The organism is Buttiauxella izardii (assembly GCF_003601925.1).
Taxonomy (GTDB): domain Bacteria; phylum Pseudomonadota; class Gammaproteobacteria; order Enterobacterales; family Enterobacteriaceae; genus Buttiauxella; species Buttiauxella izardii.
Genome location: NZ_QZWH01000003.1, coordinates 115344 through 173014 on the forward strand (window position 1 = coordinate 115344; position 57671 = coordinate 173014).

The window sequence follows — 57671 nt, forward strand, 5'->3', positions numbered from 1 at the left end:
GCGGCGATTAAGCCTGTTAACTTTTCCATGCAAGCCTCTCTGGAGTTTTACTTCTAATGAGTTTTAATAATGAAGTTTAACTCTATATTAAAGCGGCAAATGGAGTGATGCAACCATCGTGACGGGCGTAAAAGGCTCAAAACGTTGAACTGTGATCAATGCCGCGATTGCGGCATTACTTTGTAATATTCAGCGCGTCCATAGTACGTAGCTTACTTTCGCGAGCCTGCTCCGGCGCAGCCTGCACCAACAGGGTATACAGCAAATCCAACACAAAAAGCTGTGCCGTTTTGGTGCCAATCGAGTCACCTTGCAGCATGCCCTGACGGTTGCCGTTAATCAGGCTAAAGTCTGCTACGTCGAGTAAAGGAGATCCCAGATTGTGGGTCAGCGCGACGGTGGTGGCTCCTGCCTGTTTCGCGAGTTTGAGTGCGTGGACGGTTTCAGGGGAAGTCCCGGTATGACTAATCGCAATCGCGACATCACCGGCTTTTAATAACGTGGCCTGCATATACATGAAGTGATTATTGGTGACGGCATCAACCCGTAAACCAATACGCATCAGCTTGTGTTTCATGTCTTCTGCGGTAATCCCCGAAGAACCGACGCCAAAGATATACACCGAGTTGCTGGTGCGCAGCGCGCTCACAACCTGATTAACCTGGTTCATATCCAGCAGATTTAGGGTTTCAGATAACACGTTATTAATGGTGCTTTGTAGCTTTAAGCCGATCGTACGCGCATCGTCTGACTCACTGATTTCGCCGTCCAGCAACGGGCTGCTGTTATCAGGTTCCGTGGTAGCAAGCTCAATAGCCAGGTCCATTTTAAAGTCCTGGAAACCTTTGTAGCCCAAAGTGCGGCAAAAACGGATCACGGTCGCTTCGCCCGCCTGCGTTTCGCGCGACAGTTCCGCGATAGAAAGCTGGGTCACCTGTTGTGGGGAGGTCAAAATATACTGGGCGATACGCTGGGAAACGCGCGTCAGGCTATTTTGCATCGCGCCTAACGTGTCGAGGATTTTTCCGGGTTTGAGGCGTAGGGCTTGAGGCTCCATAAATTTCCTGCTCTGTAGGGCGAAAGGTGGCAAAAAGCCTGCAATATAGAATGGTTCAGAGCGTAGCAAGTCTGTCGCGGTAAAAAAAGCGCGATGTCAGCATAGGGGGTATGCGGGCATCGCGCCGTCAAAGAAAAACAGGTTTGTTAATTCATATTATGATGGCGTGAATCACTCACTCCTTAAACAGCGGTAGCTCACTTTGATCACCGCTTTATTGATGGTTTGTGCCGTTTCACTGATACAGCCAGGTTTGTGCGGCTCGCCTGGCAAGAATATGGCAAACATTCCCGGCTGCAAATGCAATGTCTGGCGCGGTGAAACCGTATCGCACAGCAGGTAATCATCGTCTTCATGGTAAGTATCGGGCGCTATTGCCGCCCCCAACGGACCAAAATCAATTCGTTCCTCGCCGCTGATTAACACCTGAATATCAAGATATTCACGATGCTGCTCGTACCGCTTACTCTCAGGCTCGGCTGTCTCAAATGTCATGACATTCATAAAGATATCGTCACCGTCTATCTCATGACGCCCGGCGCTGAGGGTTTCCGGACGCAGTGCCAGCGCCTGTTTGATGATGGCGAGCAGTTGAGGTGCAATACCGCTTTGCTCGTTGAGTTCTGTCACTTTCCCTAAAATCATGGTTTCACCTTTTACTCACGTGATTCATCAAGCGTCAGTGGCGGCGCTGAGGCAAATAATGGCGCGAAAATAACGCCGCTGATCACGACACTCAGCGAGCCAATCACACCGTAGAAGAAGAAGTTAAGGTCGGTTGCGTAGCGTGCGGCTAACACCGCCACAATACTCACAATGATACCCAGTACAGCACTACCGGCGTTGGCGCGTTTGCAGAAAATACCCAGCATAAATAAGCCCGTCATTGGGCCACCCATCAGGCCAATCAGGCTGTTAAATGCATCCCAGATTTCTGATTCATCCGCCATGACCAACCAGACGGTCGCGGCGCTGCTGAAGACTCCCGCAATCAGAATGATCAGTTTGGCCATTCGCATACTGTTTTCCGGCGTTCTCTTTTTGCTGCTCAGGCGCTGGTAAATATCGGAATTAAAGCAACTGGAGATACTGTTCAGGCTGCTCGAAATACTGGACTGTGCGGCAGCAAAAATTGCAGCGATAATCAATCCAGCAACACCCGGTGGCATTTCTGTCACCACGAATAGCGGTAAAATGCCGCCAATATTAAAGCCCTTAGGTAACAGATTTGGGTTTTGCTGGTAGTAAACAAACAGTGCCGAGCCAATCGCGAAGAAGAAGATGGGCACAATGGCGACCAGCTTGGCGTTGGTCAGCAGCGTCTTTTTAGTTTCTTCAATGGAGTCCGTCACGATATAGCGCTGAACCACATCCTGGCTGGCAGTAAATTGCTGAATGTTGGCAAACAAGAAACCAATCATCAGCACCGGCACGGTGCTTTCCGTCCAACTCCAGCGGAACTGCGAGGCCGGGAAGAATTTATCAGCGTGCTGAGTCACCGTGAAAATCTCACCAAAACCGCCCTGCACTTTGAAGCAAATCACCACGAAAATCAGTACGGCGCTGCCTGACAGCAACAACCCCTGAATCACATCGGTCCAGATTACCCCTTCGATACCGCCCATCCAGGTATAAATAATGCACATCACGCTGATCAGCAGCACCAAAACTACAGGGTCAATGCCGATAAACGGGCGCAGCGCCAACACGGTTAAGAAGGTAATAATGGCGATGCGACCAATGTGAAACATCATAAATGAGATGCTTGCAAACAATCGGCTGCGCACGTCAAAACGGGCTTCCAGATACTCATAAGCGGAGGTGACTTTTAGCTTACGGAAGAACGGAATATAGAAGTAAAAGACCAGGGGCAAAATCGCGATCGCCAGATATTGGCCGAGGATAAACGTCCAGTCCGAGGTAAAAGCTTTGGCTGGGATCGACATAAAGGTAATCGAGCTCAGTGTCGTAGCAAAGACGCTGACACCCGCAGCCCAGCCGGGGATTCGGCCACCGCCACGAAAATAGTCATCTGCCGTTTTCTGACGTTTTGAGAAATAAACACCGACTAGCATCATTGCCAGCAAATAGCCGAAAAGAACAACGTAGTTAAAGATGCCGAAAGAGTGAGTCATGATGGCACTTTCCTGCTTATGGTTATTGTAAGGATGAGGTTTCTATCTGAATTTTATGTTTTATAAATCTTCAGAGTGCGAGATGTTCTGACCAGAGAGCGGCCCCCATTAATCCCGCATCATGTTGAAAATGCGCCGAGTAAATGGGGACGTGGAATGGCTCAGGAAGTTGTGCGAGTTGGTGTTCGACCTGCTGGCGATAACCCGCCGCCAGCCCTACACTTCCGCCGAGCACGATACACTCGGTGTCGAGCAAAGCTTTGAGGTTGCCAATCAACTGGCAGATGGCCTGAGCAGAGCGCGCAACTAATTGTTGCGCCTGTAAATTACCGGATTGTGCCTGCGCAAAAATCTCGCGGGCACTTTTCCCTGCGAGTTCTTGTTTGGCCGATGCCGCGATGGCTCGCCCGGATGCAACGGCTTCAACGCAACCTACGCGCCCACATCCACAACGTGGGCCGTTAGGGTCTGCCTGAATGTGCCCAATATGACCAGCAAAGGCGTGTGGGCCTGTTAGCAACTCGCCATTAATGACGACGCCGCCACCGACGCCCGTAGAAACGGTGATAAACGTGACGTGTTTGAATTGTGCCGACAAATAGCAATATTCAGCCCACGCGGCAGCCTGCGCATCGTTCAGCACCACACACGGTAAACCGGTGTATTTTTCAACAACGGCCTGTAATGGAAAGTGATTAAGCCCACCCAGGTTATCGGGATTCAACGCGGTGAGAATGCCCTTATCAATGATACCGGTGGATGCCACCGCAACGCGCTGCGCTTTCCCTTGATAAGCCTCAACTAATTGCGCAAGCGCCTGCTCCAGCGCCTGGGGATTAGCATTTGCAGGCGTTGGAATCTCCATGCGCTGTGAGATTTCATTCTCTGCGCCTACCAGCGCCGCGGCCAGTTTGGTGCCGCCGATATCAATGGCAAGAGTGTTCATCGTTTTCTCCGGCTTAGCGCTTAACGGCATCACTGAACCAATGGCAAATATGTTCGATACGAGTGATGGCGGAACCAACGGTTACCGCCCATGCGCCGTGGTCAATGGCCAGGGCTGCCAGTTCAGGAGAGTTGTAGCGTCCTTCAGCAATCACGCGGCAACCCGCGTTGCTTAATTCAGACACCATTACTAAATCTGGCTGATCTGGGGTGACGTCCGTGGTGTATCCAGACATCGTTGTACCAATAAATTCAACGCCGAGCTGTTGGCAATTCAGCCCTTCTTCAACCGTTGAGCAGTCAGCCATCGCGAGTAACCCGTGGTGGCGAATGCGAGAAATGAGTTCTTCGATTGCCACCGGACGCGGGCGGAATGTAGCGTCGAAAGCGATAATATCCGCTCCCGCATTTGCGAGCGCATCGACATCGTGCAAGAAAGGCGTGATGCGCACCGCCGAGTCTTCCATGTCACGCTTGATAATGCCGATGATGGGAACAGAAATAAGCGGGCGAACCGCGTTCAGGTTTTCAATACCTTCAATACGAACGGCAACCGCTCCAGCATTAACTGCCGCTTGCGCCATTGCCGCCACAATTTCAGGACGATCCATCGGGCTGCCAGGAACTGGCTGGCAAGAAACAATAAGCCCACCACATTCACGCACGCTGCTCTCTAATTTTGCTAGTAGTGACATTCTGCTCCGCCTTTCACACCAAAATGAAGTTTAACTCCAAAAAAGAATAGCGGATGGAGTATTACTATTTCAAGCGACAATCAGGAAAAGTGTGAAGGGAGTCATAATGCGGGGGTGAGAACAGCAGGCAAAAAAAAGGATCAACGCTTTCCAGCCGTTGATCCTGTTTTCTAAAGGAGATGATTAAACGTCGATATCCGCCATATCGCCTTTATCTTGCAGCCAGTTGCGGCGATCTTCCGAACGCTTCTTCGCCAGCAACATATCCATGATGGCCATGGTTTTGTCGTTGTCTTCATCGTCAATGGTGAGCTGCACCAGACGGCGAGTGTTCGGATCGAGCGTGGTTTCGCGTAATTGTAATGGGTTCATTTCGCCCAGCCCTTTAAAGCGCTGCACGTTTGGCTTCCCTTTCTTACGCTTAAGCTGTTCGAGCACGCCCGCTTTTTCTTCTTCGTCCAGGGCGTAGTAAACCTCTTTGCCGAGATCGATACGGTACAACGGCGGCATCGCAACGTAGACGTGACCGTTACGCACTAGCGTGCGGAAGTGGCGCACGAACAGCGCACACAGCAGCGTAGCGATATGCAAACCATCGGAGTCCGCATCCGCAAGAATACAAACTTTGCCGTAACGTAATTGACTCAGATCTTCGCTGTCTGGATCGATACCGATCGCCACCGAAATATCGTGTACTTCTTGCGAAGCCAGAACTTCATCGGAAGAAACTTCCCAGGTGTTCAGGATCTTACCTTTGAGCGGCATGATCGCCTGATATTCGCGGTCACGGGCCTGTTTGGCAGAACCGCCTGCGGAGTCCCCTTCCACGAGGAAGAGTTCGGTACGACTTAAATCTTGCGCCGAGCAGTCAGCCAATTTGCCTGGCAGTGCCGGGCCGCTGGTCAGTTTTTTACGCACCACTTTTTTGGCGGCACGCATACGGCGCTGAGCGCTGGAAATCGCTAGTTCTGCGAGCTGTTCCGCAATCTGGATATTTTGGTTCAGCCACAGGCTGAATGCATCTTTCACGACACCGGAAACAAAAGCTGCGCACTGGCGCGATGACAGGCGTTCTTTGGTTTGCCCGGCAAATTGCGGATCCTGCATTTTAACCGAGAGCACGTAAGCACAGCGTTCCCAGATATCTTCCGCCGAGAGTTTTACGCCACGCGGCAAAATGTTGCGGTATTCGCAAAACTCGCGCATTGCATCAAGCAGACCCTGACGCAGACCGTTAACGTGCGTACCGCCTTGCATCGTTGGGATCAGGTTGACGTAGCTTTCCGTCAGCAGTTCGCCGCCTTCTGGCAGCCATAGCAGCGCCCAATCAACTTGTTCGACGTCACCGGCAAAATTACCGACAAACGGTTTTTCAGGCAGCGTCGACAGGCCGTTCACCGCTTCGCACAGGTAATCTTGCAGACCGTCCTGGTAACACCAGCGTTGCTCGGTGTTGTTCACTTTATCGGTGAAAGTGATTTCCACGCCTGGGCAAAGTACCGCTTTGGCTTTCAGCAAATGGCTTAAACGGGAAACCGAGAAACGTGGGCTATCGAAGAATGAAGCGTCTGGCCAGAAGTGAACGCTGGTGCCGGTGTTGCGTTTACCGCAAGTGCCGACAACCGCCAGTTCCTGGACTTTATCGCCGTTTTCAAATGCGATGCTGTAAACCTGCGCATCACGGCGCACGGTGACTTCAACACGTTTGGATAAGGCGTTGACGACGGAAATCCCCACGCCGTGTAAGCCGCCAGAAAACTGGTAGTTTTTGTTGGAGAATTTACCGCCTGCGTGCAGACGGCAAAGAATCAGCTCGACCGCCGGAACGCCCTCTTCCGGGTGAATATCAACTGGCATGCCGCGCCCGTCATCAATAACTTCTAACGACTGATCGGCATGGAGAATGACATCAACACGCTTCGCATGGCCTGCCAGCGCTTCATCCACGCTGTTATCAATGACTTCCTGGCCCAAATGGTTTGGACGGGTGGTGTCGGTGTACATCCCGGGGCGGCGGCGAACAGGCTCAAGCCCGGTGAGTACCTCAATGGCATCGGCGTTATAACTGGATTGCGTCATGGTTTATTCGTTCAGATTGCGAAACAGGGATTCGACATCAGGCTTCAATGTAAGCCAAGGAAGTCGACGATCTGTGTGAAATAATCTTCGAAGCCTACAAAGGCGTGATTGCCACCGGATTCTACCGTCTGGCGACAGGGGGTGTAGTATGCCACCGCCTGACGATAATCAAGCACTTCGTCACCCGTCTGTTGCAATAACCAGATGAGATCTGGCGCTTCTAACGGGTCAACTTGCATGACTTTAAGATCGTAAATATGGCGTGACTCTAGCACATATTGCTGCCCGGTGTAGGGGTTCTCGTTGGCGCCGAGATAATCGACCAGCAATTCAAAAGGCCGTACCGCCGGGTTGACCACAACCGCTGGCAGCATGAAACATTGCGACAGCCAGGTGGCGTAATAGCCGCCTAAAGACGAGCCAACCACGCCCAACGGTTCACCACCATGCTCCAGCACCAGTGACTCCAGCAACTCTGCCGCATCGGCAGGATACGGCGGGAGTTCCGGTACAATCATGTTGATGTGCGGGTGGTTCTGGGCGAGCCACGCCTTGAAGCTGGTGGCTTTGGCTGAACGCGGCGAACTGTTGAAGCCGTGTAGATAAAGTAGCGTAGACATCAATACCCTTCTGAAGCGGTATCTGGGTTAAATACCGCGCCTTTCAGGCGGCAAACTTCAGTCGTGACGTCACCGTTTGGATGAAGCTCCAGCCAGCGCCAGCCAGGCTCAATGGTGTCGAGGGTGAAGTTCGCGCAATGCGGTTTGAACTGGACGCAAGTCGATGGCGTTGCCAACATGCGGCGACCATTCCAGTCGAGATCTAACTCCTGGTGAATGTGACCACATACCAACGTTTTCACTTTCGGGAATTTTTGCAGCACGTTATCCAACTCTGCGGCGTTACGCAGGCTGTGTTGATCCAGCCAGCTACAGCCCGCAGGAACCGGATGGTGATGCAAAAGGAGAAGAGTATGGCGATCGGGCGCGTCGGCGAGCTTTCGCTCCAGCCAGTCGAGTTGATAGTCGCTCAATTCACCATGCGGAACGCCAAAGACCTGGCTGTCGAGCATCAGAATTTGCCAGTTATCGCCTAAGAAGACCTGTTTCGCCGGGGAAATTCCCGCTTCCAGCAACGAGCTAAACATCGCGGGCTGGAAATCATGATTGCCGGGCAACCAAACGCAAGGCGCAGGAATCTCCGCAATGCCCTCAACGAAATGTTGATAGGCTTCCGCGCTGTGATCCTGGGCTAAGTCCCCAGTGGCAACAATAAGATCATAGTGACGCTGCTCGGCGAGGATGGCGTCAATAACCGCCTGATAGCTCATCCAGGTATTGATGCCAAGCAGCGTTTCATCCTTTCCAGAGAACAGGTGGGTATCTGTAATTTGCAAGATCCTGATCTGGCCCCCACCGGCCACAGGAAGATTTAACAGGCTTTCCAAATGGTGTCCTTAGGTTTCACCCTCACTAACAAACCGGAACCGCCATCGCTCCATGCGCTAAACAATACCGCAGCCAATCGGCCAGAAACTGGTTAATTTGATGCTTTTCGTCGCGTTGATGCAACTTTTTATTAGGATAATCATAACGCGCTTTGAAGCGAAAGATCTGCTGACTTGAACACACTTCCGCGACCATGGCGTCATGATAGAGCCTGACAGACATTGAAGGCAGGCTCCAGTAGCTTATCGCCGGGACGGTTTGTTCAATTTGCACAAGCGTTGTGTAACGAGTCGACTCCAGAATCGTGAGTCGATACTGGGCGCTACTGACCTGATAAGTCACTTTTTCACCCACCTCGTCTTCCCGAGGGAGCAAGCGTCGAAGTTGTGCGAAATTGGTTTCGCACAGGCGCATCATTTCAGGGAAGTCAGGTGTGTAGCGCTTCATGTTTATTTCTTCCACTCTTCTCTTAATTTCTCATGATGCAATTGCAGCCAAAGCAGTGCGATGACTGAAGCTGCGTTGTCGATTTTCCCTTCTTCTACTAACTGATAAGCCTGTTCCCGGCTCACGACATGAACCCGAATATCTTCGTTTTCATCTGCCAGACCATGTATGCCCTTAGCGGTGGTCGCGTCGACTTCCCCAACAAGGATAGTCAGACGTTCGCTGGTGCCACCTGGGCTTGCGAGGTAATTAATAACCGGTTTTGTACGGCCAACAATCACTCCGGCTTCTTCAACAGCCTCGCGGCGAGCAACGTCTTCGACGCTTTCGCCTTCTTCAATCATGCCAGCCACCAGCTCCAGTAACCAAGGGCTTTCGCTGGTGTCGAACGCCGCAATCCGAATCTGTTCGATCAATACAACTTCGTCTCGCACAGGGTCATAGGGTAGCAGTACGGCGGCATGCCCGCGTTCTAAAATTTCACGTCGAACTTCACCACTCATTTCGCCATTAAACAAGCGATGGCGGAACCGATAAAGATCGAGTGAAAAAAAACCGCTATAAAGCTTTTCCCGTGCAATAATTTCAACATCGTTTTTACCTAATGTGACGAGTTGAGAGTTTTGCTTAGTCATCGTGATTTCCTGTTTTTTTATGGTTATGAAATACGTATTTTCAAGCCAGTTTGACTGCCGTTTCATTACCTATGTGATAGATTGATGAAAATTAAGGGTAGATGGCACATTACGCCAAGCTTCCCGGCTGGTAGATTCTGCTAGAATCGGCGATCATTTTCGGCTCTTGCCAGCGCTAACAAACTAATTCTGCTTCACAACAAGGAATGCAAATGAAGAAACTGCTCCCCATTCTTATCGGTCTGAGCCTAACGGGTTTCAGTGCCATGAGCCAGGCAGAAAACCTGATGCAGGTTTATCAGCAGGCGCGTACAAGCAACCCGGATTTGCGTAAATCCGCTGCTGACCGTGATGCCGCATTCGAAAAAATTAACGAAGCACGCAGCCCATTACTGCCACAGCTCGGCCTTGGTGCTGACTATGAATACACCAATGGTTTTAATGATGCGAATGGTGTCGACTCAAGACAAGCCAGTGGTTCTTTGCAATTGACGCAAACCATTTTTGATATGTCGAAATGGCGTGCGCTGACTCTGCAAGAAAAATCAGCCGGTATTCAAGATGTGACTTATCAGACTGACCAGCAAACGCTGATTCTGAATACCGCAACAGCCTATTTTAATGTGTTGAGCGCCATTGATGCACTCTCCTTCACCGAAGCACAGAAACAGGCTATTTATCGCCAGTTAGACCAAACCACCCAGCGCTTTAACGTGGGCCTGGTTGCGATTACCGACGTGCAAAACGCCCGTGCTCAATACGACAGCGTATTAGCGGACGAAGTGACCGCGCGTAACAATCTGGATAACTCAGTCGAAACGCTGCGCCAGGTCACCGGTAACTACTATCCATCTCTGGCTTCGCTCAACGTTGACGGTTTCAAAACCAACAAGCCTGATGCGGTTAATAACCTGCTGAAAGAAGCCGAAAAACGTAACCTGGCCTTGCTGCAAGCGCGTCTGTCTCAGGACTTAGCTCGCGAGCAAATCCGTTACGCTGAAACCGGCCACATGCCGACTGTCGGTTTAACCGCTTCAACCGGTGTTTCCAATACCACCTACAGCGGTTCTAAAACCAACAGCCAACAGTATGATGACAACGATGCGGGCCAGAACAAAATCGGCCTGAACTTCTCGTTGCCACTGTACAGCGGCGGTTCCGTGACTTCCCAGGTGAAACAAGCGCAGTACAACTTTGTTGGCGCAAGTGAGCAACTGGAAAGCGCGCACCGTAGCGTGGTGCAAACGGTTCGTTCTTCGTTTAACAACGTGAATGCGTCGATCAGTACCATTAACGCTTACAAACAAGCGGTTGTTTCTGCGCAAAGTTCTTTAGATGCATCGGAAGCCGGTTATTCCGTGGGCACTCGTACCATCGTTGATGTATTGGATGCGACCACTACGCTGTATAACGCGAAACAACAGCTTTCCAGCGCTCGTTATAACTACTTGATCAACCAGCTGAACATTAAAGCTGCGTTGGGTACGCTTAACGAACAGGATTTGGTTGCGTTAAACAGCGCTCTGGGTAAACCAGTGCCGACAACCGCAGAAAGTGTTGCGCCTGAAACGCCAGACCAGAATGCTCGTGCAGATGGTTATACCGCTGATACCGCCGCAACCACTGAGACGGCAACGCCAGCGAAAGCGACTCCAGCTTCAGCAACAAGCAGCAAATCAGCTAACCCATTCGGTAACTGATCCCTTGGGTTACTGATAATAGTATTCGGGGGCGTGACAACATGCCCCCGTCACAACTTACGCACGCGAACGTAAGGCAAAGTAAAGATCTCCCTCCAAACCGCCGTCATCGCTTTAATTTCAACCATTCATCCCCTATCCTAAGCACAATATTAGCTTCATTCCTTTGGGCTCAGGACAGAACAATGAAACGGACAAAAATCATAAATCACGCATCGTTCCGCAAAAGCTGGAACGCCCGCCATTTAACGCCGGTCGCACTGGCCGTTACCGCGGTGTTTATGCTTGCCGGTTGCGAACAAAATGACGAAACCGTCTCCATGTATCAAAACGCGGATGACTGCTCACAGGCAAACCCAGGCAAAAGTGCCGAATGTACGACGGCCTTTAATAACGCGGTGAAAGAAGCAGAACGCACTGCTCCTAAATATGCCTCGCGCGAAGAGTGTATTGCTGAGTTCGGCGAAGGCCAATGTCAGCAGGCTCCAGCTCAAGCCAGCATGGCGGGTGAGCAAGCTCAGGCACAACCGCAGCAAAGCGGCAGTTTCTGGATGCCGTTGATGGCAGGTTACATGATGGGTCGCCTGATGGGCGGCGGTGCAGGCTTTGCGCAGCAGCCGCTGTTCACCTCCAAAAACCCAGCCAGCCCGGCATATGGCAAATACGCCGATGCCAGCGGTAAGAGCTATGGCGCAGCAACACCAGGCCGTACCGCAACCGTCCCGAAAACCGCGATGGCGCCAAAACCTGCGACCACCAGCACGGTGACTCGCGGTGGTTTCGGTGACTCCGTCGCTAAGCAATCGACAATGCAGCGTAGCAACAGCGCAACAGGTTCTTCTCGCTCCATGGGTGGCTAAGAAATTATGGAAAGAATTGCGATTACAGAGCGCCCGGACTGGCGCGAGAAAGCCACAGAATACGGTTTCAACTTTCACACCATGTATGGCGAGCCGTACTGGTGTGAAGACGCTTATTACCAGCTGACGCTTCCCCAGGTTGAACGCCTGGAAGAAGTGACGGCTGAACTGCACCAGATGTGCCTGAAGGTGGTGGAAAAAGTGGTGAGCAGCGATGAGCTGCTGGCTAAATTCCGCATCCCGAAACACACCTGGGAATTTGTGCGCCAGTCATGGCGTTCACAGCAGCCGTCGCTCTATTCCCGCCTGGACATCGCGTGGGATGGTGTGGGTGAACCTAAGCTTCTGGAAAATAACGCCGATACGCCAACCTCGTTATATGAAGCGGCATTCTTCCAGTGGATCTGGCTTGAAGATCAAGTTCAGGCCGGGAATTTGCCTGCCGGAAGCGATCAATTCAACAGCCTGCAAGAAAAGCTCATCGAGCGTTTTGCCGAATTGAAACAGCAGCACGGTTTCAATCTGGTGCATTTCGCTTGCTGCCAGGACACCGTAGAAGATCGCGGCACGGTTCAGTATCTGCAAGATTGTGCAGCCGAAGCCGAAGTGGCGAGCGAGTTTGTCTACATGGAAGATATCGGTCTTGGCGAAAGAGGCCAGTTCACCGATTTACAGGATCAGGTGATCAGCAACCTGTTCAAGCTCTATCCGTGGGAATTCATGCTGCGTGAAATGTTCTCTACCAAGCTTGAAGATGCTGGCGTGCGCTGGCTGGAACCCGCCTGGAAGAGCATTATCTCCAACAAAGCGTTGCTGCCGATGCTGTGGGAAATGTTCCCAAATCATCCAAACTTGCTGCCTGCTTATTTCGCCGAAGATGATTTCCCGGAAATGGAAAAGTATGTGGTGAAGCCAATCTTCTCTCGCGAAGGTGCGAACGTGAAGATAATCGAAAACGGCGAAGAGATTGCTCGTGTCGATGGCCCGTACGGCGAAGAAGGGATGATCGTCCAGCAGTTCTATCAGTTACCTAAATTTGGCGACAGCTACGTGCTGATCGGAAGCTGGCTGATCAACGATCAACCAGCGGGGATCGGCATTCGTGAAGATCGCGATTTAATCACGCAGGATCTGTCACGCTTCTATCCGCATGTGTTTGTAGAGTAATTGCTTTCCCTTCTCCTGGGGGAGAAGGTTGGGATGAGGGCGTGTCTAAAACAACCCTCACCCTGACCTCTCCCTGAGAGAGAGGAGAAATATAAACTAACCTATCTGCACCGAAAGCATACTCAGCGATCCCATTTCTATCCCGTCCGTTGGTAGAGTTATCGGTTCTTTACCATCCCACGCGCCCAAAACATAGAGCAAAGGCAGGTAGTGATCCGCCGTTGGGTTGGATAACGATCCACCTTCGTGTTCGAGATAATTCACCAGCGGGTGCTCAGCGGTTGGCCCCTGCCAGGTAAGATGATCTTTTACATACTGGTTAAATGATTCTGCCCACGGATATGGCGTGTTTTCTCCGTGCCAGCGCGCCGTTCGCAGGTTGTGAACCACGTTGCCACTGGCAATCAGCATGATGCCCTGGTCGCGCAACGTCGCCAGTTTGCGACCTATCTCGAAATGCCACGCTGCCGGTTTGGTACTATCAATACTGAGTTGCACCATTGGAATATCGGCATTCGGATACATCTTTATCAGAACGCCCCAGGAGCCGTGGTCAAAACCCCAGGCTTCTTTGTCTTGCATCACCGGAACCGGTGCCAGCAAATCAACTAACTGTTGCGCAAGTTCAGGGGAACCCGGCGCGGGATAATGCGTATCGTAAAGGGCCTGTGGGAAACCACCGAAGTCATGGATGGTTTTTGGTGTTTCCATTGCCGTGACGCCAGTGCCTTTAGTGAACCAGTGCGCAGATACCACCACAATGGCTTTCGGACGCGGTAACGTCTCTCCCAAATGGCGCCAGGCTTGGGTATATTGATTATCTTCCAGCACGTTCATTGGGCTACCGTGTCCGAGGAACAGCGCAGGCATTCGTTGGGTTGTCATGGTGGTGTCCTTTATCTGGTCATTCAATTTATGAACACCACAGTACGCGCTTTTACGTTATGAAGAACTCAGATAAGCATGATGAAGATCTTCAGGAAATTTGAATGTAAGCGATGTGTAAAGCCTCTCACCTGGCTATCGATTTTTATCCCATCGCCCATTAATATAAATGAGAATCATTATCAAAAGGAGCAATGAATGTCAGTACCCTTGATTCTGACCCTGTTAGCAGGGGGAGCCACTTTTATTGGTGCCTTGCTTGGCGTACTCGGCCAGAAGCCATCTAACCGTGTGCTGGCATTTTCCCTCGGTTTTGCAGCGGGCATTATGCTGCTTATCTCGCTGATGGAGATGCTGCCTGCGGCACTTCATACCGAAGGAATGTCGCCAGTATTGGGCTACGGAATGTTTATGGTCGGCTTGTTGGGCTATTTCGCACTCGACCGCGCCCTGCCCCATGCACATCCGCAAGATTTAATGGACAGCAAACCGCAGCCACGCAACCTGCGACGCACCGCGTTGCTACTAACGCTCGGCATTAGTTTGCACAACTTCCCGGAAGGTGTGGCGACCTACGTGACAGCCAGTAGCAATCTGGAATTGGGAATGGGTATCGCACTTGCCGTCGCGTTGCACAACATTCCAGAAGGCCTGGCCGTTGCAGGCCCGGTCTACGCAGCGACGGGTTCGAAACGCAAAGCGATTTTCTGGGCCGGCATTTCTGGACTTGCCGAAATTCTGGGTGGCGTGCTGGCGTGGCTGATTCTCGGCACGATGGTTTCGCCAGTGGTTATGGCTGCGATTATGGCCGCGGTGGCAGGAATTATGGTAGCGCTGTCGGTGGATGAGCTGATGCCGCTAGCTAAAGAAATCGACCCGCATAATAACCCGAGTTACGGTGTGCTTTGCGGTATGGCGGTGATGGGATTTAGTCTGACGTTACTGCAAACCAACGGAATTGGATAAAAGAAAGCCCGGTGTAAAAACCGGGCTTTTTATCTCTTAGCTGGCTTTGCGTTCGTGAACCTGACGGTATTCCACCAGGTCTTCAATCGTAACGACTGCCATATTGTGCTCGCGGGCAAAGGTAATACACTCTGGCGCACGAGCCATGGTGCCGTCATCGTTGGTCAGTTCGCACAACACACCAGCGGGTTTGAAACCAGCAAGCGTAACCAAATCGATAGTCGCTTCAGTGTGGCCACCGCGAGTTAACACACCACCTGGCTGAGCACGCAGCGGGAACACATGCCCCGGACGGTTCAGGTCGCTTGGTTTTGCGCCATCAGCAATCGCGGCACGCACGGTAGTAATGCGGTCTGCGGCAGAAACACCGGTCGTTACACCGCTTGCAGCTTCGATAGTGACAGTAAACCCGGTGCCATAGGCGCTGGTGTTGTTCTCAACCATCATTGGCAATTCGAGTTGTTTACGGCGTTCTTCAGTCAGGCACAGGCAAACAATACCGCTACCGTGGCGAATGGTCAGAGCCATTTGCTCAACGGTCATGGTTTCCGCAGGGAAAATCATGTCGCCTTCGTTCTCGCGATCTTCATCGTCAAGAACCATAACCCCACGACCTTCACGTAGTGCTTCAAGAGCATGTTCTACGCGCTGTGCAGGAGTGCCAAATGCAGAAAGGAGCGTCTGATTCATGGTAAAAAAACCTCATTAAAATTATGGTTACCAGAATCAGGGCAGTCTTAGGAGCTAAAAAAATAACGTGAGCAGGCTAACTAAAGCTTGAGCTTGGTCGTTACTCTCTCCCATCCGGACTATAACCGTCGGCTCCGGAATTACACCGGATCTGCTGACCTCCAGATTGCTCTGGAGCGCTCGCGGGCTTTCAGCGTTCGCTGATTTACCGCCGGTGGGGAGTTACACCCCGCCCTGAGAATAAGCAGACTTACTATAACGCCGATGATTTTCTCTGGCAACGCCAAACCTTAGAACATTTCGGGTTTCTAAGCAGCCTCACAGGCATTACAATTAGTGTTAATCGCGTAAGACAACCCCGTAAAATTATGGAAGCCGCTATGATTGACCCGAAAAAAATTGAACAGATCGCTCGCCAGGTTCACGAGTCAATGCCGAAAGGGATTCGTGAATTTGGGGATGATGTTGAGAAGAAAGTTCGTCAGGTTTTGCAATCGCAATTAACCCGTCTGGATCTGGTGAGCCGTGAAGAATTTGATGTGCAGACACAAGTGCTGCTGCGTACTCGCGAAAAACTGGCGTTGCTGGAACAGCGTATGACCGAGCTTGAAAGCCGTAGCGTTCAGGCAAAACCGGAAGTGACTCCGCCAGCCGACCTGTCAGAATAATGAATCACATTACTCTCCTGCCCGCAGGAGAGTAATTACATAATTAATTTTTATTACTCTCATCATTTCACTGCTAAAAACATATAAATCGGTTTATATTCCCTTCACCTTAGAAATATCCGAAACATTACACATTCTAATTCGAATAAAGAGCAACTTATTGTTTTAACAAAACAATAATAAAAGCATCAAAAACACCCAACAATATTACCAATTGATTTGGCATTTTATTTCTTATACATTTTAAAAATCATGTCAGTCATTAAGTTCGCCAGAAAAATAAAACATTACAGAATACAACATTCAAACATTTCACAGCGGAAGTAAAAATGATAAAAGAACTCATTCCCAATTTTCAAAATGAAAATAATTCAAAAACAAAAATAATAGCTGGCTCGCTTGCTGGCATCGTTATTTTAGGTGCGCTATTAGGCTCCTGGTACACCATTGATGAAACAGAACGCGGTGTTTTATTACGTAACGGCGCAGTGATTGAAGCCATTGAACCGGGCCTCTCTTTCAAAATTCCCTTTATTGAAAGCGTAAAAATTATTTCTGTTCAAAGCCAGGTCACTGTTTATGATTCCTTACAGGCATACAGTAAAGACCAGCAATCTGCGACACTTAAAGTTTCCGTTTCATGGCATGTTCCACCATCGGATGTCACGAAAGTCTATAGCCAGTATCAGAATGTCTCATCTCTCAATGATCGTCTGATTAGCCGCCAGGTTCCTACTCAGGTTGAGAATGTCTTTGGGGGTTATACCGCGGTTGACGCGGTGCAGCACCGTTTGCAATTGGTTAATGATATTTCCAACGCCATTAAGAAAAACGTTATTGGTCCTATTATTATTGATAGCGTTCAGGTGGAAAATATAGATTTCAGTGATGCTTATGAAAAAGCAGTAGAAGCCAGAATGACGGCTGAAGTACAAGTCAAAACAAGGGAACAAGAATTAGCGACCGAACAAGTTCAAGCTCAGATTCGAGTCACTCAAGCTCAGGCTGAAGCAGACGCTCAGTTAGCCAACGCAAAAGCCGAAGCGGAGGCAACTCGTTTACGTGGACAGGCAGAAGCGGAAGCTATTAAAGCTCGTGCCGAAGCACTCGCCAGTAATCAAAATTTGATTGAACTCACCAAAGCAGAACGCTGGAACGGTGTATTACCTACCACCATGCTGCCCACGGGTACAATACCGTTTATTGACACCACGCCAGGTAAATCAAGCCAGTAAAATTAACGTTCAAAAAAGCCAGCCCGTGCTCAATGCCGGGCTGGCTTTTTAGTTAACTGTTGTCCTGAATCTTCTTAATAATGTTGGTGGTCGAGCAACCATCTTCAAAGTTCAGCACCATCACTTCACCGCCGTTGGCCCAGACTTCTTTACTCCCGGCAATATCATCCGGTTTGTAATCGCCGCCTTTCACCAGCAAATCAGGCAACACTTCGCCAATTAAGCGCTGCGGCGTGTCTTCTTCAAACAACACCACCCAGTCCACCGCTTCCAGCGCACCTAACACGATCATACGTTGATCCTGCGGGTTCACCGGGCGAGTTTCGCCTTTCAGGCGTTTGGTGGACGCGTCGCTGTTGACTGCAACAATCAGGCGGTCGCCAAGTTTGCGCGCGTTTGCCAGATAAGAAACATGGCCTGCGTGAAGGATGTCGAACACGCCGTTGGTCATTACGACTTTCTCACCGCGCTTACGGGCGGCAGCCACGGCGACTTTCAGCTCAGCTTCGGTCATCACGCCAAAACCAGAATCAGCACGGCCACGTACCGCGTTCTCCAGCTCAATCGGGGAGACTGTAGAAGTCCCCAATTTACCGACAACCACGCCTGCCGCAGCATTGGCAAAGTAGCACGCTTCTTCCAGGGTATTACCCGCTGCAAGCGTTGCCGCCAGCACGCCAATTACCGTGTCACCAGCACCGGTCACATCGTAAACTTCTTGTGCCTGAGTTGGCAGATGGAATGGTTTGATACCCGGCTGCAATAGCGTCATGCCGTGTTCAGAACGCGTGATCAGCAACGCTGAAAGATCGTATTCAGCAATCAGCTGCATACCGCGTTCCACCAGCTCTTCATCGTTCTTACACTTGCCCACCACCGCTTCAAATTCAGAAAGGTTTGGCGTCAGCAGTGTCGCACCGCGATAACGGTTGAAGTCGGTCCCTTTCGGGTCAATCAGCACTGGCACTTTGGCCGCGCGGGCAAGGCTAATCATATGCTGTACGCTGGCTAAAGCGCCTTTTGCGTAATCAGAAAGCACCAACGCGCCGATATGCGGCAGCGCCTGGCTAATGCGTTCATGCAATGGCTCTGGATCAACACCTTCAAAACCTTCTTCAAAGTCGAGGCGGATCAATTGCTGGTTGCGGGAAAGTACACGCAGTTTGGTGATTGTCGGATGAGTCGGTACTGATACGAAATCGCACTTAACGTTCACGCCAGCCAGCGTTTGGCTGAGCGCACGCGCGGCATCGTCAATGCCCGTCAGGCCCACCAGGCGGGAATTTGCGCCCAGCGAAGCAATGTTCATCGCCACGTTAGCCGCGCCACCAGGACGTTCTTCAATGGTATCGACTTTCACGACCGGCACCGGAGCTTCCGGGGAAATGCGGCTTGTAGGGCCATACCAGTAGCGATCCAGCATCACATCACCAACTACCATGACGCCTGCACGGCTGTATTCGGGCAGCGTTACTTTCATTCCTGACTCTCCAGAGAGGGATAAAATTTTGTCGCGGATAATATCACAATTAATCTTATGCGCATGTGTGTGGCTCGCTGAGCCACTTGTGCCAGCTTCTCAGGACCTGTTCGCGCTCCTGAGTGAACGAATCCATAGCCACATTTCCTGTCAGTTCCTGCAACGCCAGGTGATGGAGTTCATCGCGTAATGTGACATAAGCATGCGTCAGCGCTTTCGCTTCGTCATCACTCATGATGTCGTTTTGCGCCATTAATTCCAGAATGCGCACATTGTCAGACCAGCGTGTCAGTTTTGGGGCCTGCACCGCATAACGTAAAACCAGATACTGCGTGATAAATTCGATATCGGTAATTCCACCTTCATCGGCTTTAATATCAAAGCGCTCGCGGTTTTTCCCGCCCAGGTGTGCGCGCATTTTTTCACGCATTTCCCGCACTTCGATCTGGAGTTTTTCACCATCGCGCGGCAGACAAAGAATTTTACGGCGAATGGCATCAAATTCCTGTTTCAGCAGCGGATCGCCATAAACAATACGCGCTCGCACCAGGGCCTGATGTTCCCAGGTCCAGGCTTCATTTTGTTGGTAATCGGCGAATGCTTCGGCGGTAGTCACTAACATGCCTGCCGCCCCCGACGGGCGCAAACGCGCATCCACTTCATACAAAATGCCCGATGAAGTTCGCGTGCTGAACAGATGCATTACGCGTTGTGCAAGGCGCAAATAGAACTGGCGACCGTCAATTTCACGCTCGCCATCGGTCATCACATCCGACGGGCAATCATGCAGGAAAACCAGGTCCAGATCGGAACTGTAGCCCAATTCCCACCCCCCCAGCTTTCCGTAACCGACAACCGCAAACCCGCGCCCTTCACGGTTTTGTAGATGTTTTGGCTGGCCGTAACGCCCCACCATTTGCACCCACGCTTGTTGCACTACGGCATCAATCATCGCTTCGGCAAGCCAGGTCAGATGGTCACTGACTTTCATCACCGGCAATGTTCCGGTGATATCGGCAGCAGCGACGCGCAGCAACTGCGCCTGTTTGAACTGGCGCAAGGCTTCGAGCTGTTGTTCTTCATCATCATCCGGCACGCGTAGCAAATACTGGCGTAGCTCATCACGATAAGCGTCGGTAGCCGTTGGCTGGTAAAGCGTATTCGGGTCGAGCAGTTCGTCGAGCAATAAAGGGTAACGCGCTAACTGACTGGCAATCATCGGCGAGGCGGCGCACAGCGTGATCAGGTGTTTTAGCGCACCGGGATATTCCGTCAGCAGCTCAAGATAGGTGGTTCGCGTCACGATACCGAGCAGCAGCGGCGTCAGGCGTGATAACGGCAACGGCGCATCGTTGCGCGAACAGGCTTCGCACAGCAGGCGCGGCATCAGTTGATCCAGCACCTGGCGGCCGCGCGGGCCAATGGTGCGTTTGTCGGTATCCTGGCGGAAATCGCTCACCAGGCGTAACACTTCGGCACGCGCTTGCGGCGTTAAATGCTCCAGAACGGGCGTGTTGGCGTCTGCATCCAGCGCGTCCTGCCACAATTCGCGCCACGCTTCGGCAAGTTTGTCTTCACCCGGTTCCGGCTCGTCGTCGCCAATAAGCTCGTTAAAGACCTGGCGCACGGCGCTCATATGCTGTTGCAGTGTTTCTTGCAGCTTATCCCAGGTCTGCGCCTTCATGCCCCACGCCAGACGTGCGCGGTTTAACTCATCGCCTGGCAGCGTTTGAGTCTGTTCATCATTGATACTTTGCAGCAGGTTTTCGAGGCGGCGCAGATAAAGATAAGCCTCTTTCAAATGAGCCGCATTGCCTTCCGGCAAGAGATGCAAATGTTGGATAGCTTCAAGCGTTGGGAGTAACGAGCGAGACTGCAACGAGGGTTCGCGCCCACCGCGAATCAGCTGGAAGACCTGGACGATAAATTCCGTTTCGCGAATACCGCCCGCGCCGAGTTTAATGTTGTCCGTCAGCCCCCGGCGGCGCACTTCCCGGGCAATCATCCCTTTCATGTTACGCAGCGACTGGATCACACTGAAATCAATGTAGCGACGGAAGATAAAAGGCCGCAGCATATTGCGCAGCTCCTGGCTCCAGACGTCGTCGTTATCGCCCATGATTCGGGCTTTGACCATCGCGTAGCGTTCCCAGTCGCGGCCTTGCTCCTGATAATAATCTTCAAGTGCGGCATAACTGAGCACCAGCGGGCCGCTGTCGCCAAACGGACGCAGACGCATATCGACGCGATAAACAAAGCCATCTTGCGTGGGTTGGTCGAGGACTTTTATCAGGCGTTGGCCGAGGCGGGTAAAGAATTGCGCGTTATCGAGTTCGCGCCTCCCACCTTGCGTAGAGCCGTTTTCAGGCCAGGCAAAAATCAGGTCTATATCAGAGGAGAAATTCAGCTCGCCACCGCCCAGCTTGCCCATTCCGAGAATCATCAACGGTTGAGCAACGCCAGCCGGGTTACACGGCGTACCAAATTCGCGGCAACAGGCGGCGTAAAGCCAGTCGCGAGCAGCAATAATCAGCGTTTCCGCTAATACACTCAGTTGCTTAAGCGAGCTTTCCGTCGGGACTTGTTGCAGCGCTTGTGCCCAGGCAATTCTCACCATCATGCGGCGGCGGAACCGGCGCAGCGCGGTCATTAACGCAGGCTCGCTGTCTACGCCCTGCAATGCTTCTTGCAGCCAGGTGGCATAGTGCTGCCATTCATCGGCCAGCGGAGGTGATTGTTCAAGCTCCGCTATCCATGCGGGATGAGCCGCCATGCTGTCACAAACAAAATCACTAAACGCCAACACTGCCTGAGCCTCGTGGCTTAGCGCCTGGCGGTCAATCTCTTGTGGCAGACGCGCCAGCGCCGCCTGCAAATGCTGTTGTAAAAGAGGCGCTTGCGACATCATGGTCGTATCCCTTAGTTATTTACCGCTATGCAGCCAGAATGGAGCCTGCGAAATAGCTTCATTACGATAATGTTCGATTTCTACCTGTTGGCGAGTAGCAATGGCGTGACGCAGGCCCTGCCAGTTTTCCAGCCAAGGTTGCGTTTTGGCATCTTCATAAACGCCTGCCAGCAGGCGGATAGAGCCGGTTTCACGCGCCAGACGCGGCAGTTGGTCAGCATAGCTATCGCCCAGCGGACGCTGGAAAGTTTCTTTCAGTTCTGCGGCGTGGCGCGAAAGATGGGTATCTGCGAAACGCTTAAATGAACCCGCCAGTTTGACGTTGGCTTTTTCATCGGTGAATTTCTGCCACTGACGCCCTACCAGCCATTCGGTCAACGCAAGTTTGGCCTGGCTGCTTTGCGCACTGAACGCCAGTTCAGGGGCTTTGAGATCGGATGCCAGCATGGTTTCATATTGGGCTGCCAGCTCACGCAGTTGCGTGCTCGCTTTGCGCGGGATAATGCCGCCGAACAGTGCCAGCGCATGGCGCACAAGGCCAACCGCTTCCAGAACCTGCGCTTTCGCTTTGCCGTTGCCACGCAACCACAGTTCTTCGTGGTACTGCCAGTGTGAAAGAACCAGTTCCATCGAGCCTTCCAGCCCTTGTTCAACCGTGGCTTTTGGCGCAACACGCAGAACCGTTAACGGCTTGATTTCTCTATCCGCATTGCCCTGCGCAAGATGATAACCGCGCGCAGCTTTGCTCAAGTTACCCTGACGCAAGCCTGGCTGCGCAACGAGTTGCTTAGCGAAACTCAGAACGTCTGCCGTTTCACCTTCGAGCAGCTCAATTTCCAGCTCGCACAGAGGCTCAGCCAGTTCACCCGCTTTCACTTCACCTAAATCCAGGGCGACTTCAATACGGCTTTTACCATGCGTCACCACCCATTTTTCACGAGCAAAATCAGTGCTGAACAGCGGGTTAAGCTGCGGTTGTAATGCTTCTGGAGAAACCCCTTCAGGCCAGATTTCAGCCGGGAACTGCGCAAGCGCCAGTTCAGCTGATTTCAGCTCAACATTATATTCCGGGCGCTGATGCAGCCCGCCGGTCACACGGCCAGCGATTTTCATCGTCATTTCATAGCGACCGTTATCGCCACGAATGCGCAACCCCATATCATGACGGCGCAGCAGGTTGTCAGCGGTTTCATAATAGATGTTGAGCAACTGGCGAGGTTCGCTGTGCTGGCTTTCAAGCGCATTTAAGGTGTTACGAAGAGAATCCAGCTCAACCGGATTAACAATAAATTTGAGTTCGATTTCTTGGGTCATCGTCTTTTTACTTTTAGTTGTGTCACATCGGGCTAATGCCTGACGAACTTAATCGTTTGATGGGTGTCAGTAGATAATATTTTTCGCCAAATTACCATGAGTGGCGCGTATTTTGACGGGCCTGGTGCTACGCGCATTTGGTCAAATTCACACCAGGATGATTCCCATTCAGGTTTACGGATTGCACCGTCAGACTGATGCCACTACTATCGTTCCACTATTTATGACAATAACGACGAAATCATGCACAAATTCCGCCTAATTTGCCTTACTTTGCTCTCTCTTAGCGTTTCTGTTGTGGCTCATGCCGATGAAAAACGTTACGTATCTGATGAACTGAACACCTGGGTGCGTAGTGGCCCTGGTGATAATTATCGCTTGCTCGGCACCGTGAATGCGGGTGAAGAAGTCACCCTGCTGCAGAGCAATGAAGAAACCAAATATGGCCAGGTGCGCGATAGCAATGGCCGCACTTCCTGGATCCCACTGGCGCAATTGAGCACGTCTCCAAGCCTGCGCATTCGTGTACCCGACCTTGAAAACCAGGTTAAAACGCTGACTGACAAACTGAATAATATCGACACCACCTGGAATCAGCGCACCGCTGATATGCAGCAAAAAGTGTCGCAAAGTGACAGCGTGATTACCGGTCTTAAAGAAGAAAATCAACAGCTTAAAAATCAGTTAATCGTCGCGAAGAAAAAAGTTGATGCCGCGAACGTGCAACTCGATGACAAACAACGCGCCATTATTATGCAGTGGTTCATGTACGGCGGCGGCGTCGCTGGTTTCGGTCTGCTGCTCGGCCTGTTGTTACCGCACATGATCCCAAGCCGTAAGAAGAAAGACCGCTGGATGAATTAATCTGCCACCCTGTATCCTACACTTAAGCATTATCTTTATTGGTTAACAGATGCAGGGGCTTTAAAGCGTGAAGATTTATCTGGTCGGTGGTGCAGTGCGTGATGGGTTGTTGAGAATACCGGTCAAAGATAAAGATTGGGTTGTTGTGGGTGCCACACCGCAGGAAATGCTCGATGCTGGCTACCAGCAGGTCGGGAAAGATTTCCCTGTGTTTCTGCACCCTAAGTCGCGTGAAGAATATGCGCTAGCGCGCACCGAGCGTAAATCAGGCCAGGGCTATACCGGTTTTACCTGTTATGCCGCGCCGGACGTGACGCTCGAGCAAGATCTGCTGCGCCGCGACTTAACGATTAACGCCATTGCGCAGGACGAAAACGGCGAATTTATCGACCCCTACCACGGGCGTGCCGATATCGAAAAACGCCTGCTGCGCCATGTTTCTCCCGCTTTTAATGAAGACCCGCTGCGCGTTTTACGCGTGGCGCGTTTTGCTGCACGTTACGCCCACCTTAATTTCCAGATTGCCCCGGAAACACTGGCGCTGATGTCCTCAATGGCCGCCAACGGCGAACTTGAGCACCTCACCCCGGAGCGCGTGTGGAAAGAAACAGAAAACGCCCTCACCAGCCGTAACCCGCAGGTTTATTTCGATGTGCTGCGCAAATGTGGCGCGTTGAAGGTGTTATTCCCGGAAATCGACGCGCTGTTTGGCGTACCAGCTCCAGAAAAATGGCACCCAGAAATCGACACCGGTATTCATGTGTTGATGACGCTGGCGATTGCCGCGCAACTCAGCCCGGAAGTAGACGTGCGTTTTGCCACACTCTGCCACGATTTAGGTAAGGGTCTGACGCCAAAAGAGTTCTGGCCGCGCCACCACGGGCATGGCCCTGCAGGCGTGAAGCTGGTCGAGAATTTGTGCCAGCGCATGCGCGTGCCGAATGAAATCCGCGACCTGGCCAAACTGGTGGCCGAGTATCACGATCTCATCCATACGATTTCTATTTTGCAGCCGAAAACTATCGTCAAATTGTTCGATGCTATCGACGCCTGGCGAAAGCCCCATCGCGTTGAGCAAGTGGCTTTGACCAGCGAAGCGGATGCCCGTGGGCGCACAGGTTTTGAAGCCAGCGATTACCCGCAGGGCCGCTTACTGCGTGCCGCGTGGGTTGCCGCGCAAAGCGTGACCAATAAAGAAGTGATTGATGATGGATTCAGCGGCCCGGCGATTCGCAATGAACTTACTCGTCGCCGTATTGCCGCTGTAGAAGCCTGGAAAAAAGAAGCCGGACTGGTTACGCCTGCTGCGAACTGATTGATGGCGGTTGGCGCATTTTCACGCCAACCGCCATCAACACCAGGTATCCCGCACACGGCAGTAAAAAACTCAGGCGCAAGCCCGCTGCATCCACCAGCCAGCCTTGCAGGAACGGGAGTACCGCGCCACCAATCCCCGCCATAATCAAAAACGCCGAAGCGAGGCTGGTTTTATCCCCCAAATTGCGCACGCTTTGGGCGAAAATCACCGGGTACATCAGCGAATTCATTAAACCCACCAACAGTAAACATACGCCGCCCCACAAGTTGCCGAATAACATCGCGGCGATGACCAGCGCACCAGCAATGACAGTAACGATGCGGAAAACCGTCAGCGCATTCACCCGATGCGCCACCAGGCTGTACAGCATTCTTCCCGCCAGCGAGCCGCCCCAGTAAATCGCAATCAGCGATGTGGCCTGTTGCAGATCCAGGTTTCCCAAAGAGCGATCGCTGAGATAGCTCAATGCCGTGGTGCCAACCGCCACTTCCACGCCGACGTAGGTAAAAATCGCCAGCAACCCCATCATAAAATGAGATTCACGAAACAGCGCTTGGGCCTGATGGCTTAAACGCTGCATCTGCTGCTGGCGAAAATCGGGTAGATGGCGGGTAGATAACAAAACGATTAATCCACATGCCAGGGCCGCAAGCACCACGAAAAGCCAGCGCACCGGCTCTTGATGTGTCACCTGAATCACAGGAAAAAGCATCAATAACCCCGCCACCAGCAGCGGTGCGATGGTCGTCCCCGTGGAGTTAATCGCCGAGGCCAGGCTTAACCGTCCCGCGGCTGTTTCTTCCGACCCTAACCGTGTGACGTAAGGGTTAGCGACCACTTGCATCGCCGCAACCCCCATTGCCAGGATGAATATCGCCATTAATACCAGCGAAAATGTCACCAGCCACATCGCCAACGCCATCAACAAACAGCCGACAACGGCAAATCCCACCGCCAGCTTGAGCGTCGTTTTATAACCCAGGCGCGCCATCAGCGCCGAACAGGGCAAACATGCCACGAACGGAGCCAGATAGAACGCCACATTGACCAGCATCGCGTCGCGGTAAGTCAGTGAAAAGTAGTGATAGAAGAACGGGATCAATACGCTGTTAATACTGGTCAGGCAGCCCCAAAGGAAAAAGGCACACGCCAGCACGCTCAACGGTTTGCGGTAGCTTTGGGTGGTTTCTGGCAACGTGGTCGTTAAGGTCATTTGCATTAGTCCGTTAAAGAACCGTCCATTAAAGCGCCAGTTCAGCCGATAAAAGATCGGTGATTGCAGCGGCATCCACCAGCGTTTCCAGTTGTTCGCGGAACTCGCTGTGCATCAGTTTGCGAGCCAGACGTGAGAAAATCTTCATGTGATTGTCCTGCTCCGACTCATTCACCGTCAGCATGATAACCAGTTTCACATCAACATCTTCCCCCCAACTCAGCGGCGAATTTAAACGCAAAAGAGAGATGCTGCTGTGCGAAACATGCGGAGATTTGCAGTGTGGGATCGCCACGGAAAACCCGAGCGCCGTGGAGAAAACGGCTTCACGATCCCAGATAGCCCGCTCAGCCAACGCACCCGACACCACTCGCTGCCGCACTTCCAGGTTATCGGTCAGCAATTTAATGGCTTCCTCTTTGCTGCTGACGGTTTTATCCAGTAACAATAATTCCTGCGCCAGCACCGGTTTCTGCGATTGCGCTCGCATAAACTGCCCGATAAGTTCCAGCACCTGTTCGCTGTTATCGCAGGCAATTGCCGCCTCAATAAGCTGCTGACATTGCTGAACATCAAGCGAAGTTAGCGCTTCCTTACATGGCGTGATGGCGCTTGCCGACATGCTCAGTTGTGTCAGCCCCATGCCGATAAGCAGTGGCAACATTTGTTTATCCGCAGCCATTTCACCGCACAAACTGATTGCCAGCCCGGCGGCTTGCGCACGTTGCGTAATATCCCGCATCAAGGCTAAAAACGTCGGGTTACGGTAGTCATAAAGATGGCGCACATGCGGGTTTCCACGGTCACAAGCGAGGAAATACTGTGCGAGGTCATTGCTGCCGATAGAGACAAAATCGAGATAGTTAGCCGCTTTTTCCAGAAGATAGAGCGTTGAAGGGACTTCAACCATAATCCCCAGATGCCACTCGCCAACTGGGATTTCTTCCTGCTGTAAGGTTTGTGCAATGTGAGCAAACTGACCGTGTAACCACTGAATTTCCGCCAGCGTGGCCACCATTGGCACCATGATATTCAACGGCCCGACGGCACTCGCCCGTAACAAAGCCCGCGCCTGCGTGGTGAAAATCTCATGAAATTGCGGGTACATACGTACCGCGCGGTAGCCCAAAAACGGGTTTTCTTCTTTTGGCAGATTAAGAAATTCACAGGGTTTATCGCCGCCGATATCCAGCGTGCGAATGGTGATTTTTTTGCCTGCCGCCTGGCGTAGCACTTCGCTATACGCCTGATATTGCTCGTCTTCATCCGGTGCCTGGCTGCGTTCGCAGAACAGCATTTCCGTGCGGAACAGACCCACGCCATCAGCGCCATGGGCAAAGGCACTTTGCGCTTCCACGGCCAGCGCAATATTTGCCAGCACACTGACGTTAGTGCCATCTGCGGTTGCCACATTCTGCCCACGCAGCGGCGCACTGCGCTCGGCAATTGCCTGCTGTTTTTGGGTTTCCAGCCGATACCAGCTTTCCATCGCCGCATTCGGGTTCACCACCAGCACGCCATAACGGCTGTCGAGGATCAACACGCTGGCAGTGCGCGTGAGAGTTTCACTTTGCGTTACGCCACACAGCAACGGAATGCCGAATGAGCGCGCCAGAATCACGGTGTGCGAGGTTTCGCCGCCGTCGCCCATCACGATGCCTTTTAGATGCGGGTTGCGCAGGCGCAAAAACTGCCCCGGCGTCAGCGTGCCGCTACAGATAACAATGCTGTCCTGCATCAGCGTCATTTGCGCTTCCAGCGGCCTGCCCAACAGCCTGGCGGCAATCCCCTGGCAGAGATCGCGAATATCGATCACCCGCTCGCGCAGATACTGACTGCTGCTTTTGAGCAATGGCTCGCTTAACGCCTGCGCCGTCAACGCAACCGCCTGCAAAGCGTTATGCGCCGAGGCGTGCGAAAGCAGGCACGATTTAAACGCCGGATCGCTGAGTAATTTGAGCTGCGCGTCCAGTACTTGCGCGGCATGCGCATCGGCACTTTTAAGCGTCTGTTGCGTCAACGCCCAGGCATCAAGCAGTTGTTGCTGCTGGCGAGCAACGTCCGTTGCCGGTTCATGGCGCGATAATTCATGAAGATCAACCGAATCAATATGTAGCGCAACGCCGCGCCCAATCCCTTTGCTGACGCCGTTTCCGCGCACATATTCCGGTTTTGCATGTTCAATAAAAACCGGCAGCGGCTGATTATGCGTATCCGATGCAGGAGCCAGCGGTTCGTCGCAATCGGCAAAGTCATCGCGCATAAACGCCTGAAGGCACTCAAATGCCGCCTGCTGATCTTCACCTTCAATCAAAAACTGGCACGAATCGCCGTGAGTGATATCCGCGCCAATCATTCCCAGCACGCTTTTCGCATCCGCCTGAGTATTTTTGCTGAGATTAATTAAGGTGATAGCCGCTTTAAACGACTGCGCACATTGCTCAATTTCACTGGCGGGGCGGGCGTGAATGCCGTTGGGCAAAGTACAGATAAAGTCGAGCGTTAGCATGTTTTCGCCCCTTCGAAAGTGATAACAAAAGTGGCGGGTGCGCAGGTCGGCACCGACTCTTGCAAGGCTTTCAGCGGTGTTTCTGCAAGCGTTACCGATGTAATTTCCCCATTTGCGATCACCGTTCCGCACGGAAGTGTTTGCGCCGTTGGGTTCCAGCCGCGAATAACTAACGCATCGCTATGTTGAGCTTTTTTCAGCGTGCTGAAATGCAGCGCGGTGTCCCAGGTTAAGACGCTGTAATGCGGCGGGAAAACGCGCCCGTGAGGGTTAGTACGAAAACGTGACCAGCCGGTCGCAAGCCAGGCGTGAAGGTTGCCGCGAGCCAGTTCAACGTCATGCCAGAAACGATGGTCTGCGCCGTTATTCATTGCCAGCACGCTGAGTTTGAAGCGGTGCAACCCCTGGATTTGTGAGTCAGGCGACGGCAAAACCATGCCCGATGCACGACCAGGGCGATAAGGCATATTGGCCTGCCCCAGCCAGCCGACGCTGCGCAGTAACGTCACCGCGATAACATCCTGACAATCTTCATGAATCTGGTATTCACGCAGCCCTTTGGTTACCGCGCACAAACCACGAGTGTCGTTGTGCATCATCACCTGGCTTTGCATCGGATACAGCGCAACGGGCGCTTCGGTCCATTGTTCTTCCTGCCAGACCGCCATTTCCGGCGGCAGATTTGGCCGCTCAATGAGGCCGAATGGCTGGTCGGCAAAGTGGGTGAGTTGCTCCACACCCGTCGGTAGCAAAACCTGTAAACGGTGATCGCGAACGGTGTTATTGACGTCGATTGCCACATCCAGCCAGGCGTTGTTATTCACCAGCGTAATGCTCATCGTAATATCCAGTTCGGCATTGGCATCGCGCTCTTTACGGGCCGCCAGATCCTGCGGCACCGCCATCTGCCAGTTGAGCGTCAGACGGCTTTGCAATGGCCCTTGCTCGCCGTTGATTGAAGTCAGGAATTCATCGCTATTGATCAGCCAGTCTTCAAACGGCGGCGAATAGTTGTAGTTATCGCCAGCGTCACCGCCGTCAACCAACTGCAAAATATTTCGATAAACCTGCTGGTTGCGCTTATCCGTCAGCGTCAAAATCCCGCGTTTGTCTGCTTCAAGGCGCAGCCATTCGTTTTCCAGTTTCACGGCAGATTTTATCTGCCGCTCAAATCCAGCGCCGACGCCCTCTTGCAGATACAGGGTCTGGTAGCCACAGGCCGGAATATCCGCCACTTCGAGCAGCAACAGGCATTTGCGATACCAGGTGGTTTCGGTGCTGTTTGACAGCTCCTGAACGATGATCGACATATCCTGGCGGCTTTTTTCGATAATCTGCCAGCGGCGCTCTTTGCCTTCGCCATCGACCACACGGAAATCTTGTTCCGGGGTGAAAATCGTCAATTCCACCAGCCCCGCACTCGTCTGCGGGCGGGCATTAAAGATGATGATTTTCTTGCCGTCCTGTTGCGCCGTAATCCCTTCGGCCAGCATTTTCATATTCAGGTCGATAAGCTGATTCGCCATCTCCAGCCCGGATTCGAGGCGGTTTTTTACCATCGCATTAACGCGATCGGAGTTGCAGCCGCCGATGCTGTCGTGGGCGTGGGATTTCATCGCTTCGCGCCAGATGTTGTCCACCGCGTGTTGCGGGTACGGCAGACCCAGCCGCCAGTTGAGCACCAGTAACGGTTCCAGATGCTGGCTTAACGTCTGTTCGAGTTGCGCATTGAGCTGTTTGATATCCATACGGGTGGAGAAAATACCGCGATGGATACGCATGTATTTCGGGCTGATCAGCTCACCCTGGTATGTCGGCAAAGTGATGTGAACGCTGTCCAGGGCCTCGAAGAACTGGCTGAAACTGCTGCGCACAAAGTGGTAGTCATCCTGCTGATGATTGAGTTTGTCGAGCATCGCCGGAACGCGATACTCAAACGGCGACTGGTCGTTGCCGTTAGGCAGCAGAACGTGGTCGGTAAGAGAAAAACGCGTCTGTTTTGCGAGAATGGTTTCCAGCGCTTTTTGCCCGGCCTGCGGGTCATCCGGCAGCCATTTCGCGCAGCCGTATCCCCATGGCAGCACGGCGGTGGTGACTTTGCTGCCGTCGGCGGCCTGCCAGCTAAATTCGCTATGCGCCACGTTATGCTCGCTCCAGCCGCGCCAGATAACGGCGTAGTCGATAGCAAACTGTTGTAAAAACATCGGTAGTTGCGCGCTTTGCCCAAAGGAATCAGGCACATAACCAATCGGCATGGTGCCGCCAAAACGCTGGCAATCCGCGTGGCCCAGCAGCAAATTGCGGGTAATCGACTCCGCTCCCACCACCAGAAAATCGCTCTGCGTATACCACGGGCCAATCACGATTCGCCCCTGCTCGACTAATTTCCGCAACCGCGCTTCCTGATGCGGCGCGACACTTAAATAGTCTTCAATCACCACGGTTTGCCCGTCAAGAACGAATGGCCCGAGGGATTTATCTTGTTCCAGACGTTGTAATAAATCGTCCATAAAATAATAAAGCACGGCTTTTGAATCATTCTCAGTGAAATACCACTCACGGTCCCAGTGAGTATGTTGTACCAGATGAACTGTTTTCATATTTCGACCCTGACATGATGCTGTCGATATTATTTTTCGCAGCATCATCTCTTTATTTTAAATGTAGAAAACCCTGAGACTCAGCAGCCCCATTTATATTTGTTCGCGATAGCTTAGCGGCTGACTTTAAATTTCGGCGCGGGCGCTACGGCTTTTTCTTCTTTGGCACTGGTAATATTCGACTGACGAAACACCAGTAATGAACCCACCGCCACAATCGCGGAACCCACGGCAATCGACAGGATGTAAATCGGCCAGCCATCGACCGCTAACCAACCGTAAAAACCGGATATCGGTGCGTGGTTGACTGCGCCTAAACCCACCGCCATTGCCGCGCCCGTTGCGGTACCGATGACATTGATAACAATGATTTTCGGGTTCGCCAGCGCAAAAGGAATCGCCCCTTCGGAGACGCCAATCAAGCCCATCAAAGTTGATGCTTTTCCTGCTTCCTGTAGCGATTCAGGGAAGCGGTTTTTCCAGATAAGCGTGGCAACGCCGAGGCCGATTGGCGGGATGATAATCGCCACTTGTGCGGCGGTGTTTGGGTCGTAAATACCCGATGCCAACAGCGCCATGGCGGTTGTGACAGCGGCTTTGTTCACCGGGCCGCCAAGGTCAAAGCCGACCATGCCGCCAACGACTGCGGCGAGAATGATTTTGTTGGTGCCGGACATCGCCAGCAGCCACGCTTCCATGCCACGGTTCAGCGCCGCCAGCGGCGTGCCAATCACAAATGCCATGATGATGCAGGTCAGCAGAGTGCCGCCGACAGGCAGAATAAAAATCGGCCCTGCGGAAGCCAGCGAACGCGGGAGTTTCACTTTTGCGGTCAGCAAACGCACGACGTAACCCGCGACAAAACCCGCCGCCAGCGCGCCGAGGAACCCGGTTCCCAGGTTGCTGGCTAACAGGCCGCCAACCATACCTGGCGCAATTCCCGGTTTGTTAGCAATCGCAAAGCTGATGTAACCCGCAACAATCGGCAGCATCAAAGAAAGCGCTAAACCACCGAAGCCATCGAACTTATGCAGCATCTGCACTACAAGGCTTGCGGCCTGTTCGTGGCTGGCATCCCAAATGTTATCAATGCCATACATCGAGGCACCGATACGGGCGATGCCCATAATCACCGCCCCGGCGATGACGAACGGCAGCATGTAAGAAACGCCGGTCATGATGGCGTTTTTCACTTCTGTACCCGTGGAGGATTTCGCTCCGCCACTCTGAAATTTAGCCATGATTGATCTCCTGCTCGATGGCTTCAAACACCGCTTCACCAAATTTGATCGGGTCTGCCACGCTGCATTCCAGTTTTAACATGCCGTCGAATCGCTCTTTGTTGTTGATAGCAACATCTGCGGCGATGATCACGCCATCGGCGCGCGCCAGGTCTTCTGCGGTGATTTCGTTCTCCGCGCCCATGCTGCCCTGGGTTTCGACTTTGATTTCATGCCCGCGACTTTTGCCAGTGATTTCCAGCGCTTCAGCGGCCATAAAGGTATGGGCGACGCCCGTTGGGCATGCAGCTACACAAACGATATACATAATGGTTTCTCTCTCGGGTCGGATTTAGGCAATAAAAAAAGCACAATGGCGATGAGGCGCATTGTGCTTTTTAGGCAATAAAACAGTGATTTATGTGAATCTGAATTGGCATCTGACTCGCCGCTCAAACGCTGGCAAACCAGTAACTGATGCACACTACGGGTGGTGAAACTAAAGGCTAATTCATGGCGCAGTTGGGCAACAAGGCGGGCGTGAATAGACGTTTTTACGGTGCAGGCAACATGAGGGATCGGCAGGCGTTTATTGGAGGTAAACAGGCTCTCACCGGCACAATCCCAAAGCCGCGACCAGCCGCCAGAAAACTCATCTTCACTATTTTCCTGGGTATTTTCATCGGCTTCACTGAGTGATTGGACCGAGTTGAAACAGCAAAGCCCACTCAGTAATAGCTTCACGCTGCTGAATTTCCCCAGCAGGCAGTAGAAGCAATAACTGATGATTCGGTGGACAATGGCTGACATATTATCTCCAGAAATGAGCATTCGATAATAGTCAGTAAGCGGGTAATGTAATGTGATTGTTCGCACAATTTTTTACATTATGATTATCTGCATCAGGAAATAAAAAAGCCACTCTAAGTGAGTGGCTTTTATTATTAACGGTTAACGTTAAAAGAAGACGAAATAAACCACCGCCGCCACCGCAAAGCGATAAATAGCAAATGGAATAAAGGAAATACGTTTGATAAGTTGCAGGAAGGTTTTAATCGCAATCAGCGCCACAATAAATGCGGTAATAAAACCAACGGCAAACATTGGCAAATCCGCCATGGTTAAAAAGCCGATGCTCTTATAAACATCCAGAACCGTCGCACCCATCATCATTGGCACGGCCAGTAAGAATGAGAACTCAGATGCCGCATAACGGCTGATGCCCATCAGCATGCCGCCGGAGATGGTGGCACCGGAGCGCGAGAAACCCGGCCACAGCGCTAAACACTGGAAGCAACCAATCGCAAACGCCTGGCGATAAGTGATGTCATCAACGCCAACCGCACGCGGCTCTTTTGGCTTGAACAATTCCGCCGCAATCAGCAGCACGCCGCCAACCACCAGCGCATACATCACGTTTATCGGGTTAAAGAGCGATTTGATAGCGTCGTGGAAAATCAGCCCCAGAACCACCGCGGGCACCATACCCAGCAGAATGTGGATGAGCGTTAAACGCCCTTTACCTTCACCTTCATGCTGCGGACGACCAAAGTGAATGCCGATAAGGCCAAACAGGCGACGCCAGAACATCACGACGACAGCAAGAATAGAACCTAACTGGATAACAACTTCAAAGGTTTTTGCCTTATCACCTTCGAAACCCAACAGGTGGCCGACAATAATCATATGGCCGGTAGATGAAACGGGTAAAAACTCCGTTAACCCCTCAACAACACCCAAAATCGCTGCAATAACTAACGAGTGCAGATCGCTCATTAATAAACCCTCTAACCCCTAAAACGAACATGAAAAAAGCGGCATGCGCCGCGAAAAGATGACAGTTAAGACAAAGCCAGACCTGTTTGGTTTAACAAATATGAACTTAATTATTGGCTTTCAGATTACTGCCACGCTCTATCACCACCCCAACATTAGCAGCCTGCGCAACGGCACCTGGCTTACTGACTTTTAAACGCACCCACGGTGAGTTAAAGCGAGTCAGTAGCAATTGTGCCACTTCTTCAGCTACACGTTCCACCAGCGCAAAACGCCCGCCGGAAACATGATTGATCACCGCTTCGCTGACATCAGCGTAGCTTAAACAATCTTTTACATCATCGCTGCTCGCCGCCTGGCGGTTGTCCCAAGCCATTTCGATATCGAATACCAGCTTCTGAGAAATGGTTTGTTCCCAGTCATAAACACCAATCGTGGTGATTACAGTCAGTTGCTCTATAAATACAATGTCCATCACGCCCTGCCCGGTTTTTAGTCACGCCAGATACCACTTCCGGCGAAATATGCGTATTATCCACAGATGCAGAGAATACAACGACACTTTCAAAATGGAACAGCGTTATGAGTGCAATCGCGCCCGTCATGATCCTGCTTGCGTATCTTTGCGGCTCCATTTCTAGCGCCATTCTGGTCTGCCGAGTTGCCGGTCTGCCCGATCCCCGACTCAACGGTTCCGGCAATCCAGGTGCGACCAACGTCTTGCGACTTGGCGGTAAAGGTGCAGCCGTAGCGGTACTGATTTTTGACGTTCTCAAAGGAATGTTACCCGTCTGGGCAGCTTACGAACTCGGCGTGACACCCTTCTGGCTTGGCCTTATCGCCATCGCCGCCTGTATTGGTCATATCTGGCCGGTATTCTTTAATTTTCATGGTGGCAAAGGTGTGGCGACGGCCTTTGGCGCAATCGCCCCTATCGGCTGGGATTTAACCGGTGTGATGGCGGGAACGTGGTTACTAAGCGTGCTGCTGAGCGGTTACTCATCGCTGGGTGCGATTGTCAGCGCGCTGATTGCGCCGTTTTATGTCTGGTGGTTCAGACCGGAATTCACCTTCCCGGTGGCAATGCTTTCCTGCCTGATTTTGATGCGCCATCACGATAATATTCAGCGCTTGTGGCGCGGCCAGGAAACCAAAATCTGGAAGAAACTGCGCAAAAATAAAGACAAAAAAAAGGAGTGATTTCTCACTCCTTCTCTGTTCGTTCTACTGAGATTTTAAGCGGCAGGTAATTCTGCCAGCGGCCAGCGTGGGCGCACGGTCACGCTCAATTCACCCGCCGTTCCGGCTTTCAAACGAATCATACCCGCATAAGCGATCATCGCGCCGTTATCGGTGCAGAATTCAGGACGCGCGTAGAACACTTCACCACGGCGTTTCGTCATCATTTCTTCCATGCGTACACGCAGAGTGCGGTTGGCACTCACGCCGCCCGCCATCACCAGGCGTTTGAAGCCCGTTTGATCCAGCGCACGTTTGCACTTGATCATCAGCGTATCAACCACCGCATCTTCAAATGCACGAGCGATATCCGCGCGGGTCTGCGGATCGGCGTCATTACCGCGAATCGTATTCGCTGCAAAAGTTTTAAGGCCGGAGAAGCTGAAATCCAGACCTGGACGGTCGGTCATCGGGCGCGGGAAAGTAAATCGCCCTGCCGTACCTTGTGATGCCATTTTAGAAAGCATCGGGCCGCCGGGGTAATCCAGGCCTAGCAGTTTCGCCGTCTTATCAAAAGCTTCACCTGCGGCATCATCAATGGATTCGCCCAACAGTTCGTATTGACCGATACCGGTGACGCTGATCAGCTGCGTGTGGCCGCCAGAAACCAGCAGCGCTACAAACGGGAATTCGGGTGGATTGTCTTCCAGCATCGGCGCTAATAAATGGCCTTCCATGTGATGCACCGGCACTGCGGGTACATCCCAGGCAAACGCCAGCGAACGGCCAATGGTTGCGCCCACTAGCAGCGCGCCAACCAAGCCAGGCCCTGCGGTATAAGCAACACCGTCAATATCTTTGGCGGTTAATCCTGCCTCTTTTAAAGCGGCCTGAATCAATGGCACGGTTTTGCGCACATGGTCACGGGAGGCAAGCTCCGGCACCACGCCGCCGTAGTCAGCATGCAATTTCACCTGACTATACAATTGATTAGCTAATAACCCGTTCTCATCGTCATAAATGGCGATGCCGGTTTCATCACAGGATGTCTCAATACCCAATACGCGCATGGCTTTCTCTACCTCTAAGTCTTGCGGCGAAGTTTAAGCCGCTGAGTGCTTATTGTAAAACTTTGCTCACAAACGCGGCTCGGGTGGTGTATAATCCGCACCCCTGGAAGATTCCGGCCTTAAAAGCCAGGTTTCTGGTTGTCCGGTGCTTTACAAAGCAGCAGTAGTTGCAGTAAAATTCCGCACCATTTTGAAATAGCTGACGCCTAAGTCAGCGGCAAACCGAATTTATCAAAGGTGAGAGTTAATGCCGGTAATTAAAGTACGTGAAAACGAGCCATTCGACGTAGCACTGCGTCGCTTCAAGCGTTCTTGTGAGAAAGCAGGTGTTCTGGCGGAAGTTCGTCGTCGTGAGTTCTATGAAAAACCGACTACCGAACGTAAACGCGCTAAAGCTTCTGCTGTGAAACGTCACGCGAAGAAATTGGCTCGCGAAAACGCACGCCGCACTCGTCTGTACTAATTTCTTGGGGGTTCAATCCTCCAAAACAGACAAGTAGTAGTTGTAAAGGCCGTGCTTCCGAAAGGAATGCGCGGCTTATTTTCGTTCATGAACTGACATACTTCCTGCTCTTTCGACTTGCAGAACTATCGCAAGGCGGAAAGAAAGCGAGTACCAAACGGGGCCTATGGCTGGACGAATTCCACGTGTATTCATCAATGACTTGCTGGCGCGCACCGACATCATCGATTTGATCGATGCCCGTGTTAAGCTCAAAAAGCAGGGCAAGAACTACCATGCGTGCTGTCCGTTCCATAACGAAAAAACCCCCTCTTTTACCGTAAACGGTGAAAAACAGTTTTACCATTGCTTCGGCTGTGGGGCACACGGCAACGCCATCGATTTTTTAATGAACTATGACAAGCTTGAGTTTGTCGAAAGCGTTGAAGAATTATCGGCAATGCACAATCTCGAAGTGCCTTACGAAGCGGGTAGCGGACCGAGCCAGATTGAGCGTCATCAACGGCAAAGTCTTTATCAATTGATGGATGGCCTGAACGCCTTTTATCAGCAATCCCTGGCTCAACATTCGGCTGAACCTGCTCGCCAGTATCTGGCACAGCGCGGTTTAAGTGCCGAAGTTATTCAACATTTCGCCATCGGCTATGCCCCTCCCGGTTGGGATAACGTATTAAAGCGTTTTGGTGGTAATAGCGAAAACCGTCAGGCTCTGACTGACGCAGGCATGTTGGTGACCAACGATCAGGGGCGCAGTTACGACCGCTTCCGCGAAAGGGTGATGTTCCCCATCCGCGACAAGCGTGGCCGGGTAATTGGTTTTGGTGGCCGTGTGCTGGGCGATGCCCTGCCGAAGTACCTCAACTCCCCGGAAACCGATATTTTCCATAAAGGCCGCCAGCTATATGGCCTGTATGAAGCTCAACAAAGCCAGCCGGAACCTGCGCGTTTGCTGGTTGTTGAAGGTTATATGGATGTGGTGGCACTGGCGCAATACGGCATTTCTTACGCCGTTGCCTCGTTAGGCACCTCGACGACCGCCGACCATATCCAGTTGTTGTTCAGAGTGACCGATACCGTTGTCTGTTGTTATGACGGAGATCGCGCGGGCCGAGACGCTGCATGGCGAGCTCTGGAAACTGCGCTACCTTATATGACGGACGGTCGCCAGTTGCGCTTTATGTTCCTGCCGGACGGTGAAGACCCCGACACGCTGGTGCGTAAAGAAGGAAAAGAAGCATTTGAAGCGCGTATGGAACATGCCCAGCCGCTTTCTACGTTTCTTTTTAACAGCCTGATGCCACAGGTCGATTTGAGTTCTCCTGATGGCCGAGCGCGACTGAGCACTCTTGCTTTACCCCTGATAACTCAGGTACCTGGTGAAACATTGCGCATTTATCTGCGCCAGGAACTGGGTAACAAACTGGGCATTCTGGACGATAGCCAGCTTGAAAAACTGATGCCAAAGCTTGCTGAAAACAGCACGCCGCGCCCGGCTCCACAGCTAAAACGCACAACCATGCGTATACTGATAGGACTGCTGGTGCAGAATCCAGAGTTGGCACCCAATGTGCCACCGCTTGCCGGTCTGGAGCAGGAGAAGTTGCCAGGGTTGAAACTGTTTATCGACCTGGTCAATACCTGTCTGGCGCAACCGGGTTTAACCACCGGTCAGCTTTTAGAGCTATATCGCGGCACAAATGAAGCCGCCACCCTTGAAAAACTCTCTTCATGGGACGATATAGCAGATAAGGACATCGCAGAAAAAACGTTCAACGATGCACTCGAACATATGTTTGATTCGGTGCTGGAGTTGAGGTTTGAAGAATTGATGGCACGTTCCAGAACGTCAGGGCTAACGCCCGCGGAGCGTGAGGAAGTCCGTGTGATAACACAATCACGCGCGAAAAAGTAAATACCATCGGCTTAACTGCCGAACATTCGTCGGGTAAACCCGAACGCCGCAAGGATGGGCAGCGGCAATAAAATAAGTCAGCCCTCGTTACGTTATTGTTGGCGGTTTCGCCGACCGACACCAACCCTAATACTGAAGTGTGGATACCGTCTTATGGAGCAAAACCCGCAGTCACAGCTTAAACTTCTTGTTACCAAGGGCAAGGAGCAAGGCTATCTGACCTATGCCGAGGTCAATGACCATCTGCCGGAAGATATCGTCGACTCCGATCAGATCGAAGACATCATCCAAATGATCAATGACATGGGCATTCAGGTGATGGAAGAAGCACCTGACGCCGATGACCTGTTGCTTGCTGAAAACTCAAACAACACAGACGAAGATGCGGAAGAAGCTGCCGCACAAGTACTGTCCAGCGTAGAGTCTGAAATCGGGCGCACCACTGACCCGGTTCGTATGTACATGCGTGAAATGGGTACCGTTGAGCTGTTAACCCGTGAGGGTGAAATCGATATCGCTAAGCGTATCGAAGACGGTATCAACCAGGTCCAGTGCTCCGTTGCCGAATATCCGGAAGCGATCACTTATCTGCTCGAGCAGTACGACCGCGTAGAAGCAGAACAAGCACGTCTGTCTGATTTGATCATCGGCTTTGTTGACCCGAATGCTGAAGAAGACCTTGCCCCTACCGCCACTCACATTGGTTCTGAGCTAACCAGCGAAGAAAACACTAATAGTGACGATGAGGAAGAAGACGAAGAAGAAGCTGACGATGACAACAGCATCGACCCAGAACTTGCTCGTGAAAAATTCGGTGAGCTGCGTACACAGTACGAAAAAGCTCGCGACACGATCAAAGCGAAAGGCCGTGCACACGCCGATTCTGCAGCTGAAATCCAACAACTGTCTGAGGTCTTCAAACAGTTCCGCCTGGTACCGAAGCAATTCGACTACCTGGTAAACAGCATGCGCGTCATGATGGACCGCGTTCGTACGCAAGAACGTCTGATCATGAGATTGTGTGTTGAACAGTGCAAAATGCCGAAGAAAAACTTCATCACACTGTTCACTGGCAACGAAACCAGCGAAACCTGGTTCAACGCTGCTATCGCAATGAACAAGCCGTGGTCTGAAAAACTGCATGATGTTGCAGACGACGTGCATCGCAGCCTGCAAAAGCTGCAACAGATTGAAGAAGAAACCGGCCTGACCATCGAACAGGTTAAAGATATCAACCGTCGTATGTCTATCGGTGAAGCGAAGGCTCGTCGTGCGAAGAAAGAGATGGTTGAAGCAAACTTACGTCTGGTTATTTCTATCGCTAAGAAATACACCAACCGTGGTCTGCAATTCCTTGACCTGATTCAGGAAGGTAACATCGGCCTGATGAAAGCCGTTGATAAGTTTGAATATCGCCGTGGTTATAAGTTCTCAACTTATGCAACCTGGTGGATCCGACAGGCTATCACCCGCTCCATCGCCGACCAGGCGCGTACCATCCGTATTCCGGTGCATATGATTGAGACAATTAACAAGCTCAACCGTATTTCGCGCCAGATGCTGCAAGAGATGGGCCGCGAGCCGACTCCGGAAGAACTGGCTGAACGCATGCTGATGCCAGAAGACAAAATCCGTAAAGTGCTGAAAATCGCTAAAGAGCCAATCTCCATGGAAACGCCAATCGGCGACGATGAAGATTCGCATCTGGGTGATTTCATCGAGGATACCACCCTCGAGCTGCCACTGGATTCTGCAACGTCTGAAAGCCTGCGTAACGCAACACACGACGTTCTGGCTGGCCTGACCGCGCGTGAAGCGAAAGTCCTGCGTATGCGTTTCGGTATCGACATGAATACCGACCACACGCTGGAAGAAGTGGGTAAACAGTTCGACGTAACCCGCGAACGTATCCGTCAGATCGAAGCGAAGGCACTGCGCAAACTGCGCCACCCAAGCCGCTCTGAAGTGCTGCGTAGCTTCCTGGACGACTAATCACATCAGCCTGCTAAAAAACCCTCCTCGCGAGGGTTTTTTTATGCCTGCACGTTAATAATAGCTGGGCGTAATATAAGAAATGGGAACTATAAGAGTTTGATTAGGCTTTGATTATAAAACCAGCAGATGTCACGTAATGACTGGAATGAAGCCCCAAGTTACATTATAATCCTGCGCCACGGCCCCTTAGCTCAGTTGGTTAGAGCAGGCGACTCATAATCGCTTGGTCGCTGGTTCAAGTCCAGCAGGGGCCACCAAATAAAACAAGGGCTTACGTGAAAACGTAGGCCCTTAGTCTTTTCTGGGGATACTCAGGGGATACCTTGGAAAAGTATGAGCAAGTAAACTCAATTCAAATTGACTGACTTAGGTTGCTGTTAAATATCCTCAGCAACGATCCCAGCACTAATAATGGCCCCGCCAATTTCACGTTCTCCGTAAAGCAGCGCGACTGGGTTTCCCATTGCCGTTGAGTTAACCGCACCTCCAAAGGCATAGCTGGGTTTGTTATCGGGGTCTTGGCGTCCATGTAAACCTCGCGGCTGCGGTGAAAGCATCTGGAATACGCCACCAGCCATCATTGCTCCACCAGCCCAAGCCATCTGCGCACCGAATGCAGACATAGTACCAACGGATAAAACAGAAATTGCGATCCCGGCTACAAGCAACACCGCACCCAGGATGGTCTGGAACATCCCAGCCTTTTTCGCACCTTCCATAATTGGCGCTATGCGAATGTCATCAGCGCCGCCAAGATTCCGGTAATCCTCTACATCAATGTTGCGCTTTCCACGGAACACGGCGAACACCATCCCATTGCTTTTGGCATTGTTGAGATAATCCTCAAACCCATCAAAATTAACGCTAAGGGCTTTTACGGCTTCCTGTGAAGTATTAACAGCGAACTTATGAACACGTCCAAAACGAGCGCCCAGCGCTCCATACAGGCGAACCGTCGTTAATCTCATCGTTTTAACTCCCACTGTATTTGAACAGTAACTTTGGCCTGGCGCGTTCTGCACATCAGGCACCAACAATTAATGTGTCGCATGACTGTTTTCGTCTTCTAAGAGCATTTCAGACGGCAAAACGAACCCATGCAGGAGCGAACCATCCTCGCCCTTTACGTTGATTTCTATTGCAGTGAACACATCAGGGCTTTTGAGACATAGCCGCTCCAGCTCCTCGAGCATGGTGATTAGGGTTCTGGTCATTTGTTTTATTCCTCTCGTGGGAAATACTGCGCAATTTTTACTGCGCACTGCGCAACTTGAGTACTAACAATTACTAACAGTAACTGCGCAGTTTTATACCCGCTGATTTAGCAGCCGTATCCCAGTGCTGACAAGGGTTGAGGCGGTGATCTGCGCAATTCGCCAAAGGTGCGCAACTGAAGTTTTCTTAAGTGCGCACTGCGCAGTTTGAGCGTCAGGATTCGTGAGGTTATTCACGCCTGAATTGCGCAGTTCAATGACAAGTTTTGACAAGTACCCGCCATGCATACTTCTTGTTTGCGTACCACTTGCATTACCTCAGGTACCCTGTTCTCAGGTGCATAAAAAAGCCCCCTGGTACTGCGCGGATGCGGGGGCAAAAGTGAAACGGTTTGTTGGTTATGCTGCCTTCGGAGTAAACGTGAGTTTCACACCTGGCTGTGCGCGCGCGTCGTCAGTGGCGTAATACTCCCAGCTCGCTTTATCCTTCACCTGGTCAGCAGTGATAGATACGGTGTTAGCCAGTTTGGTAGCCATTGCAGCCTTGAGGCGGTAGCTCTTAACAGCGATTTTAAATTCACCTTCACTCTGCATCATTGTTGTGAGTGACTCGCCACCCAGCTGTGGCTGCACGACGAATTTTGACTGGTAGCCGTTATCAATCATTACCGCGCCGCTAACCATGCCGTAAGCCGTATTTGACGGAACGTAGTCACTGACAAGGAATCGACCGTTCAGGCCATCCGTGAATACAGCAATGTCACCCAGCTTGTAGAGTTGCTCAGCGTTCTTGAACAGGTCGTTCTCCACCAAGCTGTAATACACGTCAGAGTTAATCGCCCAGCAGACAATGTTTTGCCCGGCGTCACCGAACGCGCGGCGGCCTTTCACGAAATGGCTTAGTTTGGGGGTGATGTCACCAGTTGAGGCAGCCACATCGGCGGGAATGCTCAGGGCAAATTTAGTGTTGGTAGACACGCAGGCATCAAGAGCTGCCAACCCCTGTGTGATTTGTTGCTCAATGATGCCCTGCGCGGCCTGTGCTGATACTGCCGCTGCTGCATCCTCCGGGCTGGAGTCGATACGCGCCAGCAGACCATCATTCACTTTTACCGGGCCGAGACGCCAGTCAAATCGCGGTGCGCGCTTGAGGATCTGCTCGAGTTCTTTCGGCGTAACTGCCGTGGTTGAATAAGCGTTACGCGCCGTCACCAGGCCTGCAATGAGTTTCCAGCTTGATTCCTCGGCATAGTCACCAATGGTCTTTTCGCTGCCCAGCAGCATAGCACCGCCAGTAGCAGCACCGAATAGTGAGGATTGTTTCAGGACAAGTTCAGTAATGGTTGAACGCACCTGAGTTTGGAACATTTCTAAAGACATAATTCACCTATCATCGTTAATTGACTGTTATTTCTGTCCGATGATTTCACGAGCCTGACTGGTGAGATCCTGTTGTCCGTTCGGGCCTGGCTCGTAACGGTGGGTTGGCGTTGTGGATGTACTGACAGAGGATGTACTGCCGCCGCCGCAGTTCCCTGACGCTTTCAAAACCCAATCCAGCTTGTTATCAACCATCATGTGCCGGCGGAGCTGTTCAGCGTCCACACGGTTTTCCTTGGTTGAACCGGAGCCATCATCCTCTGTGACGAAAATAGCGCTCTCGTAGGTTCCATCGTCATTACGGTGGAGCTGGAAGTGTTTTTTAAGCAGTGGCACGACAAACTCGTCAGAGCCTTCAATGAAATTAGCCTGCATAAAATCAGTAATTGGCTTTTCAATGAGGGATTTCTCCAGCCCGGCGCGGTAGCTGTCGCGCTCGGTGGTGATCTCGTTAAGTTTCTGGTCGTGCCCGGCGGCGGCATCACTCGCCATTTTTAACTGCGCCTCCGCAGTAATCCGGCGTTCCTTCTCCCCGGCTAACTTGGTCAGCAGCTCGCTGTTCTTTGCTTTCAGGCCATTTGCGGCGGAATCGTCCTGCTCGACGTTCAGCGCGTAGCCATCGGTTTGTTCAACGTAAAAGGATTGCAGAGCTTTATCGAGGGATTGGAAGTCATCGGAGGTAATGCGGAGTTTTAGCATGTTTGCACCTAATGCAATGCGCCTAGCGCGGTTAAGAGTTAATCATTATACCTGTTTTGATGATTGATAATATAAATTCAACCACTTTAATTAATCACTATATTTTCTGGTATCAGGACGTGTTTTAAAGAATTTCCCTTCAAGGTGTTCATGGTGTTCATACCGAGTATAAAAACCATTAATTTCATTAAGTTAAAGTATGTACACTAACTTTTTTAAGTCTTCACAAGTATTCATGGTGTTCATAGTTTTGATGTACACCATGAACACCTTATGAATACCTTGGCTCAAGGTGTTCATAGTCTAACTAACTGTTTATAAATATATTTTTTATATCTATGAACACTATGAACACCTTTAGCCATTTTTTATTTAACGCAGCTATTTACTGCTTATGGTGTGACTGGGGTAACCAGTCCTCGGCGCTATTTGACAGTTCAACGTTAGTGACAATGCCGCGGGTCTTTCTCTCTTTCCTGTATTCGTGGCTGAACTCGCGCATAGCGCTTTCCATACCCTCCGCAAACTTATTCAGCGTTAACGGCCTGTCGAATCCGTTGGCCTCCAGGAACGAGAGATAAGCGTGGTAGACATAGGCACGTGGAAAGAATGGCGGGTTGCGGTTGCCCACCAGCATCCCCGTACACTCGTTAAGTTTTTTAAGATGTGAACAGAACGCATAAAGCGGATCGGTTTTCTGTTTAACCTCTAACGCCTCCTCGCTGTTCCGTTGCTCCAGCAGCAGCCGTTTGGCGTCATCCGGGTTGGAAAAGTTCGCCAGCAGCCGGCGAATGATTACCGGGATTTCAGCGGCAATCTTTTCAGGCAACAGAGGGTCTTTATCTACATCGCTCACACGGTTGTTGAACTGGAAGATTACCCGACGCCGGGCCACACCCTCGGCGCGTTCGGTAAACACCATGGGCGTGTTGTTGGTGGCTATCACGACAGCGCGCAGAACGGCCGTGTATTGATGTTCGTGCTTCGGATCAATCTCTACTGCATCGCCGCCAGTGATTGCCTTGATGCCCGTTCCCTCCCCTGAATATTTGGGCTGGTCTGGAAGGGTGATCATGCTCTTTCCTACGAACTGAGCGCGGCCCCTGGCACTGTCCAGCGCTGCCATGTTCCCACTCGCCGTGTTGTGCTGCCCCGCCAGCATGGTAGCGATATGGGTAAACACACTTTTACCACTGCCACCCACGCCAGTTATCTCGAGGAACAATTGCCAGTCGAACCTGTTAGCCAGCACCATAAACAGGCCAGCAGCAATGCGCTGCATTTTAAGAGCCTCTTTACCTGATGCGTAACTTAGCCATTTGTGGAAGTTCGGCGCGTGGTCGTGGAGGTTCTCGCCTGGTACCGCAGGGGTGTATTCAACGCCGTTGTGGTTGGTCAGCCAGTTCGCGGTGTCGTGCTCTGAAAACTCCCCTGTCTCCATGTCATACACGCCGTTAGCGAATGGGATCAGGTTACGGCGTGGCAATCCCATTACCGGGATAACGATTTTTAACGCCTCAATTACGTTATTTATCGTTCTTTTGCCGAAGTTGGTTTGGTTTTCGTTGTATATCGCCACCATTTCGCGGCTTAACTCCAGCGGCGCGGCTTTCTCCCACACACCAGCCCGGTAGAGATAAACGGCCTCACTCTCGGCGTGAATGGCGATCCCTTTGTATCTGGAGGCCAGCAGCAGTGCCTTTTCATTGTCTGCCATCTGGATCAGATTGATGTCACCGCGCGGAACCTTAACCACCAGGCTATGCCCGTTCTCTGCATCAGCTTTCAAGCGGGGCAGTTGCGGCGTCCAGTCCTCGGCGGGTTTCTGTTCGCCTATTCCGTTAAATAGACGCGCTTCCGTCACTCCGGCCAGTGCCAACTTTGTAGCGATGACCGTTACTTGAGATTCGGACAGCGCCCCGGCGCGATAGACTCGAGCATAACGACGCCCGTCATCAATAATGCGCAGGTTATCCAGCTCAGAAAGTTGCTTTGGACCAATCCAGACTGGCGGCACACTATCACCGGCCTTAGTCCCCTCGCTATCTGTCCAGTGTTGCATGTGGCTGTATGCGTCGGCCCCGGCAAAGATAATTGCCTCAGTGAGTTTATCTTTTGGCAGACATTTAACGTTAGGTGCGTTATTCACTCTTTTCTCTCCCGGCTCGCATTAATCAGCGCACGTAAATTCTGTATTTTTTCGGCGGTGTTATGTGTCTCGCACCACTCGCTAAATGTTTGATGCCTAACCAAAATAAATTCATTTTCAAAGCGCGCAACAGGCAAAATACATTCACCGGAATAACCATCTCGAATAAACGTCACTCTGTTGAAACGGTTACTTTGAATAATGACAATATTGCCTCTGCTGTCTTTCCATTTATCGCCCTGTCTGATTTCAGGATGAGCGAGGCCACCAGCAATTAAGCCAGTTAATTTCTTTTTCATTGTTTATTCCCCGGTTGTACTAATTACGCGATAACCAACACGCCGCAATAACTGAATCATGCCAGCAGGTGTAAAAATGATTTCATCTTCTTCTAGTGGGCGTACTGAGACTATCCCATTCGTTGTATATAACTGCCAGCGACCACCTGAGAGAAAGCTATCCATGACTTTCCCGTCCGAGCGGCGCACGAGATCGTAAATTTCGCTCACGCCATCACCTCCAGCGCCATAGCTGCTTGCATCTCTCCAGCCTGGCTACCCAGCTGCAGATATGTGCGAGTTACTGCCGGGTTGCTATGTCCGAGCATCTCCGAAGCAATTAACAAGCCCTGCTCACCACCACGGCACATCATGTTGAATGCGGCAATCTTGCGTGTGCTGTATGCGCTCAGACGTAGTTTGGCGTTGATGTGGTGCGTGAACCAGGCGCAAACAGTGCTCAGGCGCTTCCAGATGGTCTGGCGCGTCACGCTACCATCCAGAGAGGAACAACGGTTGCTTTCAATCTGTGAACGGGAAAAGACAAGATCGTCGTCAATCAGGTTGCGTTCCAGGCGTTCGCTGAGGCGTTTCAATATGCCCGGTGGTAGCTGTTTGGTGTCACGCTTTACGTCAGCGCGGCTCACCAGCTCGAAACACATCTCCTGTTCGTCTGGTGTCATGCTGGCGGCGATTTCGTCAGGGGTGGCGCTATCCCATGCCATATAGCCTACGTGGTCGCCATCCATCCGGGCGGCGTCCTTCCGGGCCTTGCGCACCAGCTCCACGCCCTTACGTGTGGCTCTTGCTTCTGCGGCTTTGGTTTGTTTGGCAACGGTAATGGTGGCTTTGCCTGTGTCCCAGTCCACGCAGGAATAGCGCAGGTTGCACACGTCAGCAGTTCGCCAGCCAGTTATCACGGAAATGTCCCACCACAACAAAACCCAGTCAGGTTGGGTTTGCTGGATGCGCTCACGCAGTTTGATTTGTTCGTCACGCTCGTAGACAGGTGACTTAGTGCGGGTGCCTTTGGTGGATACTGCGGCCACGATATTACCGCGAACGGCGCGAGCTTTGGCGGTCAGTGTTTGCAGGTTAAGCATGGCGCACCTCCACTGGCAGACGACCAGCAAAGAAGCACACATGGTCACGCGCCAGAATACGGCGGGCTTCTTGCTCTGAAACAGCAGGGATATGGTGTAAAACAGGTTTGATTGTCGGCGTATCGCGGCGAACAGCGGCGATAATCCAGATGAATGCGGGTGTAGCTTGTGCGAGGGTAGTAGCCATTTTGTGGCCTCCGATGAGTAGCTATATTTGCCACCACCAGAGTTTCCACGCTCTTGATTGGTGGTGACACTGACAGGGGTGGAAATATCGGCCTCATCGAATACCGACCAGCCCGAAGGCTGCCCTGCCAGCGCCACCATTGATTCTGTGCGAACTGGGTCGCTGAAATATGGGGTACTGACTTGCGACAATAAAAAAGACGCTATAGGCGTCTGTGTCGCCGACGAGATTACCGGGTTTCCACGCCCGGCACCAGGATTTACTGGTGCATTTGCAGTGTAATACTCACCAGGCAGAGAAGGCAATACATTTTTATCATGCCCATTATTCAGGCTAAGTGACTGAATCAGCTTTGAGTAGTTATTCATGAGCAAGCCCTCACGCCGTCTGTGTGCGACGTGTTGACGCTAAGTAGCAATCGAGGTCAGCTTTCATGTAGATGACCTTGCGACCAACCTTGTGATGTGGGATTGCTACTTTTCCAGTATGCGCCCAGTTCGCCAGGGTCTGCGAGTTGATACCCAGATAAGCGGCTGCTTCTGCCCGGGTAAGGCGTTCTAATTGAATTGGTGTGGCTAAATACATGAGTAGCTCCGTGTATGACTGATTAACTTCGGAGCTACTTTAGTGTTGAAATTCAAACTGAATAAGGTGCATAGCCAGGCTATGCCCCCCGTATAGCCAGGCTATGCGGGGATTCAGAGAACGAGACTAAAGGATGTATACTTTTGTGGCTTCGGAGGAACGATCCCAGCATCTGTAAACCATGCATCCAGCCTGTCTACGCTTACGCCATTGTTAAAATGCTTTTTTAAATTCTTACATAGCTGCCCTTTTGAGGCTCCGGGATACTTGTCCCATGTATTCCTGGCAATACGCATTGCCTCATCGTAATTTTTATTTCTTGGCTTTTTAGCAACAGCTTGCTGTTTGGCTGATTGTAGTGTTTTTTCTAGTAGCTCTAATCTGCCATCTTCAGTGGCATGGAGGCACTGCAAATAAAAAGCATGTTTTAAAGTTTTTTTAGCCTGCTCTTTATACCCATGTAATTGCAATAAAGCAGCAGCAGTCATTAAGTCATTCGCAGCATCACAATCTGTGTGCGTATATTCTGGAGTTCTTCCGGTAAGTTCTATCCACTCTAGAATAATTTCAGGTGGAACCACTTTTCCAGTTACCTTATTTCTAAAATATAATGTTGTTTCATCAGCCGCCGCCTCTGCCAGATTGCAAAAATCTCTATCCATAAGAGCAGCGCGGACTGTCACGGCAATTGATTCAGGTTTCATTATTTTTGCTCTTTGTTAACAGGATTCAGTAAATCAAAAATTAGCCGTCTCTTGTCTTCATCGGTCAAATTGCCTAACGCAGACAGTAATTGCGCATCAATGGCTTTCTTGCTTTCCACCAGCCCCGCATGTTCCAGAATGGCCCGTTCTATCCGGGTGGCTGGCTCGAGTAGTTCGTCAGCGCCAAAATGAAGATAACCCTGAGTTACGTCAGCACTGCGCAATGTTCGGTGGTTCATTAGACGCTTGAGAATATAGCTACCCACACCCACCAGCTCCGCGACGGTTCCGAACGTACGACGGGCATCATGCCATTTGAACGGGATTGGTTGCAGTGAATCAAGGTTGTCAGTGGGAACTGTTGCGGCACTGATACGTTCGAGGATATGGCGATATTCTTTGATAACACCCTTTGCACCTGGGAACACCAGCACTTCAACACCGGCTTTAAATTTCAGCCGGCGCCGGAACAGTTTCAGTAGTGTTTCGGTAATTGGCAGCTCCAGCGGGTCGCCGTTCTTGGTGGTATCTATCCAGAAATAGCGACCGCCCATATTCACCCGATCCCAAGTTAACTCGAATATTTCGGACTTACGTAGCCCGGTGAACATAGCCATTTCCACAGCATCACTTACCGCCGCCGCTACATCATCCCTTCCCAGTTCAGCCAAATCACGCACCAGCGCCACTGCGCCGAGCCAGCGAGCAAACTCATGGGTTCGGATTCGTTCGGTTTTCCTGATTGTGCCATGCCACTGGCGCTTGGTACTGAGCACCAACGTAGGTGGGTCAGGCAAAAGGGTTTTACCTTCATCATCTCGATAATGGTCATGAGCGAACCGATAAACAGCACGTAACGCCCTGGCCCACAAATCAGCCTGGGCATTACTGCCGGAACCAACTCCAGCGCGCAACGTTGATTTATCAGCGCCAAACCATGCGGTACCGTCAGTAACAGCCTTGTGACGATGTTCGACACGTTCGCGGGTAATGTTGGCGAGCGGCTGCTTCATCCAGTCACCTGAGAAGTTCTGTAAAGTAGCGCGGTATTGTTTTTCGGTGGTAGGTTTTAGGCGGTGGCCACGATTATCGATGTAAGTATTAAGCGCATCATTCAGCGTCACAGCCGCTTTCTCATGCACGCGCTTCAATGCGTTTGGGTTTTGCCCGGTGATGGCGACATCCCCTAGCATCTCCAGCGCTTTTGCTCTCGCATTATCAACTGTCAGCTCCGGGAAGCGGCCCAACGTGGCACGAATGAACTTACCGTTACGCTTGCGGGAAATACAAAAGCTCTTAACCCCAGATGAGGTAATACGTAGCCGGAGGCCATTAACTACCGTATCAGCATACTCATCCCGCTTACCTTCTTCGGCGTTGGGAAGTTGCGCTAAAGCGGCCTTTGTGAATTTTAATTGTTTCATCATTGCACCAGCTTTTCTGGAGGTAAGAAAAATCCGGGGATACCCTGGGGATACCATAGCAGAGTATTTTAGAGTATTTCTGGTTATTTATACAGTACAATGATTTTGTATAACCAATTGAAAATTATAGATAAGTATAAGTAAGTAGAATGTTAAAAACTAACTCATAATCGCTTGGTCACTGGTTCAAGTCCAGTAGGGGCCACCAGATATATCAAGGACCTGGATAAGAAATTATCCAGGTCCTTTTTGTTTTATGACTTTCTGAGTGATGTAACGTCATAGTACCTGCATCGAAAAAACTTCAAAGAATGCATTAAACTAAAACGACATCACCTCCCAGTTCTGCCGAAGGAAGGGTCCGATTAATGGTGCTGAATAAAACCATCCATACAGTTGAATTGGTTATGCCAACTCACATATGCACTTTATAGCATAGACTTCTTAGCAAGTTTTATAGCCCAAGAGCCCAAGACACCTACTTAATACCCGTTATTTTTTTGCAGCTTTCCAGCCAGCCGGCATTATCAATTTTGCCATTTTCCAGGTACTTCTGCTGATTCTGCCAGTGCGCGGCCAGGAAAGGCTTGAGGGCAGAGAGGCGTTTGTTGATGGTCAGCATTTGATCAAATACCGTGACTTCACGCTTAAGTCCTTCTTGCCCGTACAGAGTCGCTGAATCGACCAGGCTACTTGCGTAGTAACCAGTCAGTTGCTGTAGCCGGTCAGCCTGCTCACCCAGTTTGGCCTTACGAATAACGCAATTTGCATCGCTACCGTCTTTATCTTTGCACAGCAACTCATAATTGTGATTTAAGAAGTCGAGGAAGCGACCATCATCCTGCAGCTTAGTACATAAAAAAGAGCCTAAATTCAAGCTGGCACGGATCGATTGAGCACGCTCTTCTTGCTGCTTCTGATTACTGGCGCGTAGTTGATTTTCCAAATCTTTAAGTTTTTGCTTCAGGCCAGCATCTTCGACACCAGAAGCGAGACTCCCCAGTTCTTTGGCTGTATCCTTCGACTCAGTTTTTTTCTTGTCAGCATCAGAGTTATCAGCACCTAACGCAGCCCAGCTTTTTTCGAGTTGCTTCACCTTTGCTGTGGAAGTCATTGTCGGAGCAACAAGCACCAAACGCAGACCCGTCGTTTTACTCGTTAGAGGATTGGCATTGTCGTAGTAATTGACCTCTTTACGAACCGCACTGCGAATTTCATCCGGACCAGACTGAAAACTACCGCCACGCACCACAAAGCCACCAGCCTGACCATGAAGCCGGTTTAATTTATTGAGATAAAATGGATTGAACATCATCTCAGAAACATTACCCAGCATGTCATGCAAACCGAGAGGATTGGGTTTAAGAAGCCCTATGAGTTGCACCCTTCCATTGGAAGATTGGGAGCCTGAAAACCATTCATAGTTTTTCAGGTCATCCATCGGATAGTGCACGTCTCGAAACTCAGCACTATTAACTTTCAGTCCGCCACGAGCGGCAAACTCCCACTCAGCCTCGGTTGGCAACCGTAAAAATCCAGGATTGCCATCTTCTTTTGGTAGTTTGTCTATGGCATTACTGCGCAACCACTGGTTGTATTTATTGGCCGCTGTCACCGCATCGAACCAACTCATGCCCGTTGCAGGTGTATCGAGTTTACGTGCAGGAGTAGGACATGTACCGTCCATTAATGCCTGATATTGCAATGCAGTGAGCTCATATTTAGCCATCAGGTAATAACGGCCTTTACCCTTTTTAGGGTCAGTGAAGTCTCCGGCAATAAACGTTGGGTAGCTATGTTCGACGAAGCCCCACTCTCCCCCATCCTGGCCTAACGTTATTGGCAGATCATCAAGCGGACCAGATACTGGAATATCGACCCGACGAAAGGCCATAGAGCCATCGCAAGGCATAGGCAGAATAATATCTTCGCTATCAGGTTTGGGATTATAAGAATTGTTGGCCCAGGGAGCCGCCAAAACTGGCGACACATTGACGAGCAGCCCGAAAAACAGCCAACGCGATAGAGGGGAAGAGGGATAGGTCACGAATAGTCTCCGCCAACAAAAAGTTGAATAGGTAAATAAAATAGTAAGCTTCATACCTCACGCAGGCTCTGCGCAGGTTCAATATTGATGGCTCGATATGCCCCGATACTAGCAACTAAAAGCGCAACGACTGCCGTCAGAGCCATTGCTAACACACTATGCTCTAAGGTGATTTTGCATAGCATCTGACCTGTAGTACTACTACCCGCCAACGCACGGTTAAATATCTGGCTGGCAACAAGATAAATGCTATATCCGCCAACATAAGCCATCAGACTCAGCAGGCAGCCTTGCAGCATGACATACAGTCCGACTGCTGGGCCGGTGAAACCAAGCAGTCTCAGTACGGCGATATGTTTACGTTTACGATCGACGTTAGCGATAAAAGATCCGATTAAAGAGGCAATACATCCGATCAGTGCAGTTGCGGCGATCGTGTTAAAAATAACGCCAAGTACTCGATTGATACTTTTCACATTTTCAATATCAGCCAGGCGGCTTGCGGTTTCGATATGTTGGGCTCTCAGATCGCGCTCAAGACTGGCGACTTGATCAATATCTTTGGCGTAAAGGCGGACACGAGCATAAAGCGGTGGTTTATCGCCGAGTTGAACGCCACTGAGGATGCCAAGGGCTGCGACGGCGTATCCATCCCGGAAATTCTCCAGCATCAGTAGCATCGAGGGTTGAGTAAATATGGCAGCACGATTGAAATACGTGGCAGGTAAAATAGCCGCTACAGTCAGACTTTTACGCCCCCATTCCCGACGACTTTCAAAGTTACGGCTCAATCGCATGTTAATCGTATCACCGACTCTCACAGCCAATTTGCGTGCAGCTTCTTGGGTAAGTACGACATCGTTATCGTGGCGAAGCTCGAGACTTCCCAAAAGAGGATCACCTGCGCTCGTGGGAATAACCTCTGCATTTTCGATGAAGTGGCTACTGTCTTTCTGCAAATCAGCCAGTGTGTTGAGCGAGCGAGTCTGCCCTATAACAAAGCCGACATCGGGTCTCTGGCGCAATTGCTCTATCCAGGATTGGTCATAGCTGCCACTACTGAGCATTCGTATTTCAAGGTTACGAGGGTCTTTAGCCAGGTCATCCTGCAACTGGCTAACAATCCCAAAACGCAGTCCGAACAGAAGTAGGAGAGGTGCAATAACAGCGACCAGCGAAGAAATGATGCAAAAAGAGATGATGCGATCGTGCCACAGGTCTTGTAGTGCCAGGCGTCCCAGCAGCGGAATCCGATTAAAGGACAAAACAGGTCCCTCCGTGGGCTTCAGTTTTGTTACCTGGCTTTTGTTCAGGACGGGCGATAAGACAAGGTAATCCGAAATGCTGCACCAACGGCCAGTCGTGGCAAACGACCAGCGCCATCATACCTTCCTGGCGAACCAGCTCTATAAACAGGCTAAACAATTGCTGCGCATTGTGTGGATCAAGAGCGGCAGTGGGTTCATCGGCCAGTACCAGTCTTGGACGGTGTAAAATAGCTCGAGCAAATGCGGTTCTTTGTCTCTCGCCAAAGGATAGCTGTGCCGGATACTTGGCTAACAATGGCCCCAGCTTTAGTACATTGATAATTCTATCCAACATGGCTTTGTCTGGCGCTATACCCAGCAACTGGCATGGCAGCCTTATGTTATCTCGCACGCTCAGGTAGGGAAGCAGGCCGCCATTTTGCAACACAAACCCGAGCAAGCTGGCACGAATACCAGCCAGCTCCGCCTGCCGATCGGTATTGAGTAATACTGCAACATCGAGCTGTTTCCCTTCTTCACTTAACTCAAAGCGTCCGATGCTGTTGGGTCGCAGTAGTAAGCCAATCGCTTCGAGCAATGTGCTTTTGCCACAACCACTTTCACCGGTAACAGCCATGATCTCACCTGGACGCAGTTTAAGCTGCGGCAGGTAAACATGGTGAGCTTGAGTACCCTGACCGCGTACAATGCACAGATCCTCAATGTGTAGCATTAGGGCATCATTTCCAGCGGTACAGGGTAGACGCGGTCGCGCGGATCACTTCCTTTTGCAAGTTCAACCCAGCGATCAACATCAGCATTATACTTTTGGTAGTGACGAAGCTTGGCCGACAGAGTGCGGATAAACTTCTCTTGTGACAAGCCGTCCCAGCTCTTCCATGTTTCTTCGTCAAGATTCAGAACATCGCTCTTATAAGGCAAGTCGACAAGATACTCTCCCAATACCCCGAGATCGTTGATTTTGGCATTTTCCTGCTGCTTGAGTTGGTTGGGATCGGCCCCCATAGTGGCGGCAACAGAGCGCAATCGCTCAAACATTTTGGTAGGGGAAATCATGCCTTCGTTGGCGGCTTGCAGGATCTGGCTAACCACATCACTCAAATCACTTAGCTGCCCTTTGGTCAACAGCACCCGAACGTCAGTCGTTGGGATATTCTGCTTAATAAGGTCGCGGTCACTGATCCAGGCTTTAAACACCAACGGTGCTTGAGTGCCATTCTTTTTGCCAAGATAGGCCAGTTGCATGGCATGGCCAATGAGTGCCGTATCCTGAAGTAACTTCTCTTCTGGCGTCTGCTTCTTACCACCATCATCTTTGGAATAGAGCGCACTCCCCACGGCGGGATCACCCATATAGGCTGACTTAACCTGATCGGTAATCGCTGAAGCAAGAGTATCAACCTGCTTGCCAAAAGCCGTCAGATCACCCGCATCCACAGCCTGGTACAGGTTGGACTGAGTGCTATCAAAGTTAGAGAGATCCCGGTACTGGCCTTCGGCTTTGGCATGATCGTCTTTGCCACTTGGTGTCTTCAGGTGCAGGGTGTAAATAGCGATACCGCGGTTGCCCGCCTCAAGACGCAGTTGCCTGGCATCAAGACCTGTCCCTGATAATTTATTGCTACCTTCAATTGCCCCGGCATCGGTGATCAAGACCATATAACGAGCACCAAACGGGCTCCAGTCAATGTCATCGATAGCGGATTGCACACCAGCATAGGCATCTTCATCATATAAGGAGCTGGATACTTTGGCCTCTTTCAAGTTTGCGACTTTTTTAAGAAAATCCTCGCCATTTTTTACCTGATTAGGGTCTGCATATATCTTGCTTCTGTACTCAAGTCCCGGCACCGCTTTATTGTTAGAGCGATACGATATCAGGCCAAATTTGACCTGCCCTTCCAGGTGTTCCTGTTTGATCTTGCCGTAGATCTTATTCACTGCTTCTTTGGTGCGCTCAATGTAAGGGCCCATCGAAATAGTAGAGTCGATGACAAATACGACGCTGGCATTAAATCCTTTGAGCTGGTTAACATCCCCTGCTGATTTGGTGGATGCATCAGCTTTGCTGACGGAAGCCACGTTAAGCAGACGGGTATAGAAACCATCTTCTGTCATGACCTCTTCGCCACTCAGAATCGGCAGCAGGTAAAACTGCTTTTGCAGATCAACAAAATACTCGGGCTCCTGGGCAAGTACGCCATCTACATGGCCATCCCGTTTTAGCTTCGCACGTAGCGGTGCCACCAGCGATACGGGATCCGCAGCAGAGAGAATATCGTCCAGACTTTTTCTCTCTTTGAAAAACAGCAGGCGATCACGGTTCGCTGGGTTGGTAAAAGCTAGTGTCAGCTGCATTTTCCAGTCAACAGTGCATGACTTTGGTAACCAGCCGATTGTTTTGCCATAGCTGTCAGGCCCAACTTTGACCCAACCTTCTCCATTAGCATCTGCTTTTTGATAAACATAAAGACTACTAAATGCTGGCTGTATTTGCCCTTTTGCATCACCCGCAGTTTTACCCAGCTTGCAACCAGGGGTAGTGAGCACCCGCTGGAATAAGGTTTTTTTCCCTTCTTGTAGCAAAGGCTTATCACTGTCAGCCGCGAATACGTGACCACTGAGCAACAAACCACACAAAGGTATGGCCAGCCGGCGAATATGGCAGGTGATCATTTTCTCAGCTCCTCAAGGCGTTCCTTGGCCTTTTGGTTGCCAGGTTCGGACTGTAGTGCTGTTTCATACCAATAAACCGCAGTATCCTGGTCCGCCTCTTTGAAGCATTCGCTTGGCTGATGATATTTAGGATCGTATTCACTCGCATACGCGACTGCGACCTGGCTATCCCCCCCCTGTGCCCGATTGGCATATAGACGCTGCGCCACGCCGCATTTATTAGCTTTTTTGGCAGCCTGGATAATGGCAAGTAACTTGTCACTGCCGAGTTTTTGCTGCACACAGCTTTGCACGAAATCGAGCTCGTTCAGACTATCTAAATTGGCAGGTGAACAATCACTGTTAGCCGGTGTTTCTGAGGTTTTTTTCGGGCTCGCTGGTAAGACAGGGGTTTCTTGTTGTTTTTCTGCCGCAACTGGAGGTGTGGTTGCAGTACTGCGCCCTAAGAACCACCATAGCGCACCGGCGACAATCAGCAGCACAACTAGCAAAGCCGCAATCATCGGAACTCGGGACGACTTACG

54 protein-coding genes, 1 tRNA gene, 1 pseudogene and 1 riboswitch (2 of these 57 cut by a window edge) are annotated in these 57671 nt (G+C 51.3%); of the genes and pseudogenes, 13 read left to right on the forward strand and 43 right to left on the reverse strand.

Annotated features, from left to right (window positions below):
- The 11 genes from D6029_RS01645 to nudF all read right to left on the reverse strand — a co-directional run.
- Nucleotides 1–29 carry the 5' portion of a dihydrodipicolinate synthase family protein gene (locus D6029_RS01645; protein WP_120063089.1) on the reverse strand. Its footprint begins 865 nt before the window's first position, so 29 of the gene's 894 nt are visible here — the first part of the coding sequence; the start codon lies at nucleotides 27–29; its stop codon lies beyond the left edge, outside the window.
- Nucleotides 30–175: 146 nt separating this feature from the next.
- Nucleotides 176–1057, reverse strand: coding sequence for a MurR/RpiR family transcriptional regulator (locus tag D6029_RS01650; RefSeq protein ID WP_120063090.1), 882 nt, complete (start codon nucleotides 1055–1057; stop codon nucleotides 176–178).
- Nucleotides 1058–1228: 171 nt separating this feature from the next.
- A complete protein-coding gene (gene nanQ / locus D6029_RS01655; protein WP_120063091.1) occupies nucleotides 1229–1702 on the reverse strand; it encodes an N-acetylneuraminate anomerase in 474 nt (157 codons plus the stop codon).
- 11 nt (nucleotides 1703–1713) lie between these two features.
- Nucleotides 1714–3195, reverse strand: coding sequence for a sodium:solute symporter family protein (locus D6029_RS01660; protein WP_120063092.1), 1482 nt, complete (start codon nucleotides 3193–3195; stop codon nucleotides 1714–1716).
- Nucleotides 3196–3262: 67 nt separating this feature from the next.
- Nucleotides 3263–4138 carry an N-acetylmannosamine kinase gene (gene nanK, locus D6029_RS01665; protein WP_120063093.1) on the reverse strand — a complete coding sequence of 292 codons (876 nt, stop codon included), beginning with the start codon at nucleotides 4136–4138 and terminating at the stop codon, nucleotides 3263–3265.
- 13 nt (nucleotides 4139–4151) lie between these two features.
- Complete coding sequence (locus tag D6029_RS01670; protein WP_120063094.1) at nucleotides 4152–4832, reverse strand: N-acetylmannosamine-6-phosphate 2-epimerase; 681 nt, start codon at nucleotides 4830–4832, stop codon at nucleotides 4152–4154.
- Between the two features lie 183 nt (nucleotides 4833–5015).
- Complete coding sequence (gene parE, locus D6029_RS01675) at nucleotides 5016–6911, reverse strand: DNA topoisomerase IV subunit B (RefSeq protein ID WP_120063095.1); 1896 nt, start codon at nucleotides 6909–6911, stop codon at nucleotides 5016–5018.
- A 44-nt stretch (nucleotides 6912–6955) separates the two neighbouring features.
- On the reverse strand, nucleotides 6956–7531 hold the full coding sequence (gene yqiA, locus D6029_RS01680) for an esterase YqiA (RefSeq protein WP_120063096.1): 576 nt from the start codon (nucleotides 7529–7531) through the stop codon (nucleotides 6956–6958).
- Nucleotides 7531–8358 carry a 3',5'-cyclic-AMP phosphodiesterase gene (gene cpdA, locus D6029_RS01685; protein WP_120063097.1) on the reverse strand — a complete coding sequence of 276 codons (828 nt, stop codon included), beginning with the start codon at nucleotides 8356–8358 and terminating at the stop codon, nucleotides 7531–7533. The genes yqiA and cpdA overlap by 1 nt, the downstream gene beginning before the upstream one ends.
- A 25-nt stretch (nucleotides 8359–8383) precedes the next feature.
- Entirely contained in the window at nucleotides 8384–8806 is a 423-nt protein-coding gene (locus D6029_RS01690; RefSeq protein ID WP_120063098.1) for a DUF1249 family protein, read from the reverse strand.
- 2 nt (nucleotides 8807–8808) lie between these two features.
- A complete protein-coding gene (gene nudF, locus D6029_RS01695) occupies nucleotides 8809–9441 on the reverse strand; it encodes an ADP-ribose diphosphatase (protein WP_120063099.1) in 633 nt (210 codons plus the stop codon).
- A gap of 212 nt (nucleotides 9442–9653) precedes the next feature.
- Between nudF and tolC the strand changes: the two genes are divergently transcribed.
- The 3 genes from tolC to D6029_RS01710 all read left to right on the forward strand — a co-directional run bounded on the left by tolC (nucleotide 9654) and on the right by D6029_RS01710 (nucleotide 13168).
- Complete coding sequence (tolC, locus tag D6029_RS01700) at nucleotides 9654–11141, forward strand: outer membrane channel protein TolC (RefSeq protein ID WP_120063100.1); 1488 nt, start codon at nucleotides 9654–9656, stop codon at nucleotides 11139–11141.
- A 185-nt stretch (nucleotides 11142–11326) separates the two neighbouring features.
- Nucleotides 11327–12001 (forward strand): DUF1190 family protein, encoded by a 675-nt coding sequence (locus D6029_RS01705; protein ID WP_120063101.1) that lies wholly within the window; start codon nucleotides 11327–11329, stop codon nucleotides 11999–12001.
- A 6-nt stretch (nucleotides 12002–12007) separates the two neighbouring features.
- On the forward strand, nucleotides 12008–13168 hold the full coding sequence (locus D6029_RS01710) for a glutathionylspermidine synthase family protein (protein ID WP_120063102.1): 1161 nt from the start codon (nucleotides 12008–12010) through the stop codon (nucleotides 13166–13168).
- A gap of 96 nt (nucleotides 13169–13264) precedes the next feature.
- On the opposite strand, the gene ygiD is transcribed toward D6029_RS01710, so the two are convergent.
- Nucleotides 13265–14053, reverse strand: a complete 789-nt coding sequence (gene ygiD / locus D6029_RS01715) for a 4,5-DOPA-extradiol-dioxygenase (protein ID WP_120063103.1) — start codon at nucleotides 14051–14053, stop codon at nucleotides 13265–13267.
- 198 nt (nucleotides 14054–14251) lie between these two features.
- Between ygiD and zupT the strand changes: the two genes are divergently transcribed.
- Nucleotides 14252–15019, forward strand: a complete 768-nt coding sequence (zupT, locus tag D6029_RS01720) for a zinc transporter ZupT (protein WP_120063104.1) — start codon at nucleotides 14252–14254, stop codon at nucleotides 15017–15019.
- A 36-nt stretch (nucleotides 15020–15055) separates the two neighbouring features.
- Here zupT and ribB read toward each other — a convergent pair whose 3' ends face one another.
- Complete coding sequence (gene ribB, locus D6029_RS01725; RefSeq protein ID WP_120063105.1) at nucleotides 15056–15709, reverse strand: 3,4-dihydroxy-2-butanone-4-phosphate synthase; 654 nt, start codon at nucleotides 15707–15709, stop codon at nucleotides 15056–15058.
- A 98-nt stretch (nucleotides 15710–15807) separates the two neighbouring features.
- Nucleotides 15808–15955: riboswitch (FMN riboswitch) on the reverse strand.
- Between the two features lie 134 nt (nucleotides 15956–16089).
- On the opposite strand from ribB, the gene ubiK reads away from it, so the two are divergent.
- Nucleotides 16090–16377, forward strand: coding sequence for a ubiquinone biosynthesis accessory factor UbiK (ubiK, locus tag D6029_RS01730; RefSeq protein WP_120063106.1), 288 nt, complete (start codon nucleotides 16090–16092; stop codon nucleotides 16375–16377).
- A gap of 329 nt (nucleotides 16378–16706) precedes the next feature.
- Nucleotides 16707–17612 carry a prohibitin family protein gene (locus D6029_RS01735; protein ID WP_120063107.1) on the forward strand — a complete coding sequence of 302 codons (906 nt, stop codon included), beginning with the start codon at nucleotides 16707–16709 and terminating at the stop codon, nucleotides 17610–17612.
- Between the two features lie 52 nt (nucleotides 17613–17664).
- On the opposite strand, the gene hldE is transcribed toward D6029_RS01735, so the two are convergent.
- From hldE to D6029_RS01750, 3 genes are read right to left on the reverse strand one after another with little or no spacing between them, the layout of a single operon-like run.
- Nucleotides 17665–19092 (reverse strand): bifunctional D-glycero-beta-D-manno-heptose-7-phosphate kinase/D-glycero-beta-D-manno-heptose 1-phosphate adenylyltransferase HldE, encoded by a 1428-nt coding sequence (gene hldE, locus D6029_RS01740; RefSeq protein WP_120063108.1) that lies wholly within the window; start codon nucleotides 19090–19092, stop codon nucleotides 17665–17667.
- Nucleotides 19093–19147: 55 nt separating this feature from the next.
- Complete coding sequence (gene glnE / locus D6029_RS01745) at nucleotides 19148–21997, reverse strand: bifunctional [glutamate--ammonia ligase]-adenylyl-L-tyrosine phosphorylase/[glutamate--ammonia-ligase] adenylyltransferase (protein ID WP_120063149.1); 2850 nt, start codon at nucleotides 21995–21997, stop codon at nucleotides 19148–19150.
- Nucleotides 21998–22015: 18 nt separating this feature from the next.
- Nucleotides 22016–23314: a CYTH domain-containing protein gene (locus tag D6029_RS01750; RefSeq protein ID WP_120063109.1), complete on the reverse strand. Its 1299-nt coding sequence runs from the start codon at nucleotides 23312–23314 to the stop codon at nucleotides 22016–22018.
- A 243-nt stretch (nucleotides 23315–23557) separates the two neighbouring features.
- Here D6029_RS01750 and D6029_RS01755 point away from each other — a divergent pair, with 243 nt between their 5' ends.
- Together D6029_RS01755 and D6029_RS01760 are read left to right on the forward strand one after the other, a co-directional pair.
- Entirely contained in the window at nucleotides 23558–24178 is a 621-nt protein-coding gene (locus D6029_RS01755) for a TIGR04211 family SH3 domain-containing protein (RefSeq protein ID WP_120063110.1), read from the forward strand.
- A 67-nt stretch (nucleotides 24179–24245) separates the two neighbouring features.
- Entirely contained in the window at nucleotides 24246–25493 is a 1248-nt protein-coding gene (locus tag D6029_RS01760; RefSeq protein WP_120063111.1) for a multifunctional CCA addition/repair protein, read from the forward strand.
- Here the strand turns inward: D6029_RS01760 and D6029_RS01765 are convergent.
- The 8 genes from D6029_RS01765 to folB form a co-directional block, all read right to left on the reverse strand.
- Complete coding sequence (locus D6029_RS01765) at nucleotides 25474–26709, reverse strand: MFS transporter (RefSeq protein WP_120063150.1); 1236 nt, start codon at nucleotides 26707–26709, stop codon at nucleotides 25474–25476. The genes D6029_RS01760 and D6029_RS01765 overlap by 20 nt on opposite strands.
- Nucleotides 26710–26737: 28 nt before the next feature.
- Nucleotides 26738–29218: a phosphoenolpyruvate--protein phosphotransferase gene (gene ptsP / locus D6029_RS01770; protein WP_120063112.1), complete on the reverse strand. Its 2481-nt coding sequence runs from the start codon at nucleotides 29216–29218 to the stop codon at nucleotides 26738–26740.
- Nucleotides 29212–31818: a glycoside hydrolase family 38 N-terminal domain-containing protein gene (locus tag D6029_RS01775; protein ID WP_120063113.1), complete on the reverse strand. Its 2607-nt coding sequence runs from the start codon at nucleotides 31816–31818 to the stop codon at nucleotides 29212–29214. Before D6029_RS01775 ends, ptsP begins: the two co-directional genes overlap by 7 nt.
- 113 nt (nucleotides 31819–31931) lie before the next feature.
- Nucleotides 31932–33059 carry a PTS fructose transporter subunit IIC gene (locus D6029_RS01780; protein WP_120063114.1) on the reverse strand — a complete coding sequence of 376 codons (1128 nt, stop codon included), beginning with the start codon at nucleotides 33057–33059 and terminating at the stop codon, nucleotides 31932–31934.
- A complete protein-coding gene (locus D6029_RS01785; protein ID WP_034493201.1) occupies nucleotides 33052–33366 on the reverse strand; it encodes a PTS fructose transporter subunit IIB in 315 nt (104 codons plus the stop codon). The genes D6029_RS01780 and D6029_RS01785 overlap by 8 nt, the downstream gene beginning before the upstream one ends.
- Nucleotides 33348–33782 (reverse strand): hypothetical protein, encoded by a 435-nt coding sequence (locus tag D6029_RS01790; protein WP_147365211.1) that lies wholly within the window; start codon nucleotides 33780–33782, stop codon nucleotides 33348–33350. The genes D6029_RS01785 and D6029_RS01790 overlap by 19 nt, the downstream gene beginning before the upstream one ends.
- A gap of 213 nt (nucleotides 33783–33995) precedes the next feature.
- The gene (bacA, locus tag D6029_RS01795; RefSeq protein WP_120063116.1) at nucleotides 33996–34814 is read right to left on the reverse strand and encodes an undecaprenyl-diphosphate phosphatase; all 819 of its coding nucleotides are present in this window, start codon (nucleotides 34812–34814) and stop codon (nucleotides 33996–33998) included.
- A 106-nt stretch (nucleotides 34815–34920) separates the two neighbouring features.
- Nucleotides 34921–35289 (reverse strand): bifunctional dihydroneopterin aldolase/7,8-dihydroneopterin epimerase, encoded by a 369-nt coding sequence (gene folB / locus D6029_RS01800; RefSeq protein ID WP_120063117.1) that lies wholly within the window; start codon nucleotides 35287–35289, stop codon nucleotides 34921–34923.
- 107 nt (nucleotides 35290–35396) lie between these two features.
- Between folB and plsY the strand changes: the two genes are divergently transcribed.
- Nucleotides 35397–36014 carry a glycerol-3-phosphate 1-O-acyltransferase PlsY gene (plsY, locus tag D6029_RS01805; protein ID WP_120063118.1) on the forward strand — a complete coding sequence of 206 codons (618 nt, stop codon included), beginning with the start codon at nucleotides 35397–35399 and terminating at the stop codon, nucleotides 36012–36014.
- Between the two features lie 35 nt (nucleotides 36015–36049).
- Here plsY and tsaD read toward each other — a convergent pair whose 3' ends face one another.
- Nucleotides 36050–37063: a tRNA (adenosine(37)-N6)-threonylcarbamoyltransferase complex transferase subunit TsaD gene (gene tsaD, locus D6029_RS01810; protein WP_120063119.1), complete on the reverse strand. Its 1014-nt coding sequence runs from the start codon at nucleotides 37061–37063 to the stop codon at nucleotides 36050–36052.
- A gap of 247 nt (nucleotides 37064–37310) precedes the next feature.
- Between tsaD and rpsU the strand changes: the two genes are divergently transcribed.
- The 4 genes from rpsU (at nucleotide 37311) to D6029_RS01830 (ending at nucleotide 41690) form a co-directional block, all read left to right on the forward strand.
- Complete coding sequence (gene rpsU, locus D6029_RS01815) at nucleotides 37311–37526, forward strand: 30S ribosomal protein S21 (protein WP_001144069.1); 216 nt, start codon at nucleotides 37311–37313, stop codon at nucleotides 37524–37526.
- Nucleotides 37527–37692: 166 nt separating this feature from the next.
- Nucleotides 37693–39438, forward strand: a complete 1746-nt coding sequence (gene dnaG, locus D6029_RS01820; protein WP_120063120.1) for a DNA primase — start codon at nucleotides 37693–37695, stop codon at nucleotides 39436–39438.
- A 153-nt stretch (nucleotides 39439–39591) separates the two neighbouring features.
- On the forward strand, nucleotides 39592–41430 hold the full coding sequence (gene rpoD, locus D6029_RS01825; RefSeq protein WP_120063121.1) for an RNA polymerase sigma factor RpoD: 1839 nt from the start codon (nucleotides 39592–39594) through the stop codon (nucleotides 41428–41430).
- A 183-nt stretch (nucleotides 41431–41613) separates the two neighbouring features.
- Nucleotides 41614–41690 (forward strand) — tRNA-Ile (locus D6029_RS01830).
- 120 nt (nucleotides 41691–41810) lie between these two features.
- On the opposite strand, the gene D6029_RS01835 is transcribed toward D6029_RS01830, so the two are convergent.
- The 18 genes and pseudogenes from D6029_RS01835 to D6029_RS01915 all read right to left on the reverse strand — a co-directional run.
- Nucleotides 41811–42401, reverse strand: coding sequence for a tail assembly protein (locus D6029_RS01835; RefSeq protein ID WP_120063122.1), 591 nt, complete (start codon nucleotides 42399–42401; stop codon nucleotides 41811–41813).
- A gap of 69 nt (nucleotides 42402–42470) precedes the next feature.
- The gene (locus D6029_RS22460) at nucleotides 42471–42647 is read right to left on the reverse strand and encodes a hypothetical protein (protein ID WP_167455956.1); all 177 of its coding nucleotides are present in this window, start codon (nucleotides 42645–42647) and stop codon (nucleotides 42471–42473) included.
- Nucleotides 42648–43046: 399 nt separating this feature from the next.
- A complete protein-coding gene (locus D6029_RS01840) occupies nucleotides 43047–44027 on the reverse strand; it encodes a major capsid protein (protein WP_120063123.1) in 981 nt (326 codons plus the stop codon).
- 27 nt (nucleotides 44028–44054) lie between these two features.
- On the reverse strand, nucleotides 44055–44726 hold the full coding sequence (locus D6029_RS01845) for a hypothetical protein (protein ID WP_120063124.1): 672 nt from the start codon (nucleotides 44724–44726) through the stop codon (nucleotides 44055–44057).
- 385 nt (nucleotides 44727–45111) lie between these two features.
- Nucleotides 45112–46875 (reverse strand): DNA primase family protein, encoded by a 1764-nt coding sequence (locus D6029_RS01850; protein ID WP_120063125.1) that lies wholly within the window; start codon nucleotides 46873–46875, stop codon nucleotides 45112–45114.
- Nucleotides 46872–47174, reverse strand: coding sequence for a DUF4222 domain-containing protein (locus tag D6029_RS01855; protein ID WP_120063126.1), 303 nt, complete (start codon nucleotides 47172–47174; stop codon nucleotides 46872–46874). Before D6029_RS01855 ends, D6029_RS01850 begins: the two co-directional genes overlap by 4 nt.
- Nucleotides 47175–47177: 3 nt before the next feature.
- Nucleotides 47178–47384 (reverse strand): hypothetical protein, encoded by a 207-nt coding sequence (locus tag D6029_RS01860; RefSeq protein ID WP_120063127.1) that lies wholly within the window; start codon nucleotides 47382–47384, stop codon nucleotides 47178–47180.
- On the reverse strand, nucleotides 47381–48256 hold the full coding sequence (locus D6029_RS01865) for a site-specific integrase (RefSeq protein WP_120063151.1): 876 nt from the start codon (nucleotides 48254–48256) through the stop codon (nucleotides 47381–47383). The genes D6029_RS01860 and D6029_RS01865 overlap by 4 nt, the downstream gene beginning before the upstream one ends.
- Complete coding sequence (locus tag D6029_RS01870) at nucleotides 48249–48443, reverse strand: host cell division inhibitor Icd-like protein (RefSeq protein ID WP_120063152.1); 195 nt, start codon at nucleotides 48441–48443, stop codon at nucleotides 48249–48251. Before D6029_RS01870 ends, D6029_RS01865 begins: the two co-directional genes overlap by 8 nt.
- A 38-nt stretch (nucleotides 48444–48481) precedes the next feature.
- A pseudogene (locus tag D6029_RS01875) lies at nucleotides 48482–48811 on the reverse strand (ash family protein); the annotation flags it as partial.
- 10 nt (nucleotides 48812–48821) lie between these two features.
- A complete protein-coding gene (locus D6029_RS01880) occupies nucleotides 48822–49028 on the reverse strand; it encodes a helix-turn-helix domain-containing protein (RefSeq protein WP_120063128.1) in 207 nt (68 codons plus the stop codon).
- A gap of 113 nt (nucleotides 49029–49141) precedes the next feature.
- Nucleotides 49142–49732 carry a hypothetical protein gene (locus D6029_RS01885; RefSeq protein ID WP_120063129.1) on the reverse strand — a complete coding sequence of 197 codons (591 nt, stop codon included), beginning with the start codon at nucleotides 49730–49732 and terminating at the stop codon, nucleotides 49142–49144.
- Nucleotides 49732–51156 carry an integrase family protein gene (locus D6029_RS01890; RefSeq protein WP_120063130.1) on the reverse strand — a complete coding sequence of 475 codons (1425 nt, stop codon included), beginning with the start codon at nucleotides 51154–51156 and terminating at the stop codon, nucleotides 49732–49734. The genes D6029_RS01885 and D6029_RS01890 overlap by 1 nt, the downstream gene beginning before the upstream one ends.
- A gap of 478 nt (nucleotides 51157–51634) precedes the next feature.
- Nucleotides 51635–53203, reverse strand: a complete 1569-nt coding sequence (locus D6029_RS01895; protein WP_120063131.1) for a formylglycine-generating enzyme family protein — start codon at nucleotides 53201–53203, stop codon at nucleotides 51635–51637.
- Nucleotides 53204–53253: 50 nt separating this feature from the next.
- Complete coding sequence (locus tag D6029_RS01900; protein ID WP_120063132.1) at nucleotides 53254–54468, reverse strand: ABC transporter permease; 1215 nt, start codon at nucleotides 54466–54468, stop codon at nucleotides 53254–53256.
- The gene (locus D6029_RS01905; protein WP_120063133.1) at nucleotides 54458–55183 is read right to left on the reverse strand and encodes an ABC transporter ATP-binding protein; all 726 of its coding nucleotides are present in this window, start codon (nucleotides 55181–55183) and stop codon (nucleotides 54458–54460) included. The genes D6029_RS01900 and D6029_RS01905 overlap by 11 nt, the downstream gene beginning before the upstream one ends.
- Complete coding sequence (locus tag D6029_RS01910) at nucleotides 55183–57147, reverse strand: vWA domain-containing protein (protein ID WP_120063134.1); 1965 nt, start codon at nucleotides 57145–57147, stop codon at nucleotides 55183–55185. The genes D6029_RS01905 and D6029_RS01910 overlap by 1 nt, the downstream gene beginning before the upstream one ends.
- Nucleotides 57144–57671 carry the 3' portion of a flagellar basal body-associated FliL family protein gene (locus D6029_RS01915; RefSeq protein WP_120063135.1) on the reverse strand. Its footprint extends 489 nt past the window's final position, so only the last 528 of its 1017 coding nucleotides appear in the window; its start codon lies beyond the right edge, outside the window — the gene reads right to left on this strand; the stop codon is at nucleotides 57144–57146. Before D6029_RS01915 ends, D6029_RS01910 begins: the two co-directional genes overlap by 4 nt.

What these genes read in the sequence shown, in the direction of transcription:
- D6029_RS01855 (WP_120063126.1), bottom strand. Translation starts at nt 47,174, where the DNA reads ATGAAAAAGAAATTAACTGGCTTAATTGCTGGTGGCCTCGCTCATCCT.
- D6029_RS01870 (WP_120063152.1), bottom strand. Translation starts at nt 48,443, where the DNA reads ATGGCTACTACCCTCGCACAAGCTACACCCGCATTCATCTGGATTATC.
- folB (WP_120063117.1), bottom strand. Translation starts at nt 35,289, where the DNA reads ATGGACATTGTATTTATAGAGCAACTGACTGTAATCACCACGATTGGT.
- dnaG (WP_120063120.1), top strand. Translation starts at nt 37,693, where the DNA reads ATGGCTGGACGAATTCCACGTGTATTCATCAATGACTTGCTGGCGCGC.
- D6029_RS01845 (WP_120063124.1), bottom strand. Translation starts at nt 44,726, where the DNA reads ATGCTAAAACTCCGCATTACCTCCGATGACTTCCAATCCCTCGATAAA.
- D6029_RS01785 (WP_034493201.1), bottom strand. Translation starts at nt 33,366, where the DNA reads ATGTATATCGTTTGTGTAGCTGCATGCCCAACGGGCGTCGCCCATACC.
- ubiK (WP_120063106.1), top strand. Translation starts at nt 16,090, where the DNA reads ATGATTGACCCGAAAAAAATTGAACAGATCGCTCGCCAGGTTCACGAG.
- D6029_RS01735 (WP_120063107.1), top strand. Translation starts at nt 16,707, where the DNA reads ATGATAAAAGAACTCATTCCCAATTTTCAAAATGAAAATAATTCAAAA.
- ptsP (WP_120063112.1), bottom strand. Translation starts at nt 29,218, where the DNA reads ATGCTAACGCTCGACTTTATCTGTACTTTGCCCAACGGCATTCACGCC.
- hldE (WP_120063108.1), bottom strand. Translation starts at nt 19,092, where the DNA reads ATGAAAGTAACGCTGCCCGAATACAGCCGTGCAGGCGTCATGGTAGTT.
- D6029_RS01905 (WP_120063133.1), bottom strand. Translation starts at nt 55,183, where the DNA reads ATGCTACACATTGAGGATCTGTGCATTGTACGCGGTCAGGGTACTCAA.
- nanK (WP_120063093.1), bottom strand. Translation starts at nt 4,138, where the DNA reads ATGAACACTCTTGCCATTGATATCGGCGGCACCAAACTGGCCGCGGCG.
- D6029_RS01755 (WP_120063110.1), top strand. Translation starts at nt 23,558, where the DNA reads ATGCACAAATTCCGCCTAATTTGCCTTACTTTGCTCTCTCTTAGCGTT.
- ribB (WP_120063105.1), bottom strand. Translation starts at nt 15,709, where the DNA reads ATGAATCAGACGCTCCTTTCTGCATTTGGCACTCCTGCACAGCGCGTA.
- glnE (WP_120063149.1), bottom strand. Translation starts at nt 21,997, where the DNA reads ATGTCGCAAGCGCCTCTTTTACAACAGCATTTGCAGGCGGCGCTGGCG.
- yqiA (WP_120063096.1), bottom strand. Translation starts at nt 7,531, where the DNA reads ATGTCTACGCTACTTTATCTACACGGCTTCAACAGTTCGCCGCGTTCA.
- D6029_RS01670 (WP_120063094.1), bottom strand. Translation starts at nt 4,832, where the DNA reads ATGTCACTACTAGCAAAATTAGAGAGCAGCGTGCGTGAATGTGGTGGG.
- zupT (WP_120063104.1), top strand. Translation starts at nt 14,252, where the DNA reads ATGTCAGTACCCTTGATTCTGACCCTGTTAGCAGGGGGAGCCACTTTT.
- D6029_RS01750 (WP_120063109.1), bottom strand. Translation starts at nt 23,314, where the DNA reads ATGACCCAAGAAATCGAACTCAAATTTATTGTTAATCCGGTTGAGCTG.
- D6029_RS01690 (WP_120063098.1), bottom strand. Translation starts at nt 8,806, where the DNA reads ATGAAGCGCTACACACCTGACTTCCCTGAAATGATGCGCCTGTGCGAA.
- ygiD (WP_120063103.1), bottom strand. Translation starts at nt 14,053, where the DNA reads ATGACAACCCAACGAATGCCTGCGCTGTTCCTCGGACACGGTAGCCCA.
- D6029_RS01835 (WP_120063122.1), bottom strand. Translation starts at nt 42,401, where the DNA reads ATGAGATTAACGACGGTTCGCCTGTATGGAGCGCTGGGCGCTCGTTTT.
- D6029_RS01910 (WP_120063134.1), bottom strand. Translation starts at nt 57,147, where the DNA reads ATGATCACCTGCCATATTCGCCGGCTGGCCATACCTTTGTGTGGTTTG.
- nanQ (WP_120063091.1), bottom strand. Translation starts at nt 1,702, where the DNA reads ATGATTTTAGGGAAAGTGACAGAACTCAACGAGCAAAGCGGTATTGCA.
- D6029_RS01705 (WP_120063101.1), top strand. Translation starts at nt 11,327, where the DNA reads ATGAAACGGACAAAAATCATAAATCACGCATCGTTCCGCAAAAGCTGG.
- D6029_RS01840 (WP_120063123.1), bottom strand. Translation starts at nt 44,027, where the DNA reads ATGTCTTTAGAAATGTTCCAAACTCAGGTGCGTTCAACCATTACTGAA.
- D6029_RS01890 (WP_120063130.1), bottom strand. Translation starts at nt 51,156, where the DNA reads ATGAAACAATTAAAATTCACAAAGGCCGCTTTAGCGCAACTTCCCAAC.
- D6029_RS01880 (WP_120063128.1), bottom strand. Translation starts at nt 49,028, where the DNA reads ATGTATTTAGCCACACCAATTCAATTAGAACGCCTTACCCGGGCAGAA.
- tolC (WP_120063100.1), top strand. Translation starts at nt 9,654, where the DNA reads ATGAAGAAACTGCTCCCCATTCTTATCGGTCTGAGCCTAACGGGTTTC.
- rpoD (WP_120063121.1), top strand. Translation starts at nt 39,592, where the DNA reads ATGGAGCAAAACCCGCAGTCACAGCTTAAACTTCTTGTTACCAAGGGC.
- plsY (WP_120063118.1), top strand. Translation starts at nt 35,397, where the DNA reads ATGAGTGCAATCGCGCCCGTCATGATCCTGCTTGCGTATCTTTGCGGC.
- D6029_RS01765 (WP_120063150.1), bottom strand. Translation starts at nt 26,709, where the DNA reads ATGACCTTAACGACCACGTTGCCAGAAACCACCCAAAGCTACCGCAAA.
- D6029_RS01885 (WP_120063129.1), bottom strand. Translation starts at nt 49,732, where the DNA reads ATGAAACCTGAATCAATTGCCGTGACAGTCCGCGCTGCTCTTATGGAT.
- rpsU (WP_001144069.1), top strand. Translation starts at nt 37,311, where the DNA reads ATGCCGGTAATTAAAGTACGTGAAAACGAGCCATTCGACGTAGCACTG.
- bacA (WP_120063116.1), bottom strand. Translation starts at nt 34,814, where the DNA reads ATGAGCGATCTGCACTCGTTAGTTATTGCAGCGATTTTGGGTGTTGTT.
- D6029_RS01710 (WP_120063102.1), top strand. Translation starts at nt 12,008, where the DNA reads ATGGAAAGAATTGCGATTACAGAGCGCCCGGACTGGCGCGAGAAAGCC.
- D6029_RS01775 (WP_120063113.1), bottom strand. Translation starts at nt 31,818, where the DNA reads ATGAAAACAGTTCATCTGGTACAACATACTCACTGGGACCGTGAGTGG.
- D6029_RS01650 (WP_120063090.1), bottom strand. Translation starts at nt 1,057, where the DNA reads ATGGAGCCTCAAGCCCTACGCCTCAAACCCGGAAAAATCCTCGACACG.
- tsaD (WP_120063119.1), bottom strand. Translation starts at nt 37,063, where the DNA reads ATGCGCGTATTGGGTATTGAGACATCCTGTGATGAAACCGGCATCGCC.
- parE (WP_120063095.1), bottom strand. Translation starts at nt 6,911, where the DNA reads ATGACGCAATCCAGTTATAACGCCGATGCCATTGAGGTACTCACCGGG.
- nudF (WP_120063099.1), bottom strand. Translation starts at nt 9,441, where the DNA reads ATGACTAAGCAAAACTCTCAACTCGTCACATTAGGTAAAAACGATGTT.
- D6029_RS01865 (WP_120063151.1), bottom strand. Translation starts at nt 48,256, where the DNA reads ATGCTTAACCTGCAAACACTGACCGCCAAAGCTCGCGCCGTTCGCGGT.
- D6029_RS01780 (WP_120063114.1), bottom strand. Translation starts at nt 33,059, where the DNA reads ATGGCTAAATTTCAGAGTGGCGGAGCGAAATCCTCCACGGGTACAGAA.
- D6029_RS22460 (WP_167455956.1), bottom strand. Translation starts at nt 42,647, where the DNA reads ATGACCAGAACCCTAATCACCATGCTCGAGGAGCTGGAGCGGCTATGT.